The 56,754-nt window shown below is 71.7% G+C and carries 52 protein-coding genes and 2 tRNA genes (2 of these 54 cut by a window edge); 20 read left to right on the top strand and 34 right to left on the bottom strand.

Annotation, left to right across the window (positions count from 1 at the left end):
- Positions 1-443, top strand: partial view of a PH domain-containing protein gene (locus BUE29_RS08325; protein ID WP_084180843.1) — the 3' portion only. Its footprint begins 4 nt before the window's first position; 443 of the gene's 447 nt are visible here — the last part of the coding sequence; its start codon lies beyond the left edge, outside the window; its stop codon occupies positions 441-443.
- Here the strand turns inward: BUE29_RS08325 and BUE29_RS08320 are convergent.
- The 6 genes from BUE29_RS08320 to BUE29_RS08295 form a co-directional block, all read right to left on the bottom strand.
- Positions 436-1,314: a rhomboid family intramembrane serine protease gene (locus tag BUE29_RS08320; RefSeq protein WP_073388488.1), complete on the bottom strand. Its 879-nt coding sequence runs from the start codon at positions 1,312-1,314 to the stop codon at positions 436-438. The two genes, BUE29_RS08325 and BUE29_RS08320, sit on opposite strands and share 8 nt — an antisense overlap.
- Positions 1,315-1,332: 18 nt before the next feature.
- Positions 1,333-1,848 (bottom strand): peptidylprolyl isomerase, encoded by a 516-nt coding sequence (locus tag BUE29_RS08315; protein ID WP_073388485.1) that lies wholly within the window; start codon positions 1,846-1,848, stop codon positions 1,333-1,335.
- A gap of 26 nt (positions 1,849-1,874) precedes the next feature.
- Positions 1,875-2,543, bottom strand: coding sequence for a hypothetical protein (locus BUE29_RS08310; protein ID WP_143168067.1), 669 nt, complete (start codon positions 2,541-2,543; stop codon positions 1,875-1,877).
- The gene (locus BUE29_RS08305; protein ID WP_073388480.1) at positions 2,540-3,283 is read right to left on the bottom strand and encodes a type 1 glutamine amidotransferase; all 744 of its coding nucleotides are present in this window, start codon (positions 3,281-3,283) and stop codon (positions 2,540-2,542) included. The genes BUE29_RS08310 and BUE29_RS08305 overlap by 4 nt, the downstream gene beginning before the upstream one ends.
- Entirely contained in the window at positions 3,280-4,542 is a 1,263-nt protein-coding gene (locus BUE29_RS08300; protein ID WP_073388477.1) for a Mur ligase family protein, read from the bottom strand. The genes BUE29_RS08305 and BUE29_RS08300 overlap by 4 nt, the downstream gene beginning before the upstream one ends.
- A 92-nt stretch (positions 4,543-4,634) precedes the next feature.
- Positions 4,635-6,539 (bottom strand): S53 family peptidase, encoded by a 1,905-nt coding sequence (locus BUE29_RS08295; RefSeq protein ID WP_084180842.1) that lies wholly within the window; start codon positions 6,537-6,539, stop codon positions 4,635-4,637.
- A gap of 235 nt (positions 6,540-6,774) precedes the next feature.
- Here BUE29_RS08295 and BUE29_RS08290 point away from each other — a divergent pair, with 235 nt between their 5' ends.
- Positions 6,775-7,881 (top strand): EAL domain-containing protein, encoded by a 1,107-nt coding sequence (locus BUE29_RS08290; RefSeq protein WP_073388476.1) that lies wholly within the window; start codon positions 6,775-6,777, stop codon positions 7,879-7,881.
- Between the two features lie 28 nt (positions 7,882-7,909).
- On the opposite strand, the gene BUE29_RS08285 is transcribed toward BUE29_RS08290, so the two are convergent.
- The 11 genes from BUE29_RS08285 to dnaA form a co-directional block, all read right to left on the bottom strand.
- The gene (locus BUE29_RS08285; protein WP_073388475.1) at positions 7,910-9,508 is read right to left on the bottom strand and encodes a hypothetical protein; all 1,599 of its coding nucleotides are present in this window, start codon (positions 9,506-9,508) and stop codon (positions 7,910-7,912) included.
- A gap of 109 nt (positions 9,509-9,617) precedes the next feature.
- Positions 9,618-9,690 (bottom strand) — tRNA-Ala (locus tag BUE29_RS08280).
- A 13-nt stretch (positions 9,691-9,703) separates the two neighbouring features.
- Positions 9,704-9,832 (bottom strand): DLW-39 family protein, encoded by a 129-nt coding sequence (locus BUE29_RS23080; protein WP_234971396.1) that lies wholly within the window; start codon positions 9,830-9,832, stop codon positions 9,704-9,706.
- 56 nt (positions 9,833-9,888) lie between these two features.
- Positions 9,889-9,962 (bottom strand) — tRNA-Ile (locus tag BUE29_RS08275).
- A gap of 69 nt (positions 9,963-10,031) precedes the next feature.
- Positions 10,032-10,739: a DUF3566 domain-containing protein gene (locus tag BUE29_RS08270; protein ID WP_073388474.1), complete on the bottom strand. Its 708-nt coding sequence runs from the start codon at positions 10,737-10,739 to the stop codon at positions 10,032-10,034.
- 94 nt (positions 10,740-10,833) lie between these two features.
- On the bottom strand, positions 10,834-13,308 hold the full coding sequence (gene gyrA, locus BUE29_RS08265; RefSeq protein WP_073388473.1) for a DNA gyrase subunit A: 2,475 nt from the start codon (positions 13,306-13,308) through the stop codon (positions 10,834-10,836).
- 48 nt (positions 13,309-13,356) lie between these two features.
- On the bottom strand, positions 13,357-15,393 hold the full coding sequence (gene gyrB, locus BUE29_RS08260) for a DNA topoisomerase (ATP-hydrolyzing) subunit B (RefSeq protein WP_073389566.1): 2,037 nt from the start codon (positions 15,391-15,393) through the stop codon (positions 13,357-13,359).
- A 269-nt stretch (positions 15,394-15,662) separates the two neighbouring features.
- Positions 15,663-16,340 (bottom strand): DciA family protein, encoded by a 678-nt coding sequence (locus BUE29_RS08255; protein ID WP_073388471.1) that lies wholly within the window; start codon positions 16,338-16,340, stop codon positions 15,663-15,665.
- A gap of 97 nt (positions 16,341-16,437) precedes the next feature.
- Entirely contained in the window at positions 16,438-17,610 is a 1,173-nt protein-coding gene (gene recF / locus BUE29_RS08250; protein ID WP_073388469.1) for a DNA replication/repair protein RecF, read from the bottom strand.
- Between the two features lie 21 nt (positions 17,611-17,631).
- The gene (dnaN, locus tag BUE29_RS08245; protein WP_073388467.1) at positions 17,632-18,780 is read right to left on the bottom strand and encodes a DNA polymerase III subunit beta; all 1,149 of its coding nucleotides are present in this window, start codon (positions 18,778-18,780) and stop codon (positions 17,632-17,634) included.
- Positions 18,781-19,188: 408 nt separating this feature from the next.
- Positions 19,189-20,763, bottom strand: a complete 1,575-nt coding sequence (dnaA, locus tag BUE29_RS08240) for a chromosomal replication initiator protein DnaA (protein WP_143168065.1) — start codon at positions 20,761-20,763, stop codon at positions 19,189-19,191.
- A gap of 520 nt (positions 20,764-21,283) precedes the next feature.
- Here dnaA and rpmH point away from each other — a divergent pair.
- From rpmH to BUE29_RS08200, 8 genes are all read left to right on the top strand, one after another.
- Positions 21,284-21,421, top strand: coding sequence for a 50S ribosomal protein L34 (gene rpmH / locus BUE29_RS08235; RefSeq protein WP_073388462.1), 138 nt, complete (start codon positions 21,284-21,286; stop codon positions 21,419-21,421).
- 31 nt (positions 21,422-21,452) lie between these two features.
- Positions 21,453-21,812, top strand: a complete 360-nt coding sequence (rnpA, locus tag BUE29_RS08230; RefSeq protein ID WP_073388460.1) for a ribonuclease P protein component — start codon at positions 21,453-21,455, stop codon at positions 21,810-21,812.
- Positions 21,809-22,156 (top strand): membrane protein insertion efficiency factor YidD, encoded by a 348-nt coding sequence (gene yidD / locus BUE29_RS08225; RefSeq protein ID WP_084180841.1) that lies wholly within the window; start codon positions 21,809-21,811, stop codon positions 22,154-22,156. Before rnpA ends, yidD begins: the two co-directional genes overlap by 4 nt.
- Before the next feature lie 4 nt (positions 22,157-22,160).
- On the top strand, positions 22,161-23,273 hold the full coding sequence (gene yidC / locus BUE29_RS08220; RefSeq protein ID WP_073388457.1) for a membrane protein insertase YidC: 1,113 nt from the start codon (positions 22,161-22,163) through the stop codon (positions 23,271-23,273).
- A 142-nt stretch (positions 23,274-23,415) separates the two neighbouring features.
- Complete coding sequence (locus BUE29_RS08215) at positions 23,416-23,916, top strand: Jag family protein (protein ID WP_407657319.1); 501 nt, start codon at positions 23,416-23,418, stop codon at positions 23,914-23,916.
- Entirely contained in the window at positions 23,913-24,602 is a 690-nt protein-coding gene (gene rsmG / locus BUE29_RS08210; RefSeq protein ID WP_073388453.1) for a 16S rRNA (guanine(527)-N(7))-methyltransferase RsmG, read from the top strand. The genes BUE29_RS08215 and rsmG overlap by 4 nt, the downstream gene beginning before the upstream one ends.
- Positions 24,599-25,588, top strand: coding sequence for a ParA family protein (locus tag BUE29_RS08205; RefSeq protein WP_084180839.1), 990 nt, complete (start codon positions 24,599-24,601; stop codon positions 25,586-25,588). Before rsmG ends, BUE29_RS08205 begins: the two co-directional genes overlap by 4 nt.
- Positions 25,585-26,697, top strand: coding sequence for a ParB/RepB/Spo0J family partition protein (locus BUE29_RS08200; protein ID WP_073388450.1), 1,113 nt, complete (start codon positions 25,585-25,587; stop codon positions 26,695-26,697). Before BUE29_RS08205 ends, BUE29_RS08200 begins: the two co-directional genes overlap by 4 nt.
- Here BUE29_RS08200 and BUE29_RS08195 read toward each other — a convergent pair.
- Positions 26,676-27,275: a nitroreductase family protein gene (locus BUE29_RS08195; protein WP_073388447.1), complete on the bottom strand. Its 600-nt coding sequence runs from the start codon at positions 27,273-27,275 to the stop codon at positions 26,676-26,678. The genes BUE29_RS08200 and BUE29_RS08195 overlap by 22 nt on opposite strands.
- A 115-nt stretch (positions 27,276-27,390) precedes the next feature.
- Here BUE29_RS08195 and BUE29_RS08190 point away from each other — a divergent pair, with 115 nt between their 5' ends.
- Both BUE29_RS08190 and BUE29_RS08185 read left to right on the top strand, forming a co-directional pair.
- Positions 27,391-28,599: a pyridoxal phosphate-dependent aminotransferase gene (locus BUE29_RS08190; RefSeq protein WP_073389558.1), complete on the top strand. Its 1,209-nt coding sequence runs from the start codon at positions 27,391-27,393 to the stop codon at positions 28,597-28,599.
- 13 nt (positions 28,600-28,612) lie between these two features.
- Positions 28,613-29,254, top strand: a complete 642-nt coding sequence (locus tag BUE29_RS08185; RefSeq protein WP_073388445.1) for a GNAT family N-acetyltransferase — start codon at positions 28,613-28,615, stop codon at positions 29,252-29,254.
- 14 nt (positions 29,255-29,268) lie between these two features.
- Here the strand turns inward: BUE29_RS08185 and BUE29_RS08180 are convergent, their stop codons facing one another.
- The 6 genes from BUE29_RS08180 to BUE29_RS08155 all read right to left on the bottom strand — a co-directional run bounded on the left by BUE29_RS08180 (position 29,269) and on the right by BUE29_RS08155 (position 36,685).
- Complete coding sequence (locus BUE29_RS08180) at positions 29,269-30,378, bottom strand: N-acetylmuramoyl-L-alanine amidase (protein ID WP_073388442.1); 1,110 nt, start codon at positions 30,376-30,378, stop codon at positions 29,269-29,271.
- A 165-nt stretch (positions 30,379-30,543) separates the two neighbouring features.
- Positions 30,544-30,873 (bottom strand): thioredoxin, encoded by a 330-nt coding sequence (gene trxA, locus BUE29_RS08175; protein ID WP_073388439.1) that lies wholly within the window; start codon positions 30,871-30,873, stop codon positions 30,544-30,546.
- Between the two features lie 104 nt (positions 30,874-30,977).
- Positions 30,978-31,964 carry a thioredoxin-disulfide reductase gene (gene trxB, locus BUE29_RS08170; RefSeq protein ID WP_073389555.1) on the bottom strand — a complete coding sequence of 329 codons (987 nt, stop codon included), beginning with the start codon at positions 31,962-31,964 and terminating at the stop codon, positions 30,978-30,980.
- 77 nt (positions 31,965-32,041) lie between these two features.
- A complete protein-coding gene (gene murJ, locus BUE29_RS08165) occupies positions 32,042-33,925 on the bottom strand; it encodes a murein biosynthesis integral membrane protein MurJ (protein WP_143168064.1) in 1,884 nt (627 codons plus the stop codon).
- Positions 33,922-36,117, bottom strand: a complete 2,196-nt coding sequence (locus BUE29_RS08160; RefSeq protein WP_073388437.1) for a DUF6049 family protein — start codon at positions 36,115-36,117, stop codon at positions 33,922-33,924. The genes murJ and BUE29_RS08160 overlap by 4 nt, the downstream gene beginning before the upstream one ends.
- A 34-nt stretch (positions 36,118-36,151) precedes the next feature.
- Positions 36,152-36,685, bottom strand: coding sequence for an NUDIX hydrolase (locus BUE29_RS08155; protein WP_084180837.1), 534 nt, complete (start codon positions 36,683-36,685; stop codon positions 36,152-36,154).
- 6 nt (positions 36,686-36,691) lie between these two features.
- On the opposite strand from BUE29_RS08155, the gene BUE29_RS08150 reads away from it, so the two are divergent.
- The gene (locus BUE29_RS08150; protein ID WP_084180836.1) at positions 36,692-38,179 is read left to right on the top strand and encodes a CCA tRNA nucleotidyltransferase; all 1,488 of its coding nucleotides are present in this window, start codon (positions 36,692-36,694) and stop codon (positions 38,177-38,179) included.
- A 4-nt stretch (positions 38,180-38,183) separates the two neighbouring features.
- Here the strand turns inward: BUE29_RS08150 and BUE29_RS08145 are convergent, their stop codons facing one another.
- Positions 38,184-39,482, bottom strand: a complete 1,299-nt coding sequence (locus BUE29_RS08145; RefSeq protein WP_073388432.1) for an MFS transporter — start codon at positions 39,480-39,482, stop codon at positions 38,184-38,186.
- 102 nt (positions 39,483-39,584) lie between these two features.
- Here BUE29_RS08145 and BUE29_RS08140 point away from each other — a divergent pair, with 102 nt between their 5' ends.
- Complete coding sequence (locus tag BUE29_RS08140) at positions 39,585-40,193, top strand: YqgE/AlgH family protein (protein WP_073388429.1); 609 nt, start codon at positions 39,585-39,587, stop codon at positions 40,191-40,193.
- Between the two features lie 148 nt (positions 40,194-40,341).
- Here BUE29_RS08140 and BUE29_RS08135 read toward each other — a convergent pair whose 3' ends face one another.
- From BUE29_RS08135 to BUE29_RS08120, 4 genes are all read right to left on the bottom strand, one after another.
- Positions 40,342-41,442, bottom strand: coding sequence for an inositol-3-phosphate synthase (locus BUE29_RS08135; protein ID WP_073388427.1), 1,101 nt, complete (start codon positions 41,440-41,442; stop codon positions 40,342-40,344).
- Between the two features lie 36 nt (positions 41,443-41,478).
- Positions 41,479-42,033 (bottom strand): PadR family transcriptional regulator, encoded by a 555-nt coding sequence (locus BUE29_RS08130; RefSeq protein WP_073388425.1) that lies wholly within the window; start codon positions 42,031-42,033, stop codon positions 41,479-41,481.
- A gap of 166 nt (positions 42,034-42,199) precedes the next feature.
- On the bottom strand, positions 42,200-44,173 hold the full coding sequence (locus BUE29_RS08125) for an acyl-CoA dehydrogenase family protein (RefSeq protein WP_073388423.1): 1,974 nt from the start codon (positions 44,171-44,173) through the stop codon (positions 42,200-42,202).
- Positions 44,174-44,219: 46 nt separating this feature from the next.
- On the bottom strand, positions 44,220-44,936 hold the full coding sequence (locus BUE29_RS08120; protein WP_073388421.1) for a TetR/AcrR family transcriptional regulator: 717 nt from the start codon (positions 44,934-44,936) through the stop codon (positions 44,220-44,222).
- A 91-nt stretch (positions 44,937-45,027) separates the two neighbouring features.
- On the opposite strand from BUE29_RS08120, the gene BUE29_RS08115 reads away from it, so the two are divergent.
- The 3 genes from BUE29_RS08115 to BUE29_RS08105 all read left to right on the top strand — a co-directional run bounded on the left by BUE29_RS08115 (position 45,028) and on the right by BUE29_RS08105 (position 48,644).
- A complete protein-coding gene (locus tag BUE29_RS08115; protein ID WP_073389546.1) occupies positions 45,028-46,323 on the top strand; it encodes an acetyl-CoA C-acetyltransferase in 1,296 nt (431 codons plus the stop codon).
- 138 nt (positions 46,324-46,461) lie between these two features.
- Positions 46,462-47,790, top strand: a complete 1,329-nt coding sequence (locus tag BUE29_RS08110) for a 3-oxoacyl-ACP reductase (protein ID WP_073388418.1) — start codon at positions 46,462-46,464, stop codon at positions 47,788-47,790.
- A gap of 5 nt (positions 47,791-47,795) precedes the next feature.
- Complete coding sequence (locus BUE29_RS08105) at positions 47,796-48,644, top strand: MaoC family dehydratase (RefSeq protein WP_073388415.1); 849 nt, start codon at positions 47,796-47,798, stop codon at positions 48,642-48,644.
- Positions 48,645-48,659: 15 nt separating this feature from the next.
- On the opposite strand, the gene BUE29_RS08100 is transcribed toward BUE29_RS08105, so the two are convergent.
- On the bottom strand, positions 48,660-49,817 hold the full coding sequence (locus tag BUE29_RS08100) for a M48 family metallopeptidase (protein ID WP_073388413.1): 1,158 nt from the start codon (positions 49,815-49,817) through the stop codon (positions 48,660-48,662).
- Positions 49,818-49,853: 36 nt separating this feature from the next.
- Positions 49,854-50,603, bottom strand: coding sequence for a TetR/AcrR family transcriptional regulator (locus BUE29_RS08095; RefSeq protein ID WP_084180834.1), 750 nt, complete (start codon positions 50,601-50,603; stop codon positions 49,854-49,856).
- An 83-nt stretch (positions 50,604-50,686) separates the two neighbouring features.
- On the opposite strand from BUE29_RS08095, the gene BUE29_RS08090 reads away from it, so the two are divergent.
- The gene (locus tag BUE29_RS08090) at positions 50,687-52,141 is read left to right on the top strand and encodes an MFS transporter (protein WP_073388407.1); all 1,455 of its coding nucleotides are present in this window, start codon (positions 50,687-50,689) and stop codon (positions 52,139-52,141) included.
- A gap of 25 nt (positions 52,142-52,166) precedes the next feature.
- On the opposite strand, the gene BUE29_RS08085 is transcribed toward BUE29_RS08090, so the two are convergent.
- A complete protein-coding gene (locus BUE29_RS08085) occupies positions 52,167-53,060 on the bottom strand; it encodes an SDR family NAD(P)-dependent oxidoreductase (RefSeq protein WP_073388404.1) in 894 nt (297 codons plus the stop codon).
- 34 nt (positions 53,061-53,094) lie between these two features.
- Complete coding sequence (locus BUE29_RS08080) at positions 53,095-54,648, bottom strand: flavin-containing monooxygenase (RefSeq protein WP_073388401.1); 1,554 nt, start codon at positions 54,646-54,648, stop codon at positions 53,095-53,097.
- 78 nt (positions 54,649-54,726) lie between these two features.
- On the opposite strand from BUE29_RS08080, the gene BUE29_RS08075 reads away from it, so the two are divergent.
- Positions 54,727-55,368, top strand: coding sequence for a TetR/AcrR family transcriptional regulator (locus tag BUE29_RS08075; protein ID WP_200800100.1), 642 nt, complete (start codon positions 54,727-54,729; stop codon positions 55,366-55,368).
- A gap of 65 nt (positions 55,369-55,433) precedes the next feature.
- A complete protein-coding gene (locus tag BUE29_RS08070) occupies positions 55,434-56,534 on the top strand; it encodes a branched-chain amino acid aminotransferase (RefSeq protein WP_073388395.1) in 1,101 nt (366 codons plus the stop codon).
- A 75-nt stretch (positions 56,535-56,609) separates the two neighbouring features.
- Here the strand turns inward: BUE29_RS08070 and dcd are convergent, their stop codons facing one another.
- On the bottom strand, positions 56,610-56,754 hold the end of the coding sequence (gene dcd, locus BUE29_RS08065) for a dCTP deaminase (protein ID WP_073389543.1). The gene runs 434 nt beyond the window's last position; 145 of the gene's 579 nt are visible here — the last part of the coding sequence; its start codon lies beyond the right edge, outside the window; its stop codon occupies positions 56,610-56,612.

The following is a 56,754-nucleotide window of genomic DNA, read 5'->3' as shown; positions in this document are numbered from 1 at the left end:
ATGAGCCGATCCGGCACGCCCCGAGCGTGCGCTTCGCCCCCGACCGCCGGGTGACCGCGGCCGCCGCGGTGGGCGCGCTCGTCGCGGCCGTCCTCGCCGCCGTCACCGACGACGCGGCCGGCCGGCTGCTGCTGCTCGTGGGCGTGGTCGTCCTGCTCGCCCTCGTCGCCGGCGATCTCGTGTTCTCGCCGCGGCTGGTCGCCGACGCCGGCGGCGTCGTCGTCCGCTCCCCGCTGGCCAGGGTGGCCCTGCCGTGGCCGCAGATCGAGGCGGTGCGCGCCGACACCCGTGACCGGCTCGGTCTGCGCAGCACCACGCTCGAGGTCGACGCCGGCAGCACGCTCGTGGTGTGCAGCAGACGCGCGATCGGTGCCGATCCCGCCGCCGCCGCGGAGCTCATCAACGCCTTCGCCCCACCCGGCGCCGGCCGGAGCGTCAGCTGAAGGTCGCCGTCCGCACCACGACGACCACGACCGCGAGGACGAGGACGCCCACCAGCCCGCCGACCTGCAGCCGCGTGGGCACGCGGGCCCGCGAGTGCGGCAGCCCACCGATCACGACCGCGCAGAGCACACCGGTGACGAAGCCGCCGATGTGACCGAGGCGGGAGATGCCGGCCACCGAGAAGGTGATCGCGAAATTGAAGCCGATGGTCGCGATGAGCCACCGCGGATCGAAGCCGAGTCGACGCACGAGCAGCAGACCGGCGCCGAAGAGTCCGAAGATCGCCCCCGACGCGCCCGCGGTCGCCGCGAGCTCGTCACCGAACGCGTACACCGCGGCGCCGCCGCCGAGCGCGCCCAGCAGGTACACCGCGCCGAACCGCCACCAGCCCAGCAGCCGTTCCAGCGGCGGCCCGAGGACGACGAGGGCGAGCATGTTCGCCGCGATGTGCAGCGGGTCGAGGTGCAGGAACGCCGAGGTGAGCAGCTGGTAGTAGTCGCCGCCGTCGACGCGGGGCGGGAAGAGCTGCAGGTCGATGAACAGCTGCGAGTTGGTGGGATCGCGCAGCGTCCCGGGGTGTTGCAGGCCGGTCGCGAGGTACCCGACGACGTTGAGGGCGACGAGGATCGCCGTCATGAACGGCGGCGCCCGCAGGATGCGGGCGCCGACGCTGGTGCGCTGCGGCCGGATCGAGCGGGCGCCGCTGCGCGCGTCGTCCGGGCAATGGAAGCCGACCGATGCCGGCCGCATGCACTCGGGGCAGATCGGTCGGTCGCAGCGGACGCAGCGGACGCCCGTCTCGCGATTCGGGTGCCGGTAGCAGTGGGCCAGCTCGGTGGTGCCGGCGCCGGTGCCGTCGGGAAGAGTCATGCCACGTCGGGACGCCGGCTACTCGACGGTGACGGAGTTGATGGTGATCGGGTTGACCGGCTTGTCGTTACGACCGGTCTTGGTGGTCGCGATGGCGTCGACGACGGCGCGGCTGTCGGCGTCGGCGACCTCGCCGAAGATGGTGTGGCGCCGGTTGAGGTGCGGCGTCGGGCCCACCGTGACGAAGAACTGCGAGCCGTTGGTGTTGGGTCCGGAGTTCGCCATGGCGAGCAGGTAGGGCCGGTCGAAGCTCAGCTCGGGGTGGAACTCGTCGGCGAACTTGTAGCCGGGGTCGCCGTACCCCTCGCCGAGCGGGTCGCCGCCCTGGATCATGAAGCCCGAGATGACGCGGTGGAACACCGTGCCGTCGTAGAGCGGGTCGCTCGTCGTCGTGCCGGTGCCCGGGTGGCGCCATTCCTTGGCTCCCGTGGCGAGGTCGACGAAGTTCTTCACCGTCTTCGGCGCGTGGTCACCGAACAGGGTGATGCGGATGTCGCCGGCGGAGGTGTGCAGCGTCGCGGTCTGGGTGGGCATGAGTCCAATCCTGCCACGGAGCGCTGTCAGAACTTTCCGGCGATGGCCTGGGCGAGGTAGAGGGCATTCCGGGACGTGTCGGCACGCTCGGTGTGGACGACCACCATGACCTTCCCTGTGGCGAATGCGAAGGCCCAGTCGCGTGCGCCGTGTTCCCCGCCGAACTTCGTGCGGTAGCCGATCCCGGTGACGCCGCGAACGACGTTGCGCTGGGTGTACTCGCTCGTCCCGGCCCGTGCGGTCAGCACCATCGCGTTGAACGCGGCCGCAGCACTGGTGAAGGTCAGCGGACGGATGTCGGCGGTGACGTCGTAGGGCGGGTTCGCGAAGTAGAAGCGGCAGCCGATCGGCTTCTGATCGGTGAGCAGCGTGGTGCGGCCGACCCGGTTGCCCTCGATGTCGGCGACGTTCGCCGCTGATGTCGGGTCGATGTTCAGGCCGGCCCGAATGTAGGGACAGCGGCCCTCCTTCTCGCCCTTCGGAGCCTTGCTGCCTGGCGGCAACGGCGCGACGTTGCTCGCCTTCGGCGGGCGGTAGTCGGCGCCCTCCGGCGAGCGCGTCGCCGTGACGGTGCTGGTCACGGTCCGCTCGCGGGTCGGCGCGGGCTTCGCGGCCGAGGTGCAGCCCGCGACCGCGAGCACCAGCGTGGCCGCCCCCACGGCCCGCCCCACGGTTCGGCCCCGACGGATGGTCACCGCGGCCGCCCGGCCGCGACCGTCGCCGCCTGCAGCGGCAGCGTGTCGTCGAGGGGAGCGAGCTCGACGTCGGCGCCGCGGCGCCGGTACGCGCGCTGCAGCAACTCGTCGGCGAAGCGTGGGCTCTTGGCGAGCACCGGGCCGTGTAGGTAGGTGCCGATCACGTTGTCGCGCACGGCGCCCTCGGTGCGGTCCCGACCGTTGTTCCCCCGGCCGGTCTGCGTGCGGCCGAGGGGACGGGCGTCCGAGCCGAGGGTCGTCAGCCCGCTGTGGTTCTCGTAGCCGACCAGCCGGCCGGCGTCGAGCTCGCCGGCGGTGTCGACCCAGTTGTTGCCGATGAGGCGTTCGCGCTGCCCGTGGGTGACGACGTCGAGCACACCGACGCCCTCGATGCGGCGCCCCTCGTGGGTGACGAACTCGTGGCCGAGCATCTGGAAGCTGCCGCAGATCGCCAGCATCACCACACCGTCGTCGGCCATCGCCCGCAGCTCGGCCCCCCGGCCGACGAAGTCGGCACCGATGTCGCCCTGCGCGGCGTCCTGACCGCCGCCGCCGAGCAGGATGTCGGCGTCAGCGGGCATCGGGTCGCCCACGCTGACCGGGACGACGGTGACGGGCAGGTCCCGCCACTGCAGCCGCCGGCGCAGGACGAGCACGTTGCCGGTGTCGCCGTAGATGTTCATCTCGCGCGGGTACAAGTGGACGAGCGTGAGGGTCGGCGTCGTCGGTGTGCCGGTCACTGCGCGACTCCGATGCGCTGCAGCACCGCGTGCAGGGCCCACATCGCGGTATAGGTGCTGAACACGACCACGGCGCCGTCCGCCGGGACCGCGCGGACGGCCGAACGCAAGGCCTTCTCGAGATCGGGCTCGACCTCGTCCGTGGCGACGTCGTCGTAACGCAGCCGCACCGCCATGTCGGCCGCCCGCGTCCCCGACGTCGAGCGTCGCGAGGACAGCTGCGCGAGCGCGCGGAAGTCGACGTCCCACAGCCACGACACGTCGCGACCGTCGGCGTAGTCGTCGTTGATCACGACGACGATCGCGTCCGGGGTCGCGGTGTCGAGGATGCGCAGGCTCTGCCGGAAGCCGGCCGGATTCTTCACGAGCTGCAGCTGCACCCGGCGACCGTCGACGGCGAAGGTCTGGCCGCGGCCGAAGGCGGGCGACACCTTGCCCAGGCCGGTGAGCACCGTGCTCTCGGCCAGGCCGAGCGCGAGGCCCAGCGCGGCGGCGCCGCAGGCGTTCTGGGCGTTGTGCGGCCCCTCGGCCCGCAGCACGACGTCGTGATCCTGTTCGTCGATGCGCAGGGTGAGGGCCGGCCGGTCCGGCGCCGGCAGCGCCTGCAGCTCGACGGCCGCGGGCAGGTCCGACACGTGGACCGGGCCGCCGTAGAGCTCCTCGTCGTTGGGGAAGAGCTCACGCAACGGCGGCGCCACCCCGTAGTACGACACGGTGGCCGACGTGCGCGCCGCGAGCGCGGCCACCCGCTGGTCGTCCCGGTTGAGCACCGCCGTGCCGGTGGTCGCGGCGGCGACCCGGCCCAGCAGCCCGGCGGTGGTGTCGATCTCGCCGAAGCGGTCGAGCTGGTCGCGCATGACGTTGAGCAGCAGGCAGTGTCGCGGCGCCACCCGCTCGACGAAGCGGACCGCCCAGGCCTCGTCGAGCTCGAAGACGGCGACGTCGTAGCGCAGCCGGCCGGACCACGACGCGTGCTCGACGGTGGCGGTGATGGCGCCGCGCACGAAGTTGGAGCCGGTGTCGTTGGTGAGCACCCGGAACTGCTCGCCCAGGACGGTCGCCACCATCTTGGTGGTCGTGGTCTTGCCGTTGGTGCCGGTGACCACGACGACGCCCTCGGGCAGCCCGGCCATCGCGCGGGCGAGGTAGCGCGGGAAGACCTTCTCCACCACCAGGCCGGGCAGCGCGTTGCCCCGCCGGCCGATCAGGCGCAGCGCCAGCAGCGTCAGCTTCCCCAGCCACACGGCGAGCACCTGCATACCGAGCACGGTACCGAGCCCCGAACCGACCCCGGGACGCCGACGGGGCGCGCCGCGACGTGCGCGACGCGCCCCGTGGGACGAGGAACCGACTAGCTGCGCTTCAGCGCGGTCAACCACTTCGGGTTGGGCGCGCCGACGCCGGTCACGTTGTCGTAGCCCTTGGCCAGCTTCAGGCTGCTGTCGCGGTTGAACAGCCGCACCGAGTAGAGCAGGCCGCCCTTGGCGTCCTCGGAGTTGGCGTAGTCGACCCGGACGACGCCGGCGTCGGGCGGGGTGCCCTTCACGTCGGTGAACGCGGTCGTCTTGTTCGCGTAGATCGTCGGGTTGAGCAGGCCGATGCCATTGCCGCCGTTGTTCTCCAGCGACAGCGCGGTCAGGCCGGCGAACAGCGGGGAGGCGAGGCTGGTGCCGCCGATGCGGTACTCGTCGTACTGGACGCCGGTCGTGAAGGTCTGCGTCTGCCCGACGAGCATGCCGGTGTTGGGGTCGGCGTCGAGCCCGATGTCCGGCGTCTGCCGGTACGGGCTGGTGGTGGCGCCGTCCTGGTACTCCGGCCGGTTGAACAGCGCCGACGAACCGCCACCGGCTCCGGAGGTGAAGCCGATCGAGCTCCACTTGTTGTTCACCAGGTTGAGCTTCTCGGTGCCCCAGCCGGTCTGGAAGAGCAGCTTGCCGTCGGCCCCGATGGCGTCCGACGTCCCGCCCACGCTCGTGACGTACGGGTCCGAGGTCGGGTAGTCGGCCTGCTTGAGACCGCTGTTGGCGAGCTCGTCGCCGTTGTCGCCCGAGGAGAACAGGAAGCTGATGCCCTCCGTGGCACCCTGCAGGAAGACCGCCTCGTAGGCGGCGACGTTGTCGGCCGACTCGTTCTGCTCCAGGTCGCCCCACGAGTTCGAGACCAGCTTCGAGTCGTTGTCGTCGACCACCTGGGCCAGCGTGTCGAGGAAGTCGGCGTCGTTGCAGCTGGCCGAGGCGTAGTAGTGGATCTTCGCCTTCGGTGCCATCGCGTGGACGGCCTCGACGTCGAGGGTCTCCTCGCCGTACCAGCCCGACGCGTCACAGGCCGTCTCGTCGGTGAAGGCGCTCGGCTGGGTCTGGTAGAGCTGGCCGCCCGTGTAGGCCGCGTCGCCGTGCTCGGCGGCGTAGCGCTTGGCGTCGGCGGCGATGGTCGGCGAGGCGTAGGCGTCGGTGATCGCGACGGTCACGCCCTTGCCGGTGAGCGTCGTCGTCCCCTCGTACGCGGTGCGGTACTGCGGACCGGTGTAACCGCAGGGCGCGTAGGACAGCGTCGTGTTGTCGTACTTTGGCAGCTTGGTCTTGAAGTCGGCCTGGTAGGTCGCCTTGACCTGGCCGTAGTAGCGCGAGCACGGCCGCGCGTTGCGGAAGCCGGTCGACGGCGGCGCCGACTTGGTGCTCGCGGGCGCGTTGCGGCGCGGTGTGGTGTCCAGCCCGCTCACGGTGAGGACGGCGGACTTCACCGAGGCGGGCACCGCGAGCGTCTTGCCCGGAGCGCTCACCGTCCTGCCGTCGTGCCGGTAGCGCTCGATCCGGGTGTGGAACGCCTGCTCCGCGGCCTTCGTCGAGCCGGTCACCGTCACGTAGCGTTTGCCGGCCGATGCAGCGCCGACGTGCAGGCCCTGCGAGCGCAGGTAGGACGAGACGGCGCGGACGCTGCCGTCGGTCGGCGCGAAGCGGGCCCGGTACTGCGCGGCGGTCAGCACCTTGCCGTACTGGGCGTTGCCGGGCGTCGCGATCGCGGTCGCGGTGCGCTTGAGCGCGGCCAGGCCGCCCCGCGGCGCGAGATAGACCCGAGCCTGCACGGCGGCGGAGTCCTTGGCGTGGCCGAGGTGCTTCGCGTGTGCCGTCCACGCCGGCTTGGTGTGCGGCACGGCCTGGGGCGTCGGCGCGGCCGATGCGTCCCCCGCCGCGGCGACCGCGGCCGCGAGCACCGTGGTAGCGGTGATCGTGGCGGCGGTGATTCCGCGTCTGTGCATGCTTCCTCCACTCGTGATGGATCGCCGGATGCGCGCACTTATGCCGCGCACATCGCATGAACCTAGGCCGCGGCGTCCGCGCGCAGGGCGTTTCACCGTGGTCAATTCATGCCAATGCCGGCAAGACGGGTCATCGGTCCTGAGGCCTGTGACGGCTTTGCTTTACAGCGACTTGAGGGCGCAACTACCGTGAGTCGACCCGCGTGACATGGCGTGACCGTTGGAGGCTGGCCGGATGGATACCGCCCCATCGCGCGCGGCGGCCGGCGCCACCCGAACGGTCGGCATCTCCTACCTGCCGATCCTGGACGTGGCCCGCGGCATCGCCGCCGGTTACCAGGCGCAGGTCCGGGTCGACGGCCCGCAGCAGCTCGACCCGCAGCTGCGGGCGCCGGACGACGCCGAGCGGGACGGTTCGCTGACCGCGCGGGCGGTGACCCTCGCCCTGAACGCGGTGCCGACCCTGCCGACCAGCACGTTCCTCGCGGTGCCGGTACCGGCCCGCGTCGCCGCCCTGCCCGGGGTGCGCGCGGCGCTCGACGCCCGCGACAGCCTGCGCGGGATCGTGCTGGACATCGCCGGCTTCGACGGCGGCGTGCCCATCGGCGACCTCGAGTTCGTCCTCGCCCACTACCGGGAGCGCGGCGCGCTCGTCGCGGTCGGTGGGCAGGGTGCGTCGCAGCCCGAGCTCACCAGCATCGTGCGGCTCAAGCCGTCGATCCTGCGGCTCGGTCGTGACTGGGTGCGCGGGGTCGACCGGTCGGACAGCAAGCGGTCGGCGGTCGAGATCATCGGCCAGCTCGCGAGCCAGCTCGACGCCTGGATCCTCGCCGAGGGCGTGACGACGCCGGCCGAGCTGCGGGCGCTTGCGAGCCTCGCCGTGCCACTCGTGCAGGGCCCGCTGGTGGGCGAGGCACGCGAGTTCTGGCCCCCGGTGGACGTCTCGGCGACGTCGGCGCTGCCCGCCCGGCCGGCTCGCGGCGCGGACGCGGGGGACGGCGTCCTGCGCTCGCTGCTGCAGCAGGCCTACACCGCCCGCGACGCCGTCGCCGCCGCGTCGGTGCTGCCCGAGACCACCGGCTTCGACGTGGTGATCGTGGTCGACGACGACCAGCGTCCGACCTCGATGCTGGAGCACGGTGGTGCCGCGACCTGGGAGGCCTCCGACGTCCTGGTCGTCGACGTCGACAGCCCCGTCGCCGACGCGGTCGCCCGCGCGATGTTGCGCCCGCGCGCCGGCCGGTTCGCCCCGCTGGCCTGCGTCGACGACGCCGGTCGCTTCGTGGGCATCGTCCGGCTCGAGCGCGTGCTCGCCCACCTGACCCGCGCCACCCGCTCCTGACTCCGGCATTCGGCGCCGACACAACTTGTCACGAGCGCGCCAGATCGGTCGACAGGACGTCCCACAGGCGCTGCCGCCAGGTGTCCGGGTCGCTGGGTCGTGGCTCGTCCATCGCAACGCTCGGATCCGTCACGCGGAACGGGGCGAGGACGTGCGCAACGCCGGGCGCAGGGCGTCGGAGGCAACTCATGATCGGGTCGCGGATCGGTGACCGGTAGAGCATGAACAGGTCCACCTCGTCCTTCAGGACGGGGCCGAGCGAAAGCACCTGGTCCCGAAACCTCAGGTAGTCGACGAGGTCGGTGGCCGAGGGGAAGGCCGCGGCGACGGTCAGCAGCTGGTGCAAGGGGATGATGGCGGTGTCGGGCCGATTCGAGAGGATCGGGCGAACCACATTCGCGTCCCAGACCGCGCCGCCCGACGTGGTGAGCACGACCCCGACGCCGTAAAGGTCGGCCCAGTCCGCCGGTGAGACCGAACCACATCCGGTCGCCAGCGGCGTTCCCGAGCGCGCGCCGTCGAGACGTTTCGCCAACTGCCTGACCACGGAGCCCGCGGTGTCGGTGAATGCGTTGACGGCTGTGTGCGGGGCCCGCTGGGTGGAGTAGGCCTTGCATTCGCCGAGCAGCAGGACCTCGTCGTCACACACGGCGAGGTCGACCTGACCACCGTCGGTCGCGGACAGCCGCACGGCGAGCGGGCCGGGGAGTTCTCGCGCGTCGCCGAGAACCTGAGCGAGACAGCGCGACACGATCCGTTCGAACACGTCACCACCGACATCGGGATGCCGACCGACGAGCGCAGACACGAAGGCAGTGTCCAGCCCCAGCAGGCATTCGCGCTGGGCAGCGGGAACTGGACGTCCCTGTACGAGCACCAACGGGAAGGAGTCCATGCGGTGGTCGTGGATCAACGTCTCGAAGGTCCGCCCCGGCAACCGCGGGGCTGCCACGAACTCCAGCAGATGGCGCGCATCCGCACCGAGCGGCGGCACCGAGGGTGGCCACTCCTGACCCCACTCGGCGATGTGATCGAAGGCCTCGTCGATCGCAGCACGCGTCAGCCAGGGCGTCGCAGCCGAGTCGATCGCTCCCTCGGCGACGAGGTCGGCGGCACCGTGCAGGACCATCCGGGCGACCCAGTGGAAGCGGACCTCCATGGGGAAGATCCGGCGCAGCGACTCGGCGTCCGGCGCCAACTGCAAGGTCAGGGGCAGCCCGTCTTCGACCTCGCGGAACGCCGGAAGCCATGAGGCCGCAGCCACCCACCGACCGCAGAGCCGGTAGTACTCGCGCACCGCTCCCGCATCGGTGGACGCGCCGTGGGCACCGGTCCCGAGAGTCCAGTGGAACCGGTTCAGCCCTGTGACGTCCAGAGCCGCTCGGCTGTCGTGGTCCACAGCCAGCTCGTGCAGGCGGGAGGACAGCAGCACTGACGGGTCCAGGGCACCGAGCAATTGGTCGATCTCCGTCGCGGAGTTCTGACGCGCCTTCGTGAGCAGGTCAGCCGCCTCGGCGGCGAGGCCACGGTCTGCCGGGCGCTCCAGAGCCGTGCTGACGACCCGGGCGACGTGCTCGGGCAAGGCCTGCGTCAGCGCCTGGCCCACGGAGTACGCCGGCTCACTCATCCCAGACTCCGCTCGACGCCGAGCGGACGCGGGACAACCCGCCGTTCCCTCTCGGTCCAGGGCACGACGGCGGCAGGACGCGGCGGGTTGGGCACCGCGACGTTCTCGGTGGAGACGAGGGGAATCGAACCCCTAACCCCCGCCTTGCAAAGGCGGTGCTCTGCCAATTGAGCTACGTCCCCGGGGCGGCCCGCGTCAGCGGGACGCGTCGGCCGTCGCCTCCCGCCAGAGCGCATCGGTGTCGGACTGGGCGGCCTGGCGACGGCGGAGCGTCGCCGCGGCCGCCGCGGCGACCGCGGCGGCGAGGAGGAACGGCTTGGTCATTCGCACCTCCTCACGGTACGTGACGTACGCGTCCCGTGAAGGACGCGCCGACGCGGTGGGCCTGGGAGGACTTGAACCTCCGGCCTCATCCTTATCAGGGATGCGCTCTAACCGCCTGAGCTACAGGCCCGCGAAGGCGACACGTGAGCTTATCGCAGCACGCGGCACCGGTTCTGCACCGGCCCCACCGGCCATGGGGTCAGCGCTCGGAGAGGGTGACCTCGACGCCGCCGACGAGGTCGGCGCAGAGGTTGTAGACGACCGAGCCGATCGTGCTGAGCGCGATGAACAGCACGATGTTGACGACACCGATGATCGCCGCCCCGCCGAACACGACACCGGCGGTGACCGGGGCGTTCGAGCCGGGCCCGTTGAGCTGGACCACGGTGTCGTTGATCTTGCCGATGATGCCGGCGGCGTCGAGCACGCCGAACAGCACGCCGACCACGATCAGCCACACGAAGAACAGCGCGATGGACAGCACGCAGGAGAACTTGAGCACCGTCCACGGGTTGATGTGGCGCAGCTGCAACCGAGCCCGGCGCGGGCCGCGCGAGCGGGCCGTGCGGGCTCGCTGCTGGCCGGAGCGCGTGCCCGTGCCGGCGGCCGGGGTCGTCGTCGCCGGCTGCGCGGGAGCGTTGGCCGGCGGCGCCGTCTTGGGGAACGCCGTGCCCGTCACCAGCGGCGGGATCGTCCCGGTGGGGGCGTCGGCGTGCACCTGGCCGCCGTAGGCGGGGTTCTGCGCGACCGGCGCGTTGCGGTTGCCCGCCGCACCGGCGCCGTCACTGCCCGACGAACCCCACCGGACCGCTCCGGTCGGGGTGGAGTCGGCGTCGGCGGGACGCCCGGATGCGGAGCCGAAGTCCGTCGTTCGTGGCGCCTGCCCGCTATGGGGCGACTGCGTCATGCTCTACGTCCCTTCGTGTGCGGCGCGTAGTCGCCTACGCCCGGGCGCCTCGTGCACGCGCCCTCCGCTTCCGTCTCGTCGTCGTGTTCGGCGGCTACTCCTGCTCCTCCGGCTCGTCCGCGTTGCGAGCGATCGCCTTCACGGTCACGCCGTCGGCCAGGTTCATCAGACGCACGCCCATGGTCTGGCGCTGTGCCCGGCGAACCTCGGCTGCCTTGGTCCGAATCACCACGCCCTCGGAGGTGATGGCGTAGATCTCGTCCCTGGGTCCGACAGCAACCGCGCCGACGAGCCCACCTCGTGTGGACACGATACGCGCGGTGAGCACGCCCTTGCCGCCTCGACCCTGGACGGGATACTCCTCGATCCGCGTCCGCTTGGCGTATCCACCCTCAGTGGCGACCAAGATTTCGGCGTTCTCGTCGTGGACGACCTCCATCGCGAGGAGTTCGTCACCGTCGTTGAAACGCATGCCGAACACCCCCGACGTGGCACGGCCCATGGGGCGCAGGGTGTCGTCGTCGGCGGTGAAGCGGATCGACATCGCCTTGCGGCTGACGAGCAGCAGATCCTGCTCGGCGGAGATGAGGGCGGCGTCGATGAGCTCGTCGTCCTCGCGCAGGTTGATGGCGACGATCCCGCCGGTGCGGTTGGAGTCGAAGTCGGTCAGCTTGGTCTTCTTCACCAGACCGTGCTTGGTGGCCAGCACCAGGTACGGGGCCGCCTCGTAGTTCTTGAGCGTGATGACCTCGGCGATCTCCTCGCCGGGTTGGAAGGCGAGCAGATTCGCGACGTGCTGCCCCCGCGCGTTGCGGTTCGCCTCGGGCAGCTCGTAGGCCTTGGCGCGGTAGACCCGGCCCTTGTTCGTGAAGAACAGGATCCAGTCGTGGGTCGAGGTGACGAAGAAGTGCGCGACGATGTCGTCCTGCCGCAGCCCCGCTCCCTGCACGCCCTTGCCGCCGCGCTTCTGCGCGCGGTAGAGGTCGGTCTTGGTGCGCTTCGCGTAACCGGTACGGGTGATGGTGATGACCACGTCCTCGCGGGCGATGAGGTCTTCCATCGAGACGTCGCCGTCGTGGGGGACGATCACGGTGCGCCGGTCGTCGCCGTACTTGTCGACGACCTCGTTCATCTCGTCGCGGATGATCTGCCGCTGCCGGCCCGGCTTGGCCAAGATGTCGTTGTAGTCGGCGATCTTCGCCTCGATCTCGGCGGCCTCGTCGATGATGCGCTGCCGTTCGAGGGCGGCGAGCCGGCGTAGCTGGAGGTCGAGGATCGCGGTCGCCTGCAGCTCGTCGATCTCGAGCAGCTCCATGAGCCCCGTGCGAGCGCCGTCGGCCGACGGCGCGTTGCGGATGAGGGCGATGACCGCGTCGAGCTGGTCCAGCGCCTTGAGCAGCGCACGCAGGATGTGGGCGCGTTCCTCGGCCTTGCGCAGCCGGTACCGGGTACGCCGGACGATGACGTCGATCTGGTGGTCGACGTAGTGCTGCACGAACTGGTCGATGCGCAGCGTCCGGGGCACGCCGTCGACGATGGCGAGCATGTTGGCGCCGAACGTGGTCTGCAGCTGGGTGTGCTTGTACAGGTTGTTCAGCACGACCTTCGCGACCGCGTCACGCGACAGCGTGATCACGATGCGCATGCCGACGCGGCTGGAGCTCTCGTTGTGGATGTTGCGGATGCCGGCGAGCTTGCCGTCCTTCACCAGGCCCGCGATGGACTCGAGGAGGTTGTCCGGGTTCACCTGGTAGGGCAGTTCCTTGACCACCAGGATCGTCGAGTTCTTCTCCTCCTCGACCTCGACGACGGCGCGCATTCGGATCGAGCCGCGGCCGGTGCGGTAGGCGTCCTCGATGCCGTCGCGGCCCACGATCAGGCCGTGGGTCGGGAAGTCCGGCCCCTGGATCAGCTCGATCAGCTTCTCGAGCAGCTCGGCGGCGTCGGCGTCCGGGTGGTCGAGGGCGTAGGTGACGCCGGCGGCGACCTCGCGCAGGTTGTGCGGCGGGATGCGGGTGGCCATGCCGACCGCGATGCCCTCGGAACCGTTCACCAGCAGGTTCGGGAAGCGGGCGGGCAGGATGACCGGCTCGGTGGTGTTCCCGGCGTAGTTCGGGACGAAGTCGACGGTCTCCTCGTCGATGTCCTGCAGCATCGCCATCGCCAGCTGCTGCAGCCGGCACTCGGTGTACCGGTAGGCCGCGGCCGGGTCGTTGCCCGGCGACCCGAAGTTGCCCTGCGGGTCGATGAGCGGGTGCCGCATCGACCACGGCTGCGCCATGCGCACGAGCGCGTCGTAGAGCGCCGAGTCGCCGTGCGGGTGGTAGTTGCCCATCACGTCGCCGACGACGCGCCCGCACTTGACGTAGTTGCGGTCGGGTCGGAAGCCCGAGTCGTACATGCCGTAGAGGATCTTGCGGTGCACCGGCTTCAGGCCGTCCCGCACGTCGGGCAGCGCCCGCCCCACGATGACCGACATCGCGTAGTCGATGTAGCTGCGCTGCATCTCCGTCTGGATGTCCACCGGCTCGATCCGGTCGAACCCCGACGTGTCGGTCGTGTCGGTCATTCAGCAGCCTTTCGCGAGGTGCACGTGGTCGAGCGGCTCGAACGCGGACTAGATGTCAAGGAATCGCACGTCCTTCGCGTTGCGGATGATGAACGAACGCCGCGCCTCGACGTCCTCGCCCATGAGCACCGAGAACAGCTCGTCGGCGGTGGCGGCGTCGTCGAGCGTGACCAGCCGCAGGATGCGGTTGGCGGGATCCATCGTCGTCTCCCACAGCTCGGTCGCGTTCATCTCGCCGAGGCCCTTGTAGCGCTGGATCGCGTCTTCCTTGGCCAGCTTGCGGTTGCCCTCCTGGCCGGCCTGGATCAGCGCGTCGCGTTCCTTGTCGGAGTAGGCGTAGTCCGGGTCGCCCTTCTGCCACTTGATCTTGTAGAGCGGCGGCGCGGCGAGGTAGACGTGCCCGGCCTCGATCAGCGGACGCATGAACCGGAACAGCAGCGTCAGCAACAGCGTGGTGATGTGCTGGCCGTCGACGTCGGCGTCGGCCATGAGCACGATCTTGTGATAGCGCAGCTTCGACAGGTCGAAGTCGTCGTGGATGCCGGTGCCCAGCGCGGTGATGAGCGACTGCACCTCGTTGTTCTTCAGCACCCGGTCGATGCGCGACTTCTCGACGTTGATGATCTTGCCGCGGATCGGCAGGATCGCCTGGAAGCGCGACTCCCGGCAGGACTTGGCCGAGCCACCGGCCGAGTCGCCCTCGACGATGTAGAGCTCGCTCTCCCCGGGATCGGTCGAGCGGCAGTCGGCCAGCTTGCCGGGCATCCCGAAGGTGTCCAGCGCGTTCTTGCGGGCGAGCTTGCGCGCCTGCTGCGCGGCCTTGCGGGCCCGGGCGGCCTGCGTCATCTTCGTGACGATGGTCTTGGCCTCGGTCGGGTTGCGGTTGAACCAGTCCTCGAGCCACACGCGGCTGGCCGACTGCACGAACGTCTTCGCCGCCGAGTTGCCCAGCTTGGTCTTCGTCTGGCCCTCGAACTGCGGCTCGCCGAGCTTGATCGAGATGATCGCGGCGAGGCCCTCGCGGATGTCGTCGCCGGTCAGCCGGTCTTCCTTGGTGTCCTTGACCATCTTCTTCTCGACGGCCCAGTTGTTGACGACGCCGGTGAGTGCCGCACGGAAGCCCTCCTCGTGCGTACCGCCCTCGATGGTCGCGATCGTGTTCGCGAAGGTGTGGACGCTCTCGGCGAAGGACTTGTTCCACTGCATGGCGATCTCCACCGACATCGCCTTGTCCTTGTCCTCCTCGGCGAAGTAGATGACGTCCTTGTGGATCGCTTCCTTGTCGCTCGTGCGGTTGATGTGCTTGACGAAGTCGGCGATGCCGTTCTCGTAGCAGTAGACGACCTCGCGCGCCTGCTTGGGCTTGACCTTGGCCTCGGTCGAGCCGATCTGCGCGTCGTCCTCCTCGACGATCTCGTCGACCCGCTCGTCGCGCAGGACGATCGTCAGTCCCTTGTTCAGGAACGCGTACTCCTGGATGCGACGGCGGATGGTCTCGAAGTCGTACTTCGTGGTCTCGAAGATGTCCGGGTCGGCCCAGAAGGTGACCGTCGTGCCGTGCTTCTTGGACGCGTCGCCCTTGTGCAGCGGCGCTGCCGGCTTCTGGTCGACGTAGGGCTGCGACCACACGAAGCCGTCGCGCTCGATCTCGACCTCGAGCCGGTTGCTGAGCGCGTTGACCACCGAGACACCGACACCGTGCAGGCCGCCGGAGACGGCGTAGGCCTTGCCGTCGAACTTCCCGCCGGCGTGCAGCACGGTGAGGATGACCTCGACGGCCGGCTTCTTCTGCGTCGGGTGCATGTCGACCGGCATGCCGCGGCCGTTGTCCTTCACCCGGACGCCACCGTCGGCGAGCAGCGAGACCTCGATGCGGTCGGCGTGGCCACCGAGGGCCTCGTCGACGGAGTTGTCGACGACCTCCCACACCAGGTGGTGCAGTCCGCGGGCCGACGTGGAGCCGATGTACATGCCGGGGCGCTTGCGCACCGCCTCGAGACCCTCGAGGACGGTGATCGAGCTGCCGGTGTAGGCGTCCTTGGCGGCCTTGCTCTTCGGGGAACTCGTCGCGGGACTGCTGGTCACGAACACGACCCTTCTCGCCGCTGCGTCGGCGCTCCTGGCTTGCCTGGGACCGGGGCCGGACCCGACCCCCGGGGGCGGTCCGGACGCGTCTCGCGTACCCCGGCAACATCGTTCAGTCTAGCCGACCGCGGCGTCACGCGACGCCGCCACGCGGGCTCAGTCGCCCGCAGAGCGATCGCACACCCCGGTCGGCAGGGAACCCACGCGGCCACGAGCCTCGACGCGTGTGCGCCCGTTGAGCACGCCGAGCCGGGGACGGTCGGCGCCCGTCAGCCGTAGGTGTCGCGCGGCCCACGCGCGCCGCGCACCGACCGGCCGCCGTGGCGCCAGCTGGGTGCCACCGGGCCGGTGATGATCAGCTTGGTGACGACGTCGGGCCCCAGCTCGGCGACGAGGCGCGCGAGCAGCGTCGCGGCGAGCAGCCGCAGCTGCGTGGCCCATGCCGTCGACTCGGCGGCGATCCGCAGCTCGCCGGCGGTCAGCGTCTGCGGCGTGGCATGCGCCGCCACGTCCTCGCCGACCAGCGTGGACCAGTCGGCGAAGACCCGGGCCTCGGCCAGTGGGCGCTCCCACCCCTGGTCGTCGACGAGGCCACCGAGCAGCTGGCCGACCCGCTGCGGGTCACGGGCGGGGTCGTGGCCGGGACCGGAGTAGCCGCCGGTGTTGCGCGACCCGTTGCGCCCGGCGAGATTGTCGCGCCGGATCCGGTTGCGGGTGTCACGGTCGTAGCGCCGGGCCGGCCGGCCGCGGGCCGTCTCGCGGGCGCCGGCGAGCGCGGCCCGTGCGAGGTCGGTCTCGGCAGGGTCGGTCCCGGCAGGGTCGGTCCCGGCAGGGTCGGTCCCGGCCGGGCCGATCTCGGCAGGACCGTCCTGAGCCGGCTCGCCCGGCGGTGTGACCCGGGTCTCGTCCTGTGGGGCGCCGGCCGCGGCGTCGGGTTCGTCGTCCACAACCCGTGCCGGTTTTCCACCGTCGGTTGTGGACAACCGCCCGCTCGCGGTGCGACTTTCCGGACGATCGGGCCGCGAAGCGACACGCCGGCTGCGCTCAGTGGACACGCCGCACCGTCCCGCCGCCGACCTCGAAGCGGGTGCCGCGCAGTCCGGGCGGGACGTCGCCCTCGACCGCAGCGGTCACGATCGCCTGCTCGGCACCGGCCGCGACGAGCGCCAGCTGGGCGCGCCGCTCGGCGTCGAGCTCGGCGAACACGTCGTCCAGCACGAGGACCGGGTCGCCGCCGGAGAAGGCGTCCGATCGCAGCAACTCGTAACTGCCGAGGCGCAGCGACAGCGCCGCCGACCAGCCCTCACCGTGGCTCGCGTACCCGCGCAGCGGCAGGTCGCCGAGGGCGAGCTCGAGGTCGTCGCGGTGCGGGCCGACGAGGTTCACGCCTCGATCCAACTCCGCCGGGCGCGCCGCGGCCAGGCCCGCGAGCAACGCCTCGCGCACCTCGTCGAGCGGGGGAACGGTGTCCGGGTCGTCGCTCGGGTCGACGAGCGCGGGCAGCGATGTCGACAGCGACGTCGAGTAGCCGGCGCGAAGGGCCGAGCTGGACGGCGCGACCTGGGCGTACGCGGCCGCGGCGTGGGGCCGCAGCGCGCGCAGTGTCGTCAGGCGGGCACGCAGCAGCTCCGCGCCGTGGGTGGCGAGGTGCCCGTCCCACACGTCGAGGGTGGTGAGGTCGGCCGGCCTGGCCGCCGACCCGCGGCGGCCGCCTGCGGATTTCAGCAGCGCGCCGCGTTGCTTGAGCACCCGCTCGTAGTCCGCGCGGACGCCCGCGAGTCGCGGGGTGCGCGCCACGACCAGCTCGTCGAGAAAGCGCCGACGTTCCGACGGGTCGCCCCGCACGATGGCGAGGTCCTCGGGCGCGAAGAGGACGGTGCGCAGGACACCCAGGACGTCGCGCGGGCGCGGGACCGGCGCGCCGCCGAGCTTCGCCCGGTTGGCCCGGCCGGCCACGATCTCGACCTCGACGCGAAGTTCCCGGTCGGCGGCGACCACCGCGGCGCGGGTCACCGCCCGCTCGGCACCGGCCCGGATCAGGGGCGCGTCGGTCGAGACGCGGTGGCTGCTCAGCGAGGCGAGGTAGCCCAACGCCTCGACCAGGTTGGTCTTGCCTTGGCCGTTGCGCCCGAGCAGCACGTTCGCACCCGGTTCCAGTGCGAGCTCGGCCGTCGGCCAGCTGCGGAAATCGGCGACCGACAGGTGGCGGACGTACACGGTGTGGGGCTCGCGCCGGCGTCAGCCGGGCAGGCGGACCGGCATGATCAGGTAGGTGTACTCGGGCGCGTCGCCGTCGCCGGCCGGGGCGTCCGCGGGACGCAGCACGACGGGCTTGGTCGACGACGTGAACAGCAACCGGGCGGTGCCGCTCGACAGGGCGCTGAGCCCGTCGAGCAGGAACTGCGGATTGAAGGCCGTGACGATGCCGTCGCCGTCGTAGGCGACCTCGAGCTGCTCCTCGGCGCGTCCCTCGTCGTCCCCGCCCGCGGTGAGCGACACGGATGCATCGGCGAACTCGAGGCGCACCGGCGCGTTCCGGTCGGTGACCAGCGCGACGCGGCGCACCGCCTCGACGAGCGGTGACACCGCGAGCTCCGCGCTCGACGCCCATTCCGAGGGCAGCAGCGAGCGGTACGCGGGGAACGTGGCGTCGAGCAACCGGGTGGTCGTGCGGCTGGCACGGCCGTTGGTGGTGCCGGAGAAGCCGATGATGCCCTCGCCCGACCCGCCCGAGGAGAGCGAGATCGTCAGCGACTCGCTGTGCGACAGGCTCTTGGCCGCGTCGGCGAGCGTGCGGGCCGGCACCAGCACCTGCGCGTTGGCCGACGAGGGGTCGCCGGGGTTCCACGTCAGCTCGCGCACGGCCAGTCGGTAGCGGTCGGTCGCCGCGAGGGTCAGCCGGTCGCCGTCGATCTCGAGCCGCACGCCGGTGAGCATCGGCAGCGTGTCGTCGCGCCCGGCCGCGATCGCGACCTGCGCCACGGCGGCCGCGAACTCGGCGCCGTCGACGGTGCCCGCGGTGGTGGGCATGACCGGCAGCTTCGGGTAGTCGTCGACGGGCATGCCGGGCAGGCTGAAGCGGGCCGAACCACAGGCGATGGTCAGCCGCGATCCGTCGACGGCGACGTCGACGGGGTGCGGCGGCAGGGCGCGGGTGATGTCGGCGAGCAGCCGCCCGGAGACGAGCGCCGTGCCCGACTCACCGGCGCTCACCTCGAGGTCGACCTCGGTGGAGGCCTCGAGGTCGAAGCCGGAGACGGTGAGGTGCCCGTCGTCGACCCGCAGCAGCAACCCGGCGAGGACCGGCAGGGTGGGGCGGCTCGCCAGGCTGCGCGCAGCCCAGGTCACGGCATCGGCCAGGGCGTCGCGTTCGACCCGGAACTTCACTGATCACACCTACTCGTCGCTCTACTCGTCGCGGTCGTGTCGAACTGGCAACCGACGGTTACCGGGTGGGGCTCGCAGGGTATTCGCTGCGGTTGTCCCCACCATCCACCAGGTTGTAGTTCTTGTCGTTCACTCTCCTGGATTGAAGAGTTTCGTCCTTCGTCTTCGCAGCTGTGGACACTGGGGACAACCCCGTCCGTCCCCGGTGAACGCTAGCCTGCAGCGCAACCGCGGGTGTGGACGAGCGGTGGGTCGTCGTCCCCCGGTCGGGACCGGCGCGGTGGACATCGTCGCGCCGTCCCGCGGCGTCCACACGACCCACCGATTCGTCCACAGGACTGCCCACACGGTGTGGAGTGGCACGGATGCGCCGCGCGGTGAGGGGGAGGCCGGCAGGAGGGGGCGGCGTCACGCCCGGGCCCGGGCCTTGATCCGGCTGGTGAGCTCGGCGATCTGGTTGAAGACCGCGTGCTTCTCGGTCATGAGGCCGCGGACCTTGCGCTCGGCGTGCATCACCGTGGTGTGGTCGCGGCCGCCGAAGCGCTCGCCGATCTTGGGGAGCGAGAGGTCGGTGAGCTCGCGGCACAGGTACATCGCGATCTGGCGAGCGCCGACGAGCGTGCGGCTGCGCGAGCTGCCGACGAGATCGTCCATGCTGATCGAGAAGTACTCGGCCGTCACAGCCATGATCGTCGCGGCGTTGATCTCCGGGTCGTCGGACTCGCCGACGAGATCCTTCAACACCATCTCGGCCAATCCGAGTTCGACGGCCTGCCGGTTGAGGTTGGCGAAGGCGGTGACGCGGATCAGCGCGCCCTCGAGCTCGCGGATGTTGCTCTGGATCCGCGACGCGATGTACTCGAGCACGTCCGGCGGCGGGCTCATGCCCTCCTGGGCGGCCTTCTTGCGCAGGATGGCGATGCGCGTCTCGAGGTCGGGGGCCTGGACGTCGCTGATGAGGCCCCACTCGAAGCGGGTGCGCAACCGGTCCTCGAGCGAGCTCAGCTGCCGCGGCGACTTGTCGGAGCTGATGACGATCTGCTTGCTCTGGTTGTGCAGCGTGTTGAAGGTGTGGAAGAACTCCTCCTGCGTGCGCTCCGCGCGCTCGAGGAACTGGATGTCGTCGATGAGCAGCAGGTCGACCGAGCGGTACCGGTTCTGGAACGCCTGCATCTTGTCGTCGCGCACCGAGTTGATGAAGTCGTTGGTGAACTCCTCGCTCGACACGTAGCGCGTACGCAGCCCCGGCTGCAGCCGTTGCGCGTAGTGGCCGATCGCGTGCAGCAGGTGCGTCTTGCCCAGTCCCGAGGCGCCGTAGATGAACAGCGGGTTGTAGGCACGCGCCGGCGCCTCGGCGACCGCGACCGCCGCGGCGTGCGTGAACCGGTTGCTCGAGCCGATGACGAAGGTGTCGAGGGTGTACTTCGGGTTGAGCCGGGAGTCCTGCTCGCGATCGTTGTCGGAATGGCGCGGCCGGTACCCGCGTGCCGTCTCGATCGGGCGGGCTCCGTCGTACCCGCCCGCCCGCCGGTCCTCGTAGCCGCGGCCGGCGGGCGCGTACTCGTCGTCGAGGTCGTCGTCGCCGAGGTCGCCGAGGTCGTCACCCGCCAGGTCACCGCTGAATCGCGCCGCGCCGGTGGGCGGGGGACCGGTGCGACCGACGGTCGCACCGTCGCCGCCGAGCTTCACCGTCGGCAACGACCCGCTCGTCGTGGTCGACGGCTCGCTGGCCTCGACGGTGACCGCGACCCGGATCTCGCGCTGCAGCTCGTCGCCGAGCATGGAGGCGATCGTCGCGAGGAGTCGGTTCTCCAGGAACTCCTTGGCGAAGTCGTTCGGTGCCGCCAGCAGGGCCGTGCCCTCGATGAGCCCGAGGGGCCGGGTCAACCCGATCCAGGCCCGCTGCTGGGGAGGGATGGACGGCTCGTCGAACCGGGGCCCGATCCGGTTCCACGCTGCGACGAGTTCGGCACTGTCGTCCACTAGCGGGCTCACTCCATGTGTCGCGGTCTCGCGGTGTTACCGCACCGGGGCGGATCGCGCTCCGGTGCGGGCGTCGGCGACGCCCGGTCGATCTCGGTGCACGCGAGCTTGTCACATGCCTCCGGGCGGTCCACATCCACAGACTTGTCCACAGTCTGTGTATACGGCTGGGCCCGGCCTACCCTGCCCCGGGCGCCGGTCCCGCGCCACCCGGCTGGGGGCGACACGGTGGAGGAACCTAACAGCGAGGTGTGGGCTCGACAATAGGACCCGGCGTGTCGGCACGCGTTCACCGACGTGTCGTTCTACGGTCGGCGATTCGCCGTCTGCCGTCGCCCGGTTTGACCTGGGCCGGACCACATCCGTACCGTGATCGGGTCGTACCGGGTGCGGGTCTTCGCGCGTGCTCGGGGCCGTCGATCGTCTCGCTCAGGTTCCCGCCGCACCCCGCGCGGCAGCCGGGCGGGCGGCGTGGCCGATGTGCCGAGTTGTATCAGCCGAGTCTGTATGGAGCCCGACCGTGAGCAAGCGCACCTACCAGCCGAACAATCGCCGCCGGGCCAAGACGCACGGTTTCCGGCTGCGCATGCGCACCCGCGCCGGCCGAGCCATCGTCTCGGCGCGCCGCCGCAAGGGTCGTAACGAGCTCTCGGCCTGACCGGAGCCGGACCACCCGTCTCCCCACGCCCGTGCTGCCACCGGCCAACCGGATGACGCGCTCGGCCGACTTCGGGTCGGTCGTGCGCGGCGGCACCCGTGTCCGCACCACGAACGTGGTGCTGCACCATCGCAGCGGTGCGTCGTCCGACCCGACGCCCGACGCGGCCGGAGCCGCGCTCGTCGGTCTGGTCGTGTCCCGCAGCGTCGGCGGCAGCGTCGTCCGGCACCGGGTCAGCCGGCGACTCCGGGCCCAGCTCGCCGCGCGGCTCGAACACCTGCAGACCGGCAGTGCCACGGTCGTCCGCGCCCTGCCGGCCGCCGCCCACGCGTCGTCGCAGCAGCTCGGTGCCGACCTCGACCGGGCGCTCGAGCGCGTGTCGCGACGATGACCGCGGTCCCCGGCCTGGCCGCGCCGGTCGCGCCGGCCGTGGAGCCGACCGTCGAGCCGGCCGCCGTCGCCCCGCGGGGCGGGCCGCTCACCCGGCTGCTGCTCGCCGCGATCCGCTTCTACCGGATCGGGATCAGCCCGCTGCGTCCGCCGGCGTGCCGCTACCACCCCAGCTGCAGCGCGTACGCCGTCGAGGCGCTCGAGGTGCACGGCGGCCTGCGCGGTTCCTGGCTCGCGCTGCGCCGGCTGCTGCGCTGCCACCCGTTCCATGCCGGCGGCGACGACCCGGTCCCGCCCCGTGCCGGTCGCCCGGCGTCGATGCCGGAAGCCGGAACCGAGGAGTAGTTGAGTGCTTGACTTTTTGTACACGGCCGTGTCGTGGGTGCTGCTGCGCTGGCACGACCTGTTCACCCTGATCGGCTTCAGCGACGCCAGTGGCCTGGGCTGGGCGCTCTCGATCGTCTTCCTCGTCATCACGGCGCGGTTGCTGCTGTTCCGGCTGTTCGTCAAGCAGGTGCACTACCAGCGCAACATGCAGAAGATGCAGCCGAAGATGCAGAAGGTGCGGGAGAAGTACAAGAACGACCGCGCCGAGATGAATCGGCAGATGATGAAGCTGCAGCAGGAGGAGGGCTTCAACCCCCTCGCCGGCTGTCTGCCGATGTTCCTGCAGATCCCGGTGTTCATCGGGCTCTATCACGTGCTGCGGCACCTGGCGAACTCGCAGACCAGCGACCTCTGCCCGGGCGGCAGGCCCGGCACGTCCAAGCTGCTGGAGCTCTACTCCTTCTCCCCGCAGGAGACGTGCCACGGCGCCGGTGCCGACCTGTTCGGCGCGCCGCTGGCCGGATCCTTCCGCGACAGCTCCTCGGTCATCCAGCAGCTGGTGAACGACCCGTCGGCGAGCGCGACGCACACGCGCTTCATCATCCTGCCGCTGCTGATCATCAGCGCGGCCGCCACCTTCGTGACGCAGCTGATGGTGCGGGCGAACGCGACCACCACGCCCGAGGGCACCGCGGCCACCATCCAGCGGGTGATGCTCTACATCATCCCGCTGGGCGTCATGGCCTCCGGTCTGCTGTTCGCCTTCCCGCTCGGCGTGCTGCTCTACTGGTTCACGAGCAACCTGTGGACGCTGGCTCAGCAGGCCTACATCATTCGTTTCCATCCGCCGACGGACGAGCCGGTGAAGCCGGTCGGCGAGGTCGGCAAGACGCTCGCGCCCAAGGTCGGGCAGCGACCGGCACGCCCGCCCAAGAGCGGCGGCAAGCCGGTGAGCGTCAGCAAGGCCCTACCCGACACGACCGCCGACGACGCGACGGCCACCGATCCGCCCGCCGAGCGTGGCGCGGCCGGCCAGACCGCGCGCGGCGCCGCCCCGAGACCGGGGCAACGACCCAACCGGGGCCAGCAGCGCCCACCGCGCAAACGCCCCACCCAGGCCAAGAAGCGGCGCTGAGCGCCGACCGGTGGCGCGCCGCCCCGATGCCCGCGAGCGCACTACCGCCCACCCCGCTGGAAAGGACACTGCTGTCGTGAGTGATACGGACGTCGAGACCACCGCTGCGCCCGACGAGGCCGCCGCCCCGGACGAGGGCGCCGTGACCGGTGCCGACGGGACCGGCCGCGAGGACGGGGCCGAGAGCCTGCTCGTGCAGGAGGGCGACATCGCCGCGGACTACCTCGAGCGGCTGCTCGACATCATCGACTTCGACGGCGACATCGACCTCGACGTCGAGAACGACCGGGCCGCGGTCGCGATCGTCGGCGGCAACCTGCAGGCGCTGGTCGGCGCGCGTGGCGAGACGCTGGACGCGCTGCAGGAGCTGACTCGGCTCGCGGTGCAGCAGCAGACCGGGGTCCGCAGCCGGCTGATGCTCGACGTCAGCGGGCACCGCGCCGCGCGCCGGGAAGAGCTGCAGCGGTTGGCGACCGAGACCGCCCAGCGGGTGTCGGACACCGGCGAGCCGAGCCGGTTGTCGCCGATGAACCCGTTCGAGCGCAAGGTGGTCCATGACGCGGTGGCGTCGATCTCGGGCGTGGTGAGCGAGTCCGAGGGCGACGAGCCCAACCGGCGCGTGGTCGTACTCGTCGAGCGGTGACCGATCCGGGTCCGGTCGCCGGTCCGGTGCCGGAGCCGCCCGACGCCGCACGTCACCTGTTCGGCGACCACCTGCCGGCGGCGGTCGCGTATGCGGGCGCCCTCGCCGGCGACGGTGTGCGGCACGGGCACCTCGGTCCACGCGAGGTGCCGCGGCTGTGGTCGCGACACCTCGTCAACTGCGCGCTGCTGACCGACCTCGTCCCCGAGGGCGCGCACGTGCTGGACGTGGGCAGCGGCGCCGGCCTGCCCGGCGTCCCCATGGCCGTCCGGCGACCGGATCTGCGGGTGACCCTGCTCGAGCCGATGCTGCGGCGCTCTGCGTTCCTGGTCGAGACGGTCGAGCGGATCGGGCTGGCGGACCGCGTTCGGGTGGTCCGCGGCCGGGCCGACGATCCGACGGTGGTCGCCGAGCTCGCCGGGCAGGAGTGGGTGGTGGCGCGGGCGGTTGCCCCGATGGACCGGCTGGTGACATGGTGCGTGCCGTTGCTGGCACCCCGTGGCCGACTGCTGGCACTGAAGGGCCGGTCGGCGGCGGACGAGGTGCGAGAGCACCGGAACGAGATCGTACGCATCGGTGGCGGCTCCGCCACGGTGACCGAACTGGGCACGACGACGTCGGAGCCCACCTGGGTGGTGTCGGTACAGCGGCGGCGCCCCCCGAGCCGGGGAAGGAAGCGGCGATGAGCGAGCGGGACGACGTGGATGTTTCACGTGAAACCGGGGAGGTCGGGCGACCGACGGGGACTGTTTCACGTGAAACCGAGTTCGACACCCCGATCGCCCGCGAAGCGCGGCAGGCCGTCCATGTGCTCAACGTGCGGCAGGAGCAGTGGCCCCGACCGGCCCGCACCCGGGTGCTGACCGTGGCCAACCAGAAGGGCGGCGTCGGCAAGACGACGAGCGCGGTCAACGTCGCGGCGGCCCTCGCGTTGCACGGGCTGCGGGTGCTGCTGATCGACCTCGACCCGCAGGGCAACGCCAGCACCGCCCTCGGTATCGACCACGGTGTCGGCACGCCGTCGGTGTACGACGTGCTGCTCGGTGGGGCAGCCTTGGCGGATGTCGCGCAGGTGGCGGACTTCGCGCCGACCCTGCGGTGCGTGCCGGCCACCCTCGACCTCGCTGGTGCCGACATCGAGCTGACCAGCCAGGTGGCCCGCGAGTATCGGCTGCAGAAGGCCGTCCAGACCTTCCTCGAGGCCGGCGGCGAGGAGACCGACTACGTCATCGTCGACTGTCCGCCCTCGCTCGGGCTGTTGACCCTGAACGCGCTGGTGGCCGGGCAGGAGATGCTCATCCCGATCCAGTGCGAGTACTACGCGCTGGAGGGCCTGGCGCAGCTGCTGAACACGGTGGAGCTGGTGACCTCGCACCTGAACCCGGACCTGCGGGTGAGTACCGTGCTGCTCACCATGTACGACAGCCGGACGCGACTTGCCGATCAGGTGGCCTCCGAGGTGCGCAACCACTTCGGCGATCTCGTCCTCACACCGATGATCCCGCGCAACGTCCGGGTGTCCGAGGCCCCCGGGTTCGGCCAGACCGTCATGACCTACGACGCCGGGTCCCGCGGCGCGATCGGCTACCTGCAGGCCGCGCGCGAGATCGCCGAGCGCGGCCGCGCCGGCGCGGACGCAGGCACCGACGAGCAGCAGGAGGAGACGTCGTGAGCGGCGGCAACAAGCAACGACGCGGTGGCCTGGGACGTGGTCTCGGATCGCTCATCCCCACCGCGCCGGCGGGCCCGGGCGGTCGTGGTTCCGACGGCGGGTCCACCGAGCCGGGCGCTCCCACGGCGAGTGACCGACCGGTGCCCGAGCGCGCCGCGACACCGGCCGCGGCAGTCGCGCCCGGCGCGGCCGGCTCAGTCGACCTGCCCGTCCCGGCCGATCCCGCCGCCGCGCCCGGTCCGGACGCGGCGGTCGGCGATGCGGGCGGCCCGCTGCCCGTCCCCGGCGCGAGCTTCCTCGAGATCCCGGTGACGCAGATCCACGCCAACGCGCAGCAGCCCCGCCAGGTCTTCGACGAGGACGCACTGGCCGAGCTCACCCACTCCATCCGGGAGTTCGGGGTGCTGCAACCGGTCGTCGTCCGCGCCGACGAGGAGGGCTACGAGCTGGTCATGGGCGAGCGGCGGCTACGCGCCGCCACCGCCGCCGGGCTGACCGCCATCCCCGCCATCGTCCGCACGACCGCCGACGACGCGATGCTGCGCGACGCGTTGCTGGAGAACATCCACCGCGCCCAGCTCAACCCGCTGGAGGAGGCGGCGGCCTACCAGCAGCTGCTGGAGGAGTTCGGGGCCACGCACGAGGAGCTGGCCGGCCGGATCGGACGCAGCCGACCCCAGGTGACGAACACGATCCGGCTGCTCAACCTGTCCCTCGCGGTCCAGCGTCGCGTCGCCGCCGGCATCCTGTCCGCCGGCCACGCGCGGGCGCTGCTCACCATCGACGACGCCGAGACCCAGGACGAGCTCGCCGCCCGGATCGTCGCCGAGGGCCTGTCCGTGCGCGCCACCGAGGAGCTCGCGGCGCTCGCGCGCACCGGCTCCACGGCCAAGCCGTCGCGCCGTGCGGCCGGTCCGAAGATCACCGCGCCGGCGGCCACCGAGCTCGCCCACAAGCTCTCCGACGTGTTCGACACCCGGGTACGGGTCGACATCGGCCGGCGGAAGGGGCGGATCACGGTCGAGTTCGCCTCGATCGACGACCTCGAGCGCATCGTGGGCGTCATGGCACCTCAGCTGGAACGGCGTCAGCCCCGGAACGAGCCGTAGCGCACGACCTCGGCCAGCGGACGTCGGCCGCGGCGCAGGGAGGGTGACCGCCGGTCGGGCGCACCGTGGCCGAGGCTCACGACCCCCACGGCGGAGAGCCGATCGGGGATCGCGAACGCCGTGAACAGCGCGTCCCGTCGCTCGGGCGGGACACCGAAGAAGCACGCGGCGAGACCCGCGTCCTCCGCCGCGAGCAGCAGGATCATCGCGGCCATGCCGGTGTCGACATCCCAGTAGGGGACCGGCCAGCGTGCCTCGGCGCGGTCCGTCCAGCCCTTGTCGGGTTCGGCGTAGCGGTCGAGGTACGCCGACTTGTCCGACAGACAGAGCACGAGCGTCGGCGCGGACCGCATTCCGGTGAGCCACGAGTCCGCCGGCCCGTCGCCGGTCACGGACCAGAAGATGTCGCGCGATGTTATGTCATCCAGCACCAGAAATTCGCGACCCTGGGTATGGCCCGCCGACGGTGCCCGAATTGCGAGGTTGAGGAGGTTTTCGGTGGTCGCTCGCGGCACCGGCCGAGCCGGGTCGTAGCTGCGGACCATGCGCCGGTTGCGAACGACGTCGACGAACTCCACCGTGCCACTCTGGCACGGACAGGTCGGCGACGGCCGTGCCGGCCAGGTCGGTCGCGCGCCACATATCCAGTGCGTCCGACCGGCCGGGGTGTGCGATCGTGTGCTCGTGGACCTGATGCAATCCCGCAAGCTCGAGAACGTCCTGTACGACATCCGTGGGCCCGTGCTCGAGGAGGCGAAGCGCCTCGAGGAGGAGGGGCGGCGCATCGTCAAGCTCAACATCGGCAATCCGGCCCCGTTCGGCTTCGAGGCACCCGACGAGATCCTCGTCGACGTCATCCGCAATCTGCCGAACGCCCAGGGCTACTCCGACTCGCAGGGCCTGCTGTCGGCCCGCACCGCGATCGTCCACCACTACCAGACCCGCGGCATCGACACCGTCGACGTGGACGACATCTGGCTCGGCAACGGGGTGAGCGAGCTGATCACCCTGAGCCTGCAGGCGATGCTCGACGACGGCGACGAGGTGCTCGTCCCCGCGCCCGACTACCCGCTGTGGACCGCATCGGCCTCGCTCGCCGGCGGTCGTCCCGTGCACTATCTCTGCGACGAGTCCGCGGGGTGGGAGCCCGATCTCGACGACGTGCGGGCCAAGGTCACGGCGCGCACCAAGGCCATCGTGGTGATCAACCCGAACAACCCGACCGGCGCCGTGTACTCCGAGCAGACCCTGCGCGGCCTCGCCGACATCGCGCGCGAGAACGGGCTCGTCGTGATGGCCGACGAGATCTACGACAAGATCCTCTACGACGACGCCGAGCACGTACCGTTCGCCAAGCTCGCCCCCGACGTCTTCTCGTTGACCTTCAACGGCCTGTCCAAGGCGTACCGGGTGGCCGGGTTCCGCGCCGGCTGGATGATGGTGAGCGGCCCGAAGCGTCATGCGGCGAACTACCTCGAGGGCATCACGCTGCTCGCGAACATGCGGCTGTGCGCCAACGTGCCGGCGCAGCACGCCGTGCAGGTCGCGCTGGGCGGTCGGCAGAGCATCCGCGAGCTCATCCTGCCCGGCGGTCGCCTGCTCGAGCAGCGCGACGCCGCGACCGCGGCCCTGCGTGCGATCCCCGGCGTGACGTGCGTCGAGCCGCGCGGGTCGCTCTACGTGTTCCCCCGCCTCGACCCGGAGCTCTACCCGATCCGCGACGACCAGCGGTTCGTGCTCGAGTTCCTGCGCACGCAGCACGTGCTCGTCGTCCAAGGGACGGGGTTCCACTGGCCGCACACCGACCACCTGCGGATCGTGACGTTGCCACGCGCCGACGACCTGACCGACGCGATCGGCCGGCTCGGCGAGTTCCTGGCGTCCTACCGCGGGGACTGCTAGCGGGAGGCCGTCCGTGTCGGGGTCGGCGCCGCGGTCGGCGAGCATCACGCTGGACTCCGTCGGCGACATCGCGGCCGACTGCCGCCGATGCGTGTTCTGGGAGCTCGACCCGGCGGCCTGGGATCGCGGACTCGACGACGTCGACGGCGCGCTGGCCAAGGAGGCCTGGATCTCCGACACGCTGCTCGAGTGGGGCAGTTGCGGCCGGATCGCCTACGTGGGTGGGCGACCCGCCGGCCACGTGCTGTTCGCGCCGCCCGCGTACGTGCCACGTGGCGGCGCCTTCCCGACCGCGCCGGCGAGCTCGGACGCGGTGCTGCTCATGACCGCCCGGGTGCGGCCGGAGTACCTCGGGACCGGCGTCGGGCGCCTGCTCGTGCAGGCGGTCGCGGCCGACGTCGTCCGGCGCGGCATCCGCGCCGTCGAGGCCTTCGGGCGCGGCGGGGCGGCGGGCGTGCCCGGCCGGCAGGACGGCACCGGCTGTCTGGTGCCGGCGGACTTCCTGCGCGCCGTCGGCTTCCGCACCGTGCGTCCCCACCCGGTGACGCCGCGGCTGCGGTTGGACATCCGCTCGACCGCCACCTGGCGCGAGGACGTGGAGGCGGCGCTGGAGCGGCTGATCGGCACCGTCAAGAGCCCGGCGGCCGCGCGCTGAGACGAGTGTGTCAGTCAGGCCGAGATGCGCATGACGCCCGTGGGCGGGTCGTCCGCGGTGGGGAGGTAGAGGCGCTGGATCGCGACGAGCAGACCCTCGGCGATCGCGTCGCGGACCTGCGTGTCGCACAGCCGGAGCCGGTCGCCGGTGGCGGTCAAGTACCCGAGCTCCACTCGCACGGTGGGCATGCGGGTCAGCCGCAGCAGCGCCCAGGTCTTGCCGTGGATGCGGTTGTCGCCGAGGCCGGTGCGCGCGACCACCTCGCGTTGCGCGAGGTCGGCGAGCCGCTCGCCGATGGTGGACGTGGACTCGCCCGCGCCGTAGTAGTACGCGGCGACGCCGTGGGCCTGCGGCGACGTCCACCCGTCGACGTGCAGGGAGACCACGAGGTCGGCCCCGATGTCGTTGGCGAACTGCGCGCGTTCCTGCTCGCTCGGACCGGTGTGCGGCCCCCGGGTCGGCCAGGCCTGCACCCCGAGCGCGGCGAAGCGCCCCTCGAGGCGCGACGCGATGTCCCAGACGAGGTCCGCCTCGCTGACCCCGTCGGCGACGACACCGCGGTCGGCACCGCCGTGGCCGGCATCGATGACGATCCGCTTGCCGAGCAGGCTCGGCCCGGCGTCGGCGACGGCCATCATGTCGCGCAGCAGCTGCGGCCGGCCGCCGACGACCCGCCGGCCGAGCTGGCGCAGGGCGCGCAGCGTGCCGAGACCGCAGATGCCGTCGGCGATGAGCCCGTAGTCGCGCTGGAAGCCGCGCAGCGCCTCGGCCGTGGACGGTCCGAAGACCCCGTCGGCCTTGCCGAGCGCGAAGCCCAGCTCGACGAGCTGCGTCTGCAGCTCGGTGACGTCGTCACCGGTGAGCAGGTGACCCGACTCGTGCGCCAGCACGCGGTCGCCGAGCTTCCAGTGGGCGCCGGTCAGGGCCGCGTACGTCTCGTCGCCGACCCGGCCGTCGACCGAGATGCCCCGCCGCTGCTGGAAGTGGCGGACGGCCAGCTCGGTCGCCTCGTCGAAGCTGTCCGCGGAGCGGGACTCGGTGTTGTTGAGCAGCCCGATCGTCGCCAGCATCGTGCGGACCTCGGCGACGGCACTGCCGGTCATGCCGCGTCGCAAGGGCTGCATCAGGGCCAATCGTCGTCGAGGGGCGGGCGGGCTGCACGGGTCATTCTGCCCCACCAGGGGCGGGGACAGCGCACGAGGCGGTCGCGCGGGCGCGCCGCGCGACCGCCTCGACGGCACAGCATCGCTGGTCGCGCCCGCACGGGCGCGATGACGCTCAGGCGTCGGTCAGCCGGTGAACTCGGTGAGCTCGCGCAGGATGGCGGCCTTGGGACGGGCGCCCACGATCGTCTTGACGAGCTCGCCCTTGTGGAAGACGGCCATGGTCGGGATCGACATGACCTGGTAGTTCCGCGCGGTCTCGGGGTTCTCGTCGATGTTGAGCTTGGCGATCGTCAGCTTGCCCTGTTGCTCGCCGGCGATCTCCTCGAGGACGGGGGCGACCTGGCGGCACGGCCCGCACCACTCGGCCCAGAAATCGACCAGTACCGGCTCGTCCGCGCCGAGCACGTCGGTGCTGAAGCTGCTGTCGGTGACTGTCTTGGTGTTCGCGCCCATGAGCGATGTCTCCTGATAGTCGATGCGTCCGAGCTGGACGCCGGTTGGAACGTCGGGACGGCCGGGGCCATTCCCAGGCTAGCGGCGGGTACGGCGGGGAAGGCTCAGCCGGCGACGGACGTCGGCGACACCGCGTGCTGCGCCTCGGCGGTGTTGGACTCGGTGCGCTGCGGCAGGCCCGCCAGGTACCGCTCGGCGTCGAGCGCGGCCTGGCAGCCGGTGCCGGCGGCGGTGATCGCCTGCCGGTAGGTGTGGTCGACGAGGTCGCCGGCCGCGAAGACGCCGGGGAGGTTGGTCAGCGTGCCCTCGCCGGTGAGCACGTACCCCTCGTCGTCCAGCTCGACCTGGCCGACGACCAGCTCGCTGCGCGGTTCGTGGCCGATGGCGATGAACAGCCCGCCGACCTCCAGGTCGCGCTCGGCCCCGGTCGTCGTGTCGCGGACGTGCAGCCCCGAGACCGAGCCCTGGCCGTGGATGTCGACGACCTCGCTGTTCCAGAGAAAGGTGATCTTCGGGTCCTTCTCGGCCCGCTCGGCCATGATCGCGCTGGCCCGCAGGGAGTCGCGGCGGTGGACGATCGTCACCGACTTCGCGAAGCGGGTGAGGAAGGTGGCCTCCTCCATCGCGGTGTCGCCACCGCCGACGACCGCGATGTCCTTGTCGCGGAAGAAGAAGCCGTCGCACGTCGCGCACCAGCTCACGCCGCGGCCGGACAGCTCGTCCTCGCGGGTGATGCCGAGCTTGCGGTACGCCGAGCCCATGGCGAGCACCACGGCGTCGGCGGTGTACTCGCCGTCGAGCGTGCGCACGGTCTTGACCGGCCCGGCGAGGTCCACCGACACGACGTCGTCGGCGACCAGCTCGGCTCCGAAACGCTCGGCCTGCGTGCGGATGTGGTCCATCAGCTGCGGGCCCATGATGCCGTCCGGGAACCCGGGGAAGTTCTCGACCTCGGTCGTGTTCATCAGCGCGCCGCCGTACTGCGAGCCCTCGAACACGAGTGGCGCGAGGTCGGCTCGCGCGGTGTAGAGAGCCGCCGTGTACCCCGCCGGGCCGGACCCGACGACGATCACGTTGCGATGCTCGGTCATCGAATGCACCCTCTCGATCTGCTTCGTGCCCGCTGGCACGCTCTCTGGAACCGCGTCGACGTCCGGGTCATTCCCCGTCATCGCGCTCCTCGCACGGTAGCGATCGCCTGCTCGACGGCCGGGATGCGCATCCGCCACGCGACGACGCCGAGCACGATCAGCCCGGCGACGCCGCCGCCGACGAGCGCCACCGTGGAGCCGGCGTGGCCCGCGCCGAGCGCGTCCTGGGCGAGCAGCACGACGCCGTAGGCGGCGGCGCCCCCGAGCACCGAGGCGAAGCCGATCTGCAGCAGCGTGCGCGTCACGGGACCGAAGCGCAGCGAGCCCAGGCGCCGCGTCAGCACGACGTGGCCCACCACGGCACCGACCACGTAGGACAGCGAGGTCGAGATGTTCAGCCACTCGACGGCGTGCTCGGTCCCGGCGAACGCCTCGTTCGAGACGAGCACGAGGACGATCTTGGTGGCGACCATGAAGGTGTTGATCAGGGTGGGGGTGCGGCCGTCGCGCATGGCGTAGAACACCCGCAGCTGCAGCATCACCAGCGCGAACGGGAAGAGGCCGAAGGCCGACCACGCGAGCGCCGAGCCGATGAGGTGGCCACCGTCGATGGAGGTCTCGCCGTAGGCGAACAGCGTCACCGACATGACCGGGCCGAGCGCGATCAACCCGGCGGTGATGGGGACGAGCGCGATGGCCGACAGGCGGGCCCCGAGCCCGAGGTCCTCGATCACGGCCTCGTGGTCCTCGCGCAGCGCCGCGCGCGACAGCCGCGGCATGATCGCGGTGAGCAGGGAGACGACGAGGATGCCGTAGGGCATCTGGAACAGCAGGTCGGCGGCGGTGAAGACGCTGTATCCCAGGTTGTCGTTGCCGACCTTCTGGATGATCGAGACACCCACCTGGCTCACGACCACGTAGGCGAGCACCCAGCCGGCGAGGACGCCGACCTCGCGCATGCGACCGCGCTCCTCGGGGCGGGCGCGGAAGCGCCACTGCCAGTGGAACCCGACCGTCCGCAGCGACGGCACGAGCACGAGGGCCTGCGCGGCGATGCCGAGCGTCGTGCCCACGCCGAGCACGACGATCTGCGTGGTGGTGATCGTGGTGGGGTCGAGCGTGCTCGGGCCGGGCAGCAGCCAGAACACGAGCACGGTGGCGATCATGATGACGTTGTTGAGCACCGGCGACCACGCGCCCGCGCGGTAGCTGTGGCGGATGTTGAGGACCGCCATGAACATGGCGCCGAGACCGTAGAAGAAGATCTCGGGCAGCAGCAGCGTCGCGAAGATGCTGGTGAGGTCCCGTCCGGGGCCGTCGGGGACGAAGGCGGCCGAGATCCACGGTGCGGCCAGGACCGCCAGGATGGTCATGACGCCGAGACCGGCGGCGGCGAGCGAGAGCAGCCGCTGGGTATAGGCGACGCCGTCGTCGTCGTCCTCGCTCTGCGCGTGCACCAGCAGCGGGACGAGCACGCTCGACAGCACGCCGCCGAGCAGCAGCTCGTACACCATGTTCGGGAACGTGTTCGCGGAGTTGTAGGCGTTGCCGACACCGGCCAGGCCCAGCGCGGCGACGATGAAGATGGTGCGCAGGAAGCCGGTGATCCGGCTGACGAGCGATGCGACCGCCATCGACCCGCTGGCGGCGAGCAGGCCGCGATTGCTGCGGTCGTCCTCGACGGGGGTGGTGCCCTCGGGTGGGGCGGGCTCGGCGGTGCCGTCCGGCTCGGTGCCGTCCGGCTCCGTGGTCGGCTCCGTGGTCGGCGACGCCGCCCGCCGGTGCCGCGGCTTGCCGACGAGGGTCGTCGTCCCCCACGTCGGCTCGTCGCCGTCGTCGAAGCTCGACACCACGACCGAGCCGATGGGGTCGAGCTCGGTGAACGTCCTCGGCTCGATGGCCTGGGTGGCGTTGTAGAGGGTCGGCCGGCTCCAGTCGTCCTCGGTCACGCGCGTCGTCACGGCGCCTCGCCCGCCAGGGCGGTGGGGCGGGCGGCACGCTGAGCGGCCTTGCGACGCAGGCGACGCAGTCGGCGGACGAAGCGCACGAGCAGCGCGAGCGCCAACACGCCACCGGCGACGACGGTGATGACCACCCCGATGGCCCCGAACACGGTGCTGCGCACGGACAGCTCGACCGACGGACCCAGCGGCGTGCTCTTCGCGGTCCACAGCCGCGCGGCCACCGGGATGCGTCCCGATCGTTCCAGGCGGCTCGGCACCTTCAGCGTCTGCTTGGTGTTGGGGTCGATCGTGCGGGTCCGTGGGGTGCCGACCATCGAGTAGCCCGGCACGCTGTCCTTGGCCGCGACGTAGACCGCGATCTCGACGGGATACGGCAGCTCGTTCTCCACCGTTATCGGCAGTGACGAGCTGTCCGAGCCGAGGGTGTAGCTGCTCGACGCCGGCTTCACGATGTGGACGCCGGTCACGAGGCGGTCGACGGTGCGGGTGAGGGCGGCGGCCAGCTGCGGCCCGGCGGCGTGACCGGGCGCCCCACCCGACGTGCGCCACGCCGACGAGGTCAGACGTTGCACGGCGCGGGGCAGCTTGGCGAGCAGCGGCCGCGCGCTCGTGGCGCGCGCGAGGAGCGTGTCGACCGTCGGCAGGTCGGCGTAGGCCTTCTCGGTCGCGGTGACGTTCGCCTCGGGCAGGCCGCCGGTGTCGCTGCCCGCCCGAGCCCGCAGCGTGCTCGCGCGCGCCGGCAGCGCGGAGCCGACGTCGGCGACGCCGACCGGGGTGGCGAACGGCGAGGTGCTGGTGGTCTCGATCGCGCGCACCGCCCGGGCGGGGTCCGGGTCGACGTAGCGCGACGGTGTCAGGACGGCGTACGGCGCGGCGTTCTTCGCCTGTGCGGCCCGGATCGCGATCTCGGCCGTCAGCGCCGGCACGGTGGCGGCGCTGCCGTCGTCGGCCGTCACGGCCGGTTCGACGAGCCTGGTCATGGTCGGGGACGCGACCGCGGCCGCGACCGTCCCCGCCGAGGTCCGCAGCCGAGCGATCGCGACCTGCCGACCGCCCTGCCTGCTCGGCGACACCGCCGAGCCGTCCACGACGACCGTCTTGACGCCGGCCGCCGCCATCGTGGTGAGCGCGCTCCGCCCGACCGTCCCGCCTGCCGGCCACGCGACGTCGTCGGCCGTGTCCACCCCGCCGAGCGCCCGCGCCACCCGGCGGGCCATGCCGGCCGGCAGGGTCGTCGTCCAGTGGACCTGCCGGGCGGCCAGCGACTGCACGTCGGGGTCGGCGTAGGGCGTGAGCGAGAGCCGCACCCGCGACGTCGACGCGAGCAGCATGCGCAGCCGTTCGAGCCACGACCGCGCCGCCTCGCGTCCCACGCCCGCCGTGCGCCCCGTCGCGGTGCGCACGGTGTAGCTCGTCTCGGCCATGATCTCCAGCTCGTCGAGCAGCTCCGGGTCGACGACCGCCGTGACGGGGATCTTCGTGTCCAGCCGTTCCAGGACCTGCAGCGCTCGGTCGAGCCGACCGCCGGCGACCGACGCGGCCAGGTCGTCGTCGAGGAAGACGGTCTCGTCCAGCAGTCGGTGCGGACGGTCGAGCAGGGGCCAGACCCAGCCGACACGCACCCGTTTCGGCTGCTCGAGGAACGAGGGCAGGAAGCTGACGGCGACGTCCAGCTGCTTCACCGCACCCGCGGACGAGACGTGCTCGGCGGCGAAGTACAGCGGGTACACGCCGTCGCCGCACTGGCACACGCCCGCGTCGTTCGGCACGCCGTAGGTGGTGCGGAACACCACGCGGTGGGCCAGGCCGTCGGCGGGCACGTCGAGCGAGACCGGGCGGGTCGGGGCGATGCCGACGCCGTCGGGCTGGGGGGTGCGGTCGGCGACGACCTCGTCGAGAGCCGATTGGGTCTGCAGCGGCGCGCCGCGGCGGCCGGTGATGCGCACGCCCGAGACCGGGGCGCCGGTCGTGTTCGTGACGTCGAGCGTGACCGTCAACGCGCGTTTGGTCTCCGAGCGGGCGGGCGCGACCGGCGACATGCCCACGACCCGCAGCTGCACGCTGCCGGCGCGCTGTTGCTGCGCGTGCGCGGGACCGGCCCACGACGAGGCCGCGGCGGGGACGGTGGCGCAGGTGAGGGCGACGAGCAGGGCCGGCAGTACCCGTAGTGCCCGCGGTGGGCGCGTCATGCGCCGCGCCACCGGTCCGCCGACCGTGCGTCGCTCACGCCGTATCCGCGAGCAATCGGCCGGCGGTGTCGACGAGACCCCGCTCGTCCGGATAGGCCAGCTGGCCGCGGATCTCGTCGAGCGGCACCCAGGCGACCTCGTCGACCTCGACGTCGGAGTCGGAGAGCTCGCCGCCGGTGCGTCGCAGCAGGTAGTGCCGGACGGTCTTGTGGATGCGCCGCCCCTCGGCGACGAACCAGAAGTCGATGGTGCCGAGCTCGGCGACGATCTCGCCGGCGATGCCGGTCTCCTCCTCGACCTCGCGGACCGCCGCCTGCTCGGCCGTCTCACCGGCCTCGATGTGACCCTTGGGCAGCGACCACAGCAACCGGCCCTGCCGGTCGGTGCGTCCGATCAGCGCGCCGCGGGGCACCGTGCCGGCCAGATCGACCACCAGTCCGCCGGCGCTGAACTCGTCGACCTGCCGCAGCCAGCGCCGTGGCCGGCGGCGCCGGTTGCCGCGGGACGACCGCTCACCCGGGCCGGGCGCCGCGCCCTGGGGGGGTCGCGGCTCCGGGGTCGGGGACATGGCCCGATGGTAACCGGCGCCTCGGTACGCTGGCCGTCCGTGACCCCGCGTGCCGACCCCGTCCTTCCCCGAGCTCAGGTGACTGCCCAGGTGACCTCACCCGGCGATCTCGTCCCGCTCCCGGACGCCGCGGTGGCCCTCGGCGCCGCCTTCGCGCGCGCCGGTCACGAGCTGCACCTGGTCGGCGGGCCGGTCCGTGACGCCCTCATGGGCCGTCCCTGCGACGACCTCGACTTCACGACCGACGCGCGTCCGGAGGCGATCCTGGCGATCGTCGAGCCCCTCGCCGCCGCCACCTGGACGACGGGCATCCGCTTCGGCACGGTGGGGGCACGGATCGGGCCCCTGCTGTGCGAGATCACGACGTTCCGTGCCGACGCGTACGACGGCGTCAGCCGCAATCCCGAGGTGCGGTTCGGCGACTCGCTCGTCGCCGACCTGCGGCGCCGCGACTTCACCATGAACGCGATGGCGGTCTCGGTCACCGGCGAGCGCACCTTCACCGACCCCTACCAGGGGCTCGCCGACCTGGCCCGCGGCGTGCTGCGCACCCCCGGGGCGCCCGCGGAGTCCTTCGGGGACGACCCGCTGCGCATGCTGCGCGCCGCCCGGTTCGTCTCGGCGCTGGGCGTCGCCATCGACCCGACGGTGGCCGCGGCCATGCAGGCGCTGGCCGGCGAGCTCGCCCGGATCACGCCCGAGCGGGTACTGGCCGAGCTCACCAAGCTGCTGGCCGGTCGTACGCCGCGGGCGGGGCTCGAGGTCATGGTCGACACCGGCCTCGCCGAGGTGGTCCTACCCGAGCTGCCGGCGCTGCGTATGGCCGCCGACGAGCACGGACAGCACAAGGACGTCTACGCCCACACGCTGCAGGTGCTCGACCAGGCGATCGACCTCGAGGACGGCGAGCCCGACGTCACGCTGCGCTGGGCGGCGCTGCTGCACGACATCGGCAAGCCCGCCACCCGCGAGTTCGCGTCCGGCGGCCGCGTCACGTTCCACCACCACGAGGTGGTGGGTGCGCGCATGGCCCGCAAGCGGTTGAAGACGTTGCGCGCGCCCAACCAGCTGATCCAGGACGTCGGGCAGCTCGTCTACCTGCACCTGCGCTTCTACGGGTACCGGACGAGCGGCTGGACCGACTCCGCGGTACGCCGTTACGTGCAGGACGCCGGACCGCTGCTGCCGCGGCTGCACAAGCTCGTCCGCTCCGACTGCACGACGCGCAACAAGCGCAAGGCAGCGGCGCTGTCGCACGCGTACGACACCCTCGAGGAGCGCATCGCGGCGCTGCAGGCGCAGGAGGAGCTCGACGCCATCCGGCCCGATCTCGACGGCAACGAGATCATGGCGATCCTGGGGATCGCGCCCGGTCGTGAGGTCGGTCAGGCGTACCAGCACCTGCTCGCGCTGCGTATGGAGCACGGTCCGCTGGGCCACGACCGCGCCGTCGCCGAGCTGCGCACCTGGTGGGCCGACCGCGTCGACGGGTGAGGGCTCAGCCCGGCGTGACCGACGCGCCCGACGGCCGGGTCGCGACGGCGAGCCGCGCGTAGCAGGCGGCCGCGACGACGTAGCCCACCGCGATGACCACCACCGACGCCGGGCTGTGCCCGTCGGCGGGCAGCACGGTCGCGGTGAGCACGGCGGCGACGACGAGCGTCACGTTGAACAACGTGTCGTAGAGCGCGAACACCCGTCCGCGGAAGGCGTCGTCGACGTACTGCTGCACCAGCGTGTCGACGCTGATCTTGACGCCCTGCGCGGCGAAGCCGAGCAGCAGCGCCGCCACGAGCAGCAACGGCAACCGGTAGCTCAGCACGAACGAGAGCAGCACGGCGGCGGCGCCGAGCAGCAGCAGCGCCGGCCAGCCCGGGGCGCCGAAGCGGCGGAACGCGGCGGGCGTGACGGCCGCCGCCAGCGCACCGCCGACGGCGATCATGGTCACCACCTGGGTCAGGCCCGCCAGCCCAGCGCGGAAGAAGCCCTGGTCGTCGAAGCGATTGCGGTAGAGCAGCACCGTGCACACGGTGGTGACGCCGTAGCCCAGCCGGTGGACGGCGACGACCGTGAGGCCGTGCAGCACCGGTCGTCGTGAGCGGACGTGCGCCAACCCGGCCGCCAGGCCCCGGACGACCTCGCGCAGCGACTCGCGCGTGGCGCGCTCGTGCGCGGACGGTCCGAGGCGGGACCGCGCGAACCGGCCGGCGGCGAACGCCGCGAGCAGGTACGGGACGGCCGCCGCGGCGGCGATGAGGGCGTAGTCGCCCGTCCCCGAACCCAGGAGGGCGCGTGCGCCGATGGCGGCGCCGCCGCCGGCCACCGCCGCGACCGTGCCCACGGTCGTCGTGAACGAGTTGGCGGTGACCAGTTCCGCCCGGGGCACGACCCGGGGCAGCGCGGCGCTCAGCGCCGAGAGCAGGAAGCGGGCGACGGAGATGAGGACGAGCGCCGCGGCGTAGAACCCGAGGCCGGACAGCCCTGCCCCGATGCCGGCGGCGAACACCAGCAGGCCGCCGGCGCGTGCCGTGTTCGCGACGATGAGGATCCGCTGCCGCCACCACCGGTCGAGCAGGACGCCGGCGAACGGTCCGATCAGCGAGTAGGGCAGCAGCAGCACGGCGAACCCGGCCGCGACGTCCGCGGCCGCGGCCTGCCGCTCGGGATTGAACAGCACGGCGCCGGCGAGGCTGGCCTGGAACGCACCGTCGCCGAACTGACCCGCGATGCGGACGGCGAGCAGGCGGCGGAAGTCGCCGGCGGCGAGCGCGGCGAGCAGGTGACGGCGCCGCGGCATGAGGTCGAGGTTAGCCAGGGGAGGGCCGATGGTGACGGCCGGCGGCGGGAAGTCCCGCCGCGGGTGTGGCCGCGCGGCCGTCCGACGCGCCAAGATGAGCGCATGGCGAAGGCGGACTGGTCTTTCTTGCCGGCTCGGCTGCGCCACGAACCCACGGCCGGCAGCCTGCTCGTCGCCACCCCGCTGCTCGGCGACCCGCACTTCAGCCGGACGGTCGTCTACCTGCTCGAGCACGACGGCGGCGGGACGGTCGGCGTGGTGCTCAACCGCCCCAGCCACACGCCGGTCGGCCAGGTGCTGCCCGACTGGCACGACGCGGTGAGCGGGCCTGCGGTCGTGTTCGGCGGCGGCCCGGTCCAGCCCGACGGTGCGCTGTGCCTCGGCCTGCTCGATCCGGGCCTCGCACCGGCCGACGACGCCGCGGACGGCATGCACGAGGTCGTGGACGGCGTCACCACCGTCGACCTCGACGGCGACGTCGCGGTGATCGCTCCCATCGCACGCCGGCTGCGGGTGTTCGCCGGCCATGCGGGCTGGTCGCCCGGGCAGCTCGACGACGAGATCGCCGAAGGCGCGTGGTGGCCGCTGTCGGGGAGCCCGGACGACCTGTTCAGCGAGTCCCCGCGCAGCATGTGGATGCACGTGTTGCGCCGGCAGCCGGCGCCGTTGTCGCTGCTGTCGACCTACCCCGAGGACATCGCACTGAACTGAGCGCGGACAACGTCCCACACCCGCGGCTGCGGGCGGTCCGCACGCTACGGCGAGCCGCGCGCGTTGGACTGGCGAACGGCGCAGGGCCGGTCCGTCGCTGGACGGACCGGCCCTGCCGGAGTCGTTCGGTCGTGCCGTGCTGCCGTGCCTACCGTTCGACGGTGCCGTCGATGAAGTCCTGCACGGCCTTGCGGGCCTCGTCGTCGAAGTACTGGACCGGCGGGGACTTCATGAAGTAGCTCGACGCCGACAGGATCGGGCCGCCGATGCCGCGGTCCTTGGCGATCTTCGCGGCGCGCAGCGCGTCGATGATGATGCCCGCCGAGTTGGGGGAGTCCCAGACCTCGAGCTTGTACTCGAGGTTCAGCGGCACGTCGCCGAAGGTCTTGCCCTCGAGCCGGACGAAGGCCCACTTGCGGTCGTCGAGCCACGCGACGTAGTCGGACGGGCCGATGTGGACGTTGCGCTCGCCGAGGTCGCGGTCGGGGACCTGGGAGGTGACCGACTGCGTCTTGGAGATCTTCTTGGACTCGAGCCGGTCACGCTCGAGCATGTTCTTGAAGTCCATGTTGCCGCCGACGTTGAGCTGGTAGGTGCGCTGCACCTCGACGCCGCGATCCTCGAACAGCTTGGTCAGCACGCGGTGCGTGATGGTGGCGCCGACCTGGCTCTTGATGTCGTCGCCGACGATCGGGACACCGGCGTCGGTGAACTTCTGGGCCCACTCGGGGGTGCTGGCGATGAACACCGGCAGCGCGTTGACGAAGGCGACCTTGGCGTCGATGGCGCACTGCGCGTAGAACTTCGCCGCGTCCTCGGAGCCGACGGGCAGGTAGCAGATCAGGACGTCGACGGCCTGGTCCTTGAGCACCTGGACGACGTCGACGGGCTCCTCGAGGGACTCCTCGATCGTCTCGCGGTAGTACTTGCCGAGGCCGTCGAGCGTGTGACCACGCTGCACCGGCACGTCGAGCTGCGGGACGTCGCAGATCTTGATGGTGTTGTTCTCGCTGGCCGCGATGGCCTGCGACAGGTCGAGGCCGACCTTCTTGGCGTCGACGTCGAACGCGGCGACGAACTCGATGTCGCTGACGTGGTAGTCGCCGAAGTTGACGTGCATGAGGCCCGGGACCTTGGTCGCGGGGTCGGCGTCGCGGTAGAAGTGGACGCCCTGGACGAGGGATGCGGAGCAGTTGCCCACACCCACGATTGCGACGCGGATCTTGCCGCTCGCGGACTGCGAAGCCATCAGGGCTTCCTCCTTCTGTTCGGTGCTGCTGGGCTGTTAGCGGTCGTGCGGGGGGTCGGTTCGGGCGTTCTCGGTGCGCTCGGTCTCGATGAGCTCGGTGAGCCAGCGGACCTCGCGGTCGACCGACTCGAGGCCGTGCTCGTGCAGCTCGCGGGTGTAGCGGTCGAACCGCTCACCGGTGCGGGCCCGCTTCATCCCGTCGCGCTTCTCCTCGACTCGGCGGCGCCGACCTTCGAGGATCTGCAGCCGGACGTCCGAGCGCGTCTGCGCGAAGAACGCCAGCCGGGCGCCGAAGCCCTCGTCGTCGAAGGCGTCGGGACCGACGTCGGCCAGCAGGTCGGCGAGGTGTTCCTTGCCCTCGGCCGTCAGCTGGTAGACGCGCTTGCCGCGACGGGACCGGGCGGTGCCGGTCTCGGCGAGCGGTGACTCCTCGGAGATCCACCCGGCGTCGGACAGCCGTCGCAGGGTGGGGTAGAGCGAGCCGTAGGAGAACGCCCGGAACGTCCCGAGGGTGGTCGCGAGCCGCTTGCGGATCTCGTACCCGTGCATCGGGCTCTCGTTGAGCAGCCCGAGAACGGCGATCTCCAGCACGCGCCGCCCCCGTTCGTCCGGATTCGTCCCTGGCGGGGACCCGCGCCGAGCGTTTCGACGCGATGTATCAGCACGATACATCAGCGCGAGAGGGCGGCGACGTCGCGGTGAACAACGGGCCACCGCGACGGGTCGCGTCGGTGACCGGCCGGGCCGTTCCCGGCGCTCAGGGGTTGATGCCACCGGCCTCCGGGACGTCCTCGGGCCAGGCGATCGGGGCGGCGATCGCGGAGTCGGGGACGCCGAACGCGTCGACCAGGGTCAGCGCCTGCGGACGGATCGCGCCGCAGAGCTCGTTCACCGCGGCAATGACGGCCTTGGAGCGGTTCGCGGTGAGCATGCCGTGCTCGGCGAACCAGCCGCGTTCGGCCTCGATCGTCGACAGCGCGTAGAGGTCGCACAGCGAGACGAGCAGGTCACGCTCCGGGCCGGCGGGCACCTGCTCGATGGCGTGCACGAACGCGGCGAGCAGGACGCCGTCGACGTGGGCGCGGGCGGCGCCCAGCAGGTGGTCCTGCGCGGCGTTGAAGACCGCGAACTGGTCGTCCGCGTCCATCGCGCGGCGCAGCCGCATCGCCAGCGACTCGAGCATGTGCTTCTCGCGGTGGGTGAACATCGAGATCTGCCAGTCGTGGTCGAAGACGCTGCCCTCGTCCGAGCGGGACGGCGCGGCGTCGCGGAGCCGCTGCAGCAGCCGGCGTCCCCCGGCCCGCTCGATGACGGTCTCGACGACCTGGTCGGCGACGAACAGTGCGGTGCCGCGCAGGTCGAGGTTGCCGAAGTGCTCGGAGTACCCGGTGAGCAATTCCTTCGCGACGAGCTGCAGCAGGACGGTGTTGTCGCCCTCGAAGGTGGTGAACACGTCGGTGTCGGCCTTGAGCCCCGGCAACCGGTTCTCGGCCAGATAGCCGGCACCGCCGCAGGCCTCGCGACAGGCCTGGATGGTCGCCGTCGCGTGCCACGTGCCGATCGCCTTCACGCCGGCGGCACGCGTCTCGAGCTCGCGGCGGTCGGGGTGCTCGGCCGGGTGCTGCTCGGCGACGGGCAGGTCGAGGTCGGGGGTCGTCTCGTCCAGGCCCGCGACCAGCTCGAGCTGCGCGAAGTGCAACGCGTACGTCTTGGCGAGCGCGGGCAACAGCTTGCGCTGGTGGCCGAGATAGTCCAGCACGGTGATCTCGTCACCGGTCGCCGGGTTCTCGAACTGCTTGCGCGAGTTGCCGTAGCGCAGTGCGATCGCGAGGGCGACCTTGGTGGCGCTGCCGGCACCGCCGGCCACGCTGATCCGACCCTGCACGAGCGTGCCGAGCATGGTGAAGAAGCGCGCGGTCTTGTTCTCGATCGGCGTCGTGTAGCTGCCGTCGGCGGCGACGTCGGCATAGCGGTTGAGCAGGTTGTCACGCGGGATGCGCACGTCGTCGAAGTACAGCCGACCGTTGTCCACGCCGTTCAGCCCCGCCTTGAGTCCGCAGTCCTCGATCCGGACGTTCGGGGCGGGATTGCCGTCGGCGTCGCGGATCGGCACGACGAACGCGTGCACGCCGTGCAGCTCACCACCGGTGACGAGCTGCGCGAACACCACCGCGACCCGGCCGTCGCGGGCGGCGTTGCCGATGTACTCCTTGCGGGCCGACGTCGAGGGTGTCGTGACGACGAACTCGTCGGTGTCGGGATCGAACGTGGCCGTGGTGCGGACGTTCGCGACATCCGAGCCGTGGCCGGTCTCGGTCATCGCGAAGCAGCCGAGCAGGTCGAGCGAGACGATGTCGGCGAGGTACTTCTCGTGATGACGTTCGGTGCCCAGGTGCAGGATCGCGCCGCCGAACAACCCCCACTGCACACCCGCCTTGACCAGCAGCGACAGGTCACCCATGCCCTGCATCTCGAACGCGGTGATCGAGCCGCCCACGTCGTTGGCGCCGCCGTAGCGGGTGGGGAAGCCGAGCCGGGCGTAGCCGCCCTCGGCGAGCGCGGCGAGCCGCTCGAAGGTGCGGGCGCGCTGCTCCTCGGTGTCCTGCCCGACCTCGACGGTGAACCGCGGGTCCTTGGCGAGCTCGCGCGCCTCCCGGCGGACGTCGGCCCAGCGGCCGTCCAGAACGTCCCGGAGGATCCCGGAATCCGCGGCGTCGAGAGTGTGCGTCATGCGCTCGGTGTACCCGCCGACACCGGCCCTCGATGCGCGTCGATCGTCACGTGCGTGAGTCCGCCGGGCGGAAGACACCCGCGGCCGGGCGGGCGTCGACCGCCAGCCCGGCGGACTGGAACACACCGGCGGCGCCGCCCCACAGCAGGGCGGCGAGGTACTCGGTGAGCTGCGGGCGCGTCATGTCGCGCGGATGGTCGAGCCACCACAGGCTGGCGGCGCGGATGAACCCGACCGCGGCCTCGCCCCACGGCTGCGCGCCGGCCGGGTCGAGCCCGCAGCCGCGGAGCTGGTCGCCGAGGACGCGGGTGAGGATCGCCGTCACCGGGTCGCTGTGATCGGCCGGGGTCGGTCGTCCGGCGCGGGCCTCGGGCAGCAGCCGGTGCTGGGCGACGAAACGGAACAGCTCGGGGTTGTCGTCGAGCAGCGACAGGTAGCCGTCGATGGCGCGGAAGAGCAGCGACCGCGGGTCGGTGGGCTGCTCGTCCGCCGCGGTGTGCACCGCCTGCAGCGCGTCCACGATCTGATCGATCACGCGCCGGCCGACGCAGCGGTAGAGGTCGCCCTTGTCGGCGAAGTAGCGGTAGATGACGGCCTTGCTCGTGCCGGCGGTCGCGGCGATCCGGTCGACGCCGACCTCGCTGCCGTACTCGCCGATCGCGGTGACGGCGTGGTCGATGAGCTCCTCGCGGCGCGCCACCCGGTGCTCGGCCCACCGGGCGCTGCGCCCGTCGGCCGTTAGTCGGGACACACGGTCGTTCACGAGACACAAAGTACCCGATACTGTTGGTCCGACTAGTTCCGTACTGTCGCGTGGCAACCGCGCCCGGCGCGGACCGCACACCAGCGAGAGGATCCTCGTGAACACTCGACGTGCCGCCATCGTGGGCGGCAACCGCATCCCGTTCGCCCGGTCCAACGGCCCCTACGCGCAGGCGTCGAACCAGGACATGCTGACCGCCGCCCTCGACGGCCTGGTCGCGCGGTTCGGTCTGCAGGAGGAGCGCATCGGCGAGGTCGTCGCGGGCGCCGTGCTCAAGCACTCCCGCGACTTCAACCTGACCCGCGAAGCCGTGCTCGGTTCGCGCCTCGCGTCCACGACGGCGGCCTACGACGTCCAGCAGGCGTGCGGGACGGGACTGGAGACGCTCGTCGTCACCGCGAACAAGATCGCCCTCGGGCAGATCGACTCGGCCGTGGCCGGAGGGGTCGACACGACGTCCGACGCCCCGATCGCGGTGAACGAGGACCTGCGCCAGGTGCTGCTGGCCGCCAACCGCGCGAAGAGTGCGGGCGCCCGCCTCAAGGCGCTCGCCGGCATCCGCCCGCAGCAGTTGGTGCCGAGCATCCCGCAGAACTCCGAGCCCCGCACCGGGTTGTCCATGGGCGAGCACCAGGCCGTTACCGCGCACGAGTGGGGCATCACCCGCGAGGCGCAGGACGAGCTGGCCGCCGCCTCGCACCGCAACCTCGCCGCGTCCTACGACCGCGGCTTCCAGGACGACCTCATCACGCCCTTCCTCGGACTGTCGCGTGACCAGAACCTGCGCGCGGACTCGTCGGTCGAGAAGCTCGCGAAGCTCTCGCCGGTGTTCGGCAAGAACCTCGGCGACGAGGCGACGATGACCGCCGGCAACTCCACCCCGCTGACCGACGGCGCGTCGACGGTGCTGCTGGCCTCCGAGGACTGGGCGCAGCAGCACAACCTGCCGGTGCTCGCGTACTTCGTGGACGCCGAGACCGCCGCGGTCGACTACGTGCACGGCGACAAGAAGGCGGAGGGTCTGCTGTTGGCGCCGGCCTACGCCGTGCCGCGGCTGCTCGCCCGCAACGGGCTCACGCTGCAGGACTTCGACTACTACGAGATCCACGAGGCCTTCGCGTCGACCGTGCTCGCGACGTTGAAGGCGTGGGAGGACCCGGACTTCTGCAAGGCCCGCCTCGGTCTGGACGCCCCGCTGGGCCCGATCGACCGCACGAAGCTCAACGTGCACGGGTCGTCGCTCGCCGCGGGCCACCCGTTCGCCGCCACCGGCGGCCGGATCGCCGCGTCGCTCGCCAAGACCCTGCACGAGAAGGGCTCCGGTCGCGGGCTCATCTCTATCTGCGCCGCCGGCGGTCAGGGTGTCGTCGCCATCGTCGAGAAGTGAATCGCGGGGCTCAGCTTCCGCCTCGCCGCGTTGTCCTCCTCGGCGGTAGCGCGCTACCGCTCTCGTCGTCCGCCTTGCGACGCGAAACCTGATTCCCCGCGCTTCCTCGGTGAGCGCATGACGTGAGGAAATCCCCGCATGAGTGATCGTTACCTGAACCTCGTCAACTCGCCGGTCGGCTCGGCCGTGGCGGCCCGCGTGGGTCTGCCGCAGCCGTCGGTGCTGCGCCGCTACGAGGCCGGCGCGCCGATCCTGCCCGGGCCGGTGCTGCTCGGCTCCACCTCACCGAAGCCGGCAGCCGGCCTGCGCAAGGCGGTCGAGGCCACCGGCGCCGAGGTGCTCGACCTCGCCGGCGAGGGCGTCAAGGTCGCTGCCGCCGTCCTCGACGCGCGGTCGGTCTCGGCCCCCGGCGACCTCGCGCGGCTGCGCGAGTTCCTGCAGCCGGCCACCAAGGCGCTGGCCGCCAACGGTCGCGTCCTCGTGCTGGGCACGCCCGCGGACGGCGCGGACATCACCGCCGACGCCACGCGGCAGGCCCTCGACGGCATCGTCCGCTCGCTGGCCAAGGAGCTGCGCCGCGGCGCCACCGCCAACCTGCTGTGGGTGCAGGACGAGGCGTCGCTGCCCGCCGCGTTGCGCTTCTTCCTGTCCGGCCGCTCGGCGTACGTGGACGGTCAGCCGGTGCTGCTCGGCGCCGGCACCGCCCCGGCCCCCGCCGACTGGACCCAACCGCTGGCGGGCAAGACCGCCCTCGTCACCGGCGCGGCCCGCGGCATCGGCGCCGCCATCGCCGGCGTCCTGGCCCGCGACGGCGCGAAGGTCATCTGCGCCGACCTCACCCAGGCCGGCGAGGCGCTCGCCAAGGTCGCGAACCGTGTCGGCGGCACCGCGCTGCACCTCGACGTCGCCGCGCCCGAGGCGTCGGCCACGCTGCTCGAGCACCTCGCGGCCCAGACGGCGGGGCTGGACGTCCTCGTCCACAACGCCGGCATCACCCGCGACAAGCTGATGGCGAACATGAAGCCGGAGCAGTGGGACTCCGTCATCGCGGTGAACCTGCAGTCGCAGCTGTCCATCAACGCCGCGCTGCTCGACAGCGACCAGCTCAACCAGCAGGCGCGCGTCGTGTGCCTGTCGTCGACGACGGGGCTGTCGGGCAACCGCGGCCAGACCAACTACGGCGCCACCAAGTCCGGCGTGATCGGTCTCGTGCGCGCATCGGCCGCCGCGTTCGCCGCGCACGGCGACTCGACCATCAACGCCGTCGCGCCCGGATTCATCGACACCGAGATGACGGCGAAGATGCCGTTCGCGACCCGCGAGGTCGCGCGCCGGCTCTCGTCGCTGCAGCAGGCCGGCCTGCCCGTCGACGTCGCCGAGGGGGTCGCGTGGTTGGCCTCGCCCGGGGCCGGCGGGGTCAACGGCCAGGTGCTGCGCGTCTGCGGCCAGAACCTCGTCGGGGCCTGAGCCCGGTGCCCGCGCTGACGTCCGCGCCGTCGCTGCTGCCGCTGTACGCGCGGGCCGCGGTCACCGGGCCGCTGCACCGCTTCTCGGGAGGCGGCGATGCGCTGCCCGGCACCGAGTTCACGCTGGCTGACCAGCGCATCGACGCGCGCCACCTCGTCGACTACCAGCGGGTCTGCGGCTTCGGGGTGGCCGACGTCCTGCCGCCGACGTACCTGCACGTCCTGGCGTTCCCGCTGTCGGTGAAGCTGATGACCGAGTCCACTTTCCCGTTCCCGCTGGTCGGGCTGGTGCACGTGGCGAACACGATCACCCAACACCGCCCGGTGCGCCGCGACGAGACGGTGTCGCTCGCCGTCCGTGCGGCCGACCTGCGGCCGCACCCGTCCGGACGGCAGTTCGATCTGCTGGCCGAGGCGACGGTCGACGGCGAGGTCGTGTGGACGGGGCGGTCGACGTACCTGCGTCGCGGGTCGTCGTCGGGCGACAAGGCGGCCCGTCGCGAGCTCGGCGCGCAGCAGGGACCGCTGGCGCGGATCGCCGTGCCCGGTGACATCGGCCGCCGCTACGCCGCGGTCTCCGGCGACCGCAACCCGATCCACCTGCACCCACTGACGGCCAAGGCCTTCGGCTTCCCCTCGGCGATCGCCCACGGCATGTGGCTCAAGGCGCGGGTGCTCGCCTCGCTCGAGGGACGACTCCCGGACGCGTTCACGGCCGAGGTGTCGTTCAAGCTGCCGGTCCTGCTGCCCACGACGGTCGCCGTCGCGGCCACGCACGCGGGCCCGGGCTGGGAACTCGACGTGCGGGGCGCGAAGTCGGGCAAGCCGCATCTCGCCGGGACCGTGGCCGGCTGAGCGCGGTCGCGCCGGTCAGCTCGCCGGCGGCGGGCCGGCCGGTGGCTCGTTGTCCGGCGGCTGCGTGCCGGTGCCGCCCGCTGCCCCGTCCGCGGGCACGTCTCCGCCTGTGTCCTGCTGGTCGGTGCCCGGTCGCGCCCGTCGCGCGAACCAGTCGGCGATGCTGTCGGCGGCCGAGGCGAAACCGGTGCCGACGTTCGCGCCGACGTTGCGCACGGTGGTGATCAGCGGGTCGGTCGACTCGTCGATGCGCTGCTTGTAGCTGCGTGCCGCCTCGCGGGCGTTCTCGCCGAACGTCGCGGTGTGGTCGTCGCCGCGCCGCGGGTACTGGCCGCGCAGGATCGCGGCGTACTCCTCGGACTCCGACCAGCGACGCAGCTCGGCCGCGCGGACCACCGCGAACGGGTGCGTGGTGCGCTCCGTGTTGAGCAGCTTCAGCACGCCGTCGCGCAGATCACCGGTCGACTCGTACTCGGCGGCCTGGGCGAGGAACGCGTCGGCGTCGATCTGGTCGAGGTGCGCGCCGCCGGCGGTCTTCATGTGCAGGCGCAGGGCCGCGGCCGGGTCCTGCGTGGCGAGCAGGCCCGCGCGGTCGCCGGAGAGCTCGGCCTTGCGCTGCCACTCCCGCAGGGCCGCGACGATCGCGCGCAGGGCGAGACCGCTGGCCGGGATCCAGCCGAGCGAGCCGATGAGGTTCAGCAGGTGCAGCAGCATCGACTGGTAGAGCGCGTGGCCCGACAGCGCGTGGCCCACCTCGTGACCGAGCACGAAGCGTCGCTCGTCGTCGTCGAGCAGGTCGTAGAGGCTGCTGCTCATGGCGACGAACGGTCGGTCGACGCCGAGCGTGATCGCGTTCGGGAACGGGTCGTTGTAGACGTACAGCTCGGGCCGCTCGGTGTCGAGGACGGTGACGACCTCGCCGAGCAGCTCGTGCAGGCGCGAGAACTGGCGTTCGTCCACGCGCACCGAGGACGACAGGTGGACGAGCCGGTACTGCCGCTCGCGCAGCATGCCGGAGGCCACCCTGATCACCTGGTCGAATCCCGGGACCGCGCGCAGCGCGGTGAGCGCGGCGCGGTCGGCCGGGTGCTCGAAGGCACGTGAGCTGATGCCGGTCAGGACGACCCGGCCGTCCTGGTCGACGGCGGGCTCGGTGTCGGGCGATTCGGTCACGACGTCATCCTGCCCTGCACGGCGCTGCCCCGTCGATCACCGCGTGCGGCGTGACCGTGGCGGCACCTGCGCGGCGACACCGGCGATCAGCATGTCGAGCCCGAACGCGAATCGTTCGTCGCCCGACCCGGACATCATCACCTCTCGGTTCGCGGTGAGGTACGGGTACGCCGCGGGCGTGATCTGCGCGAACTGGCGGGTCAGCTTCTCGACGAACTCGGCGCCGATCTCCTCCTCCGACAGCCCGTCGCCGTAGCGCTGCCGGAACAGCCAGCCCTCGAAGACGTCGGCTGCGACGTAGAGCGCCATGATGTCGAGCGCCCAGGACGCGACCTTGACGGGCACCCCGCCCTCGATCATCGCGCCGAGCAGCCGCTCGCCGAGGTCCAGGAACTTGGCTCCGCCGGGGATGTGCGCGAAGCTCAGCCGCGCGACGTCGTTGTGCCGCGCGTAGGTGTCGCGCGCCGCGTGCCAGTAGCCGCGCAGCAGCTCCTGCCAGTCGTCGGACTCGGGCACCGCCATCTCGTCGATCACGCGGTCGAGGACGTGGTGGAGCAGCTCCTCCTTGTTCGCCACGTAGGCGTAGAGGCTGGCCGGACCGGTGTCGAACTCGGCGGCGACGCGACGCATCGAGACGGCGTCGATGCCCTCGCGGTCGACCAGCCGCAGCGCCACGTCGACGATCGCGTCCAACCCGAGTGCCCGGTGCCGGCGGCCGGCGGCCTTCGCGCGCGCCTTCTCGGTCCCGCCCACCGCCGGCCGGCGCGGTGACGGACTGGGGGCCATCCGTCCAACCTACTTGACGCGAACACCGTTCGTGCGTAGAACAGTGTTCGTTTGTTTGACGAACACCGTTCGAAGGAGTCGCCATGTCGTTGACCACCGACAGGTCGCCGGTGTCGCTGGCCTACGCGCTGCGCTGGCCGGCGTTGTTCGTGATCCTCGCCGCCGAGATCATGGATCTGCTCGACGCCCTGATCACCTCCATCGCCGGCCCCACCATCGTCGGCGACCTGGGCGGCGGCGAAACCCTGATCCAGTGGCTGTCCGCGGGCTACACGATCGCGATGGCGAGCGGGCTGCTGATCGGCGGCCGGCTCGGCGACATCTACGGCCGTCGTCGCATGTTCCTCGTCGGCATGGCCGGTTTCACCGCGATGTCGCTGGCGTGCGCGCTGGCGCAGTCGCCCGAGATGCTCGTCGGGACGCGGGTGCTGCAGGGGCTGCTCGGTGCGGTGATGCTGCCCCAGGGCCTCGGGCTCATCAAGCAGATGTTCCCGCCCGACGAGGTGGCCAAGGCCTTCGGCGCCTTCGGGCCGGTCATGGGCCTGTCGGCGGTCGGTGGCCCGATCCTCGCGGGCTGGCTCGTCGACCTCGACGCGTTCGGCTGGGGGTGGCGCACCATCTTCGCGATCAACGTCCCCGTCGGCCTGATCGCCCTGGTCGCCGGGTCGCGGGTGCTGCCCGCGTCCACGCCGGACCGCCGCATCCGCATCGACGTGGGCAGCGCGGCCGTCGCCGCGACCGCGATGGTGCTGCTGATCTATCCGTTGATCCAGGGCCGCGAGCTCGGCTGGCCGGCCTGGAGCTACGTCATGCTCGCGGCGGGCGTGGCCACCTTCGTCGTGTTCGCCGCCCTCGAGCGGCGCCGCGACCGCCGGGGCGAGCCCACGCTCGTCACGCCGACACTGTTCGCGAAGAAGGCCTTCACCGGCGGTCTCGTCACCGGCATGGCGCTGTTCGGCGCCCTCATGGGGACGTCGATCGTGTTCACGCTGTTCGTGCAGCTCGGGCTCGGGTACAGCCCGCTCAAGGCGGGCCTCGCGGGTACGGCCCAGGCGGTGGGGATGATCGTCGGGTTCGTGGTCGCCCAGCCGCTCAACGCTCGGTTCGGACGACGCATCATGCTCGTCGGCGAGCTCCTGACGGCCGCGGCGCTGATCGCCTTCGTGCTCACCCTCCACGCGGCGGGGGACGGGGTGGGCATCGCGGCGATGTCACCGTCGCTGGCCGTCCTCGGCATCGGGATGGGACTGACGATGGCGCCGTTCTTCGACATCGTCCTCGCCGGCGTGGACGACACCGAGTCCGGTTCGGCCTCCGGTGCACTGACCTCGGTGCAGCAGCTGGGCGGGGCGTTCGGCGTCGCGGTCCTCGGGACGGTGTTCTTCCACGCCCTCGGCCACGACAGCTCGGTCGGCGCGTTCCGGGATGCGGCGAGCGCTGCGGTGTGGCTCGCGGCGGGGTTCGTGGCCCTCGGCTTCGTGCTGACCTTCCTGCTCCCGCGGCGTGCCCGCGAGGACGCGTCCGGTCACGGCGGCTGAGCCGCCGTGACGGGCGTAGCGACCCTCAGGCGTTCGCCCGCGCGCCCGCCGACTTCTCGCTCGGGGTGCCCGGCGCGGTCACCGGCACCGAGCGGGTACTGGGCATGATCCGCTTCATGCCGAGCACCTGCAGGCGCTGATAGCCGGGGCCGAGCACGCGCACGACCAGGTCGAGGACCTTGGCGTCGAGACCGACGACGGCGCGCGGCCGGTTGCCGATCACGGAGCGCAGGATCGACTTGGCGGCCGACTCCGGCGTCGTCTTGGCGAGCCGGGCGTCGAAGAACGCGGCCAGCCTCGCGGCGTCCTCGCCCTCGACGGCGCCGGCGTTGCGCGCAATGGCCGTCTTGATCCCGCCCGGGTGGACGCACGTGACGTGCACGTTGTGACCGGCCACCAGCATCTCCTGGCGCAGCGACTCGGTGAAGCCGCGCACGGCGAACTTGGCGGCGTTGTAGGCACTCTGACCCGGCACCGCGAGCAGCCCGAACAGGCTGGAGACGTTGACGACGTGACCGTCGCCGGACGCGATCAGGTGCGGCAGGAAGGCCTTGGTGCCGTTCACCACGCCCCAGAAGTCCACGTCGATGACGCGCTCGATCTGCTCGAAGCTCATCTTCTCGATGTCGCCGGTGAAGGCGATACCGGCGTTGTTCACGACGATGTTCACCGCGCCGTAGTGCGACGCGACCTCGTCGGCGTAGGCGAGGACGGCGGTGCGGTCGGTGACGTCGAGGCAGGTGTGGTGCACCGCGGCGCCGATCACGCGCACCTGCTTGACGGACTCGGCCAGCCCCGTGGCGTCGACGTCGCTGATCGCGAGCCGCGCGCCGCGTCGCGCGAGGTCATAGGCGAGCGCGCGGCCGATGCCCGACCCTGCGCCGGTGATGACGGCGACCTTGCCATTGACGTTGGTCATGCGGTGTCTCCCGTGGTGTGTGTGCGACGGCCGGTCAGGCGCCTACGGCGTGGACGTCGCGCTCGGCGCTGCGTTCGGTGGTGTCGTAGTTGGCGATGTCGAAGCTGCGGGTCATCCGTCGGAACGCGAAGGTGAATCCCGGCCACAGCGTGGTGTTGTTCCCGAACTTGTCGAGGTACCAACTCGCGCAACCGCCGGTCTGCCAGATGGTCCGGGCCATCCGCTCCTGCAGACCGGCGTTGTAGTGGTCCTGCACGTCACGGCGGACCTCGAAGGTGGCCAGCTGCCGCTCGGTCATCGCACGCAGGGCGCTCGACAGGTAGTTCAGGTGCGACTCGATCATGTAGACCATCGAACTGTGTCCGAGGCCGGTGTTCGGGCCGACGACGAAGAGCAGGTTCGGGAACCCGGCCACGGCCGCACCCTTGTGCGCCCGCTGCCCCTCGGAGTCCCAGACCTCGGCCAGGCTGCGGCCGTCCTTGCCGACGATCCGCTCGTAGGTGGGGGAGTCGGTCACGTGGAAGCCGGTCGCCACGACGATCGCGTCGACCTCGCGCTCGGTGCCGTCGACCGAGACGATCGATTTTGCGCGAATCTCCGCTATTCCATCGGTGACGAGGTCGACGTGGTCCCGGGCGAGCATGGGGTACCACGTGTTCGAGATGAGGATGCGCTTGCAGCCGATCTGCCAGTCCGGGGTCACCGCGGCGCGGAGCTCCGGGTCGGCGATGGCCTTGCCGATGTTGCGACGGGCGATCTGCTGCGCCACGTCGAGCAGTCTGGGCTGCAGCGCGAAGCCGAGCACGTATGACTCACGACCCCAGTAGATCGCCTCGCGAGCGGCGCGTTGCAGGAACGGCACGTGCCGGTAGGCCAGGCTCTCGACACGGGGGTAGCGGCGATCGTGACGCGGCATCACCCAGGGAGCGGTGCGCTGGTAGACGTCGAGGTGGGCGACGGTGTCGACCACGGCGGGGCCGATCTGGATGGCCGAGGCGCCGGTGCCGATCAGCGCGACGCGCTTGCCGGCGAGATCGGTGTCGTGGTTCCAGCGGGCCGAGTGGAAGATCTCGCCCGCGAACGACTCGATGCCCGGGATGTCGGGGAGCTTGGGCTCGGCCAACGCGCCGACGGCGCTCACCAGCACGGTGCAGCTGAACGCGCCACCGGTCGTGTCGACGAGCCAGCGGTTCGCGGACGCGTCCCACCGCGCCGAGGTGACCTCGGTGTCGAAGAGGTGCTTGTCGAGCACGCCGTACTTCACCGCGACCGCGCGCAGGTACTCCTGGATCTCCGGCTGCGGGGAGAACGAGCGCGTCCAGTCCGGATTGAGCTCGAAGGAGTAGGAGTACAGGTGGGACGGGACGTCGCAGGCCGCGCCGGGGTAGGTGTTGTCGCGCCACGTGCCGCCGACCTCGGGGCCGCGCTCGATCACCAGGAAGTCGTCGCGTCCGTCGCGCTGCAGCCGGATGGCCGCGCCGAGGCCGGCGAAGCCGCTGCCGACGACCAGGACCTCGACGTGGCGCCGCGCGCCGCGCCGGGGTCGGCCGCCGGTCGCCGGGCCGGGGCGGACCGGGGTCTGCGTCATGTGGCCGAGCGTACGACCGTAGTTGAACGAGCGTCAATAGCTAGTTGACTACGGTTCAACAGCGGTAGGGTGAGCACCGTGACGGCGGCGAAGCGGGTGCGACTGAGCCCGGAGGCTCGTCGCGCCCAGCTCATCGAGCTCGGCGTCGAGCTGCTGGGCAGCCGGCGCCTGGACGAGTTGTCGGTGGAGCTCATCGCCGGCCGGGCCGGCATCTCGCGCGGGCTGCTGTTCCACTACTTCGCCGGGGTGCAGGACTTCCACCTCGCGGTGGCCCGGGCCGCCGCGGCGGAGATGCTGCGACGCACCGAGGCCGACCCGTCGCTCGACCCGGTGGCGGCCTTGCGGGCGGCCATCACCGCCTTCGTCGGGTACGTGGAGGAGAACCCCGACAGCTACCGCTCGCTCGTCCGCGGTGCGGTCGGCGACGTCGACATGCGGGCCATCGTCGACGGCACGCGCAGCGCGTTCGCGCAGCGGATCGTCGACGCGGTCGGCGAGCTGGGCCTGCGGCTGTCGGCGGCGGCGGTCCTGGCCGCGCAGGGATGGGTGACCTACGCCGAGGAGTGCGTGCTGCGCTGGCTCGACGACCGCGCGATCGGACGGCCGGCACTGCTGGAGATGCTGACCCGTTCACTGCCGGCGGTCATGATGGCGGCGTCGGACGACGACGCGGCCGGCCTCGCCCCGATCTTCGCCGCGGCCATCGGCGGCGACGACTGAACGGCGGCCGTCCGATCGTCCGCGAGCACGAACCGGCGCTTGCTCGGTCGTCCTAGAATCCGGCCATGACCTTCAGCGTGGCTCGCAACCCGCAACCGGCCTCCGACGCCGATCGCGAGGCCGTCCTGGCTGCCCCGGGATTCGGCAAGCACTTCACCGATCACATGGTGCGCATCGATTGGACGGTCGACGGCGGCTGGGACGAGGGTCGCGTCCTGCCCTACGGCCCGATCTCGCTGGAGCCCGCGAGCGCGGTGCTGCACTACGGCCAGGAGATCTTCGAGGGTCTGAAGGCCTACCGGCAGGTCGACGGCTCGGTCGCCGCGTTCCGCCCGGAGGCGAACGCCGAGCGTATGCAGCGCTCGGCGCGCCGCATGGCCATGGCCGAGCTGCCGACCGAGCTGTTCGTCGAGTCGTTGCGCGCGCTCGTCGGGATCGACGAGCAGTGGGTCCCGCAGCCGGTCGACCAGTCGCTGTACCTGCGGCCATTCATGATCGCGACGCAGGACGGGCTGGGCGTCAACGCGCCGTCGAGCTCGTTCGCGTACCTGCTCATCGCCTCACCAGCCGGCGACTACTTCAGCGGCGGCGTGCGGCCGGTGACGGTGTGGCTGTCGACCGAGTACACCCGCGCGGCGCCCGGCGGCACCGGCGAGGTGAAGTGCGGCGGCAACTACGCGGCCTCCTTCGCCGCCACCGCCGAGGCCGCGGCGCACGGGTGCGACCAGGTGGTGTGGCTCGACGCGTTCGAGCACCGCTGGGTCGAGGAGATGGGCAGCAACAACCTCGGCTTCGTCTTCGGCTCGGGCCCGGGTGCGCGCATCGTGACGCCGGCGCTCACCGGCACGCTGCTGCCCGGCATCACCCGCACCTCGCTGCTGGAGGTCGCCACCGAGCTCGGCTACACCGCCGAGGAGGGCAAGATCTCGGTCGAGGAGTGGCGTGACGGCTGCGCCTCGGGCGCCATCACCGAGGTGTTCGGCTGCGGCACCGCCGCGGTCGTCACCCCCATCGGCGCGGTGCGCAGCGCCGACGGCGAGTTCACGATCGGCGACGGCCCGGCCGGGGCGGGCGGGCCGGTCACCGCGGCGCTGCGCGAACGCCTCGTCGGCATCCAGACCGGCCGGGTCGAGGACACCCACGGCTGGATGACCCGGCTGAACTGAGCGCCGTTCGCCCTGCGTCGACGATCACTCGGCGTGCGATCGACCCTTCGCGCGAGGTGACCCGGGCCGGCCGCGTCAGGCGGTCGGCCACCGGCGGAAGTTGAGCGAGGACCGGCTCGGCGTCGGGCCGCGCTGGCCCTGGTAGCGCGAGCCGTAGACCTGCGAGCCGTACGGGTGCTCGGCGGCGGACGAGAGCCGGAACAGGCACAGCTGACCGATC

The sequence above is a fragment of the Jatrophihabitans endophyticus genome (genome assembly GCF_900129455.1).
Classification (GTDB): Bacteria; Actinomycetota; Actinomycetes; order Mycobacteriales; family Jatrophihabitantaceae; genus Jatrophihabitans; species Jatrophihabitans endophyticus.
The sequence above is the reverse complement of the archived record's forward strand: the minus strand, read 5'-3'. Positions and strand labels throughout refer to the sequence as shown.

What these genes read in the sequence shown, in the direction of transcription:
- BUE29_RS08320 (WP_073388488.1), bottom strand. Translation starts at nt 1,314, where the DNA reads ATGACTCTTCCCGACGGCACCGGCGCCGGCACCACCGAGCTGGCCCAC.
- BUE29_RS08315 (WP_073388485.1), bottom strand. Translation starts at nt 1,848, where the DNA reads ATGCCCACCCAGACCGCGACGCTGCACACCTCCGCCGGCGACATCCGC.
- BUE29_RS08300 (WP_073388477.1), bottom strand. Translation starts at nt 4,542, where the DNA reads ATGCAGGTGCTCGCCGTGTGGCTGGGGAAGCTGACGCTGCTGGCGCTG.
- BUE29_RS08295 (WP_084180842.1), bottom strand. Translation starts at nt 6,539, where the DNA reads ATGCACAGACGCGGAATCACCGCCGCCACGATCACCGCTACCACGGTG.
- BUE29_RS08290 (WP_073388476.1), top strand. Translation starts at nt 6,775, where the DNA reads ATGGATACCGCCCCATCGCGCGCGGCGGCCGGCGCCACCCGAACGGTC.
- BUE29_RS08285 (WP_073388475.1), bottom strand. Translation starts at nt 9,508, where the DNA reads ATGAGTGAGCCGGCGTACTCCGTGGGCCAGGCGCTGACGCAGGCCTTG.
- BUE29_RS23080 (WP_234971396.1), bottom strand. Translation starts at nt 9,832, where the DNA reads ATGACCAAGCCGTTCCTCCTCGCCGCCGCGGTCGCCGCGGCGGCCGCG.
- BUE29_RS08270 (WP_073388474.1), bottom strand. Translation starts at nt 10,739, where the DNA reads ATGACGCAGTCGCCCCATAGCGGGCAGGCGCCACGAACGACGGACTTC.
- gyrA (WP_073388473.1), bottom strand. Translation starts at nt 13,308, where the DNA reads ATGACCGACACGACCGACACGTCGGGGTTCGACCGGATCGAGCCGGTG.
- yidD (WP_084180841.1), top strand. Translation starts at nt 21,809, where the DNA reads ATGACCGCGGTCCCCGGCCTGGCCGCGCCGGTCGCGCCGGCCGTGGAG.
- BUE29_RS08205 (WP_084180839.1), top strand. Translation starts at nt 24,599, where the DNA reads ATGAGCGAGCGGGACGACGTGGATGTTTCACGTGAAACCGGGGAGGTC.
- BUE29_RS08190 (WP_073389558.1), top strand. Translation starts at nt 27,391, where the DNA reads ATGCAATCCCGCAAGCTCGAGAACGTCCTGTACGACATCCGTGGGCCC.
- BUE29_RS08180 (WP_073388442.1), bottom strand. Translation starts at nt 30,378, where the DNA reads ATGCAGCCCTTGCGACGCGGCATGACCGGCAGTGCCGTCGCCGAGGTC.
- trxA (WP_073388439.1), bottom strand. Translation starts at nt 30,873, where the DNA reads ATGGGCGCGAACACCAAGACAGTCACCGACAGCAGCTTCAGCACCGAC.
- trxB (WP_073389555.1), bottom strand. Translation starts at nt 31,964, where the DNA reads ATGACCGAGCATCGCAACGTGATCGTCGTCGGGTCCGGCCCGGCGGGG.
- BUE29_RS08160 (WP_073388437.1), bottom strand. Translation starts at nt 36,117, where the DNA reads ATGACGCGCCCACCGCGGGCACTACGGGTACTGCCGGCCCTGCTCGTC.
- BUE29_RS08155 (WP_084180837.1), bottom strand. Translation starts at nt 36,685, where the DNA reads ATGTCCCCGACCCCGGAGCCGCGACCCCCCCAGGGCGCGGCGCCCGGC.
- BUE29_RS08150 (WP_084180836.1), top strand. Translation starts at nt 36,692, where the DNA reads ATGGTAACCGGCGCCTCGGTACGCTGGCCGTCCGTGACCCCGCGTGCC.
- BUE29_RS08145 (WP_073388432.1), bottom strand. Translation starts at nt 39,482, where the DNA reads ATGCCGCGGCGCCGTCACCTGCTCGCCGCGCTCGCCGCCGGCGACTTC.
- BUE29_RS08140 (WP_073388429.1), top strand. Translation starts at nt 39,585, where the DNA reads ATGGCGAAGGCGGACTGGTCTTTCTTGCCGGCTCGGCTGCGCCACGAA.
- BUE29_RS08135 (WP_073388427.1), bottom strand. Translation starts at nt 41,442, where the DNA reads ATGGCTTCGCAGTCCGCGAGCGGCAAGATCCGCGTCGCAATCGTGGGT.
- BUE29_RS08125 (WP_073388423.1), bottom strand. Translation starts at nt 44,173, where the DNA reads ATGACGCACACTCTCGACGCCGCGGATTCCGGGATCCTCCGGGACGTT.
- BUE29_RS08110 (WP_073388418.1), top strand. Translation starts at nt 46,462, where the DNA reads ATGAGTGATCGTTACCTGAACCTCGTCAACTCGCCGGTCGGCTCGGCC.
- BUE29_RS08095 (WP_084180834.1), bottom strand. Translation starts at nt 50,603, where the DNA reads ATGGCCCCCAGTCCGTCACCGCGCCGGCCGGCGGTGGGCGGGACCGAG.
- BUE29_RS08090 (WP_073388407.1), top strand. Translation starts at nt 50,687, where the DNA reads ATGTCGTTGACCACCGACAGGTCGCCGGTGTCGCTGGCCTACGCGCTG.
- BUE29_RS08085 (WP_073388404.1), bottom strand. Translation starts at nt 53,060, where the DNA reads ATGACCAACGTCAATGGCAAGGTCGCCGTCATCACCGGCGCAGGGTCG.
- BUE29_RS08080 (WP_073388401.1), bottom strand. Translation starts at nt 54,648, where the DNA reads ATGACGCAGACCCCGGTCCGCCCCGGCCCGGCGACCGGCGGCCGACCC.
- BUE29_RS08070 (WP_073388395.1), top strand. Translation starts at nt 55,434, where the DNA reads ATGACCTTCAGCGTGGCTCGCAACCCGCAACCGGCCTCCGACGCCGAT.